General features: G+C 63.7%; 52 protein-coding genes and 1 rRNA gene (1 of these 53 running past the window's edge). 31 read left to right on the top strand and 22 right to left on the bottom strand.

All coding sequences use genetic code 11. The annotated features are described in order from the left end of the window. From GC119_RS06145 to GC119_RS06135, 3 genes are all read left to right on the top strand, one after another. On the top strand, positions 1-931 hold the 3' portion of the coding sequence (locus GC119_RS06145; protein WP_226829316.1) for an MFS transporter. 509 nt of this gene lie to the left of the window's left edge; the window shows 931 of its 1,440 coding nt (coding positions 510-1,440); its start codon lies off the left edge, out of view; its stop codon occupies positions 929-931. Positions 932-1,139: 208 nt separating this feature from the next. Beyond that, the gene (locus GC119_RS06140) at positions 1,140-2,333 is read left to right on the top strand and encodes an acyl-CoA dehydrogenase family protein (RefSeq protein ID WP_070575161.1); all 1,194 of its coding nucleotides are present in this window, start codon (positions 1,140-1,142) and stop codon (positions 2,331-2,333) included. 27 nt (positions 2,334-2,360) lie between these two features. Further along, on the top strand, positions 2,361-3,503 hold the full coding sequence (locus tag GC119_RS06135; RefSeq protein WP_070575163.1) for an acyl-CoA dehydrogenase family protein: 1,143 nt from the start codon (positions 2,361-2,363) through the stop codon (positions 3,501-3,503). Positions 3,504-3,646: 143 nt separating this feature from the next. Here the strand turns inward: GC119_RS06135 and GC119_RS06130 are convergent, their stop codons facing one another. From GC119_RS06130 to GC119_RS06110, 5 genes are read right to left on the bottom strand one after another with little or no spacing between them, the layout of a single operon-like run. Beyond that, on the bottom strand, positions 3,647-4,297 hold the full coding sequence (locus GC119_RS06130) for a TrmH family RNA methyltransferase (RefSeq protein ID WP_070575381.1): 651 nt from the start codon (positions 4,295-4,297) through the stop codon (positions 3,647-3,649). A gap of 28 nt (positions 4,298-4,325) precedes the next feature. Then, positions 4,326-5,858 (bottom strand): ABC transporter permease, encoded by a 1,533-nt coding sequence (locus GC119_RS06125; RefSeq protein ID WP_151952742.1) that lies wholly within the window; start codon positions 5,856-5,858, stop codon positions 4,326-4,328. Beyond that, on the bottom strand, positions 5,858-6,577 hold the full coding sequence (locus GC119_RS06120; RefSeq protein WP_070575169.1) for an ABC transporter ATP-binding protein: 720 nt from the start codon (positions 6,575-6,577) through the stop codon (positions 5,858-5,860). Before GC119_RS06120 ends, GC119_RS06125 begins: the two co-directional genes overlap by 1 nt. 38 nt (positions 6,578-6,615) lie before the next feature. Continuing rightward, positions 6,616-7,206 (bottom strand): orotate phosphoribosyltransferase, encoded by a 591-nt coding sequence (gene pyrE, locus GC119_RS06115; protein WP_083304189.1) that lies wholly within the window; start codon positions 7,204-7,206, stop codon positions 6,616-6,618. A 33-nt stretch (positions 7,207-7,239) separates the two neighbouring features. After that, entirely contained in the window at positions 7,240-7,437 is a 198-nt protein-coding gene (locus GC119_RS06110) for a hypothetical protein (protein WP_151952741.1), read from the bottom strand. Positions 7,438-7,888: 451 nt separating this feature from the next. Between GC119_RS06110 and GC119_RS06105 the strand changes: the two genes are divergently transcribed. Then, a complete protein-coding gene (locus GC119_RS06105) occupies positions 7,889-8,674 on the top strand; it encodes an exodeoxyribonuclease III (protein ID WP_151952740.1) in 786 nt (261 codons plus the stop codon). A gap of 13 nt (positions 8,675-8,687) precedes the next feature. Then, positions 8,688-9,404: a hypothetical protein gene (locus GC119_RS06100; RefSeq protein WP_070575177.1), complete on the top strand. Its 717-nt coding sequence runs from the start codon at positions 8,688-8,690 to the stop codon at positions 9,402-9,404. Positions 9,405-9,477: 73 nt separating this feature from the next. Here the strand turns inward: GC119_RS06100 and clpB are convergent, their stop codons facing one another. Next, entirely contained in the window at positions 9,478-12,078 is a 2,601-nt protein-coding gene (gene clpB, locus GC119_RS06095) for an ATP-dependent chaperone ClpB (protein WP_151952739.1), read from the bottom strand. A 130-nt stretch (positions 12,079-12,208) separates the two neighbouring features. Between clpB and GC119_RS06090 the strand changes: the two genes are divergently transcribed. From GC119_RS06090 to GC119_RS06075, 4 genes are all read left to right on the top strand, one after another. Next, positions 12,209-13,030, top strand: coding sequence for an enoyl-CoA hydratase (locus GC119_RS06090; RefSeq protein ID WP_151952738.1), 822 nt, complete (start codon positions 12,209-12,211; stop codon positions 13,028-13,030). An 82-nt stretch (positions 13,031-13,112) separates the two neighbouring features. Next, positions 13,113-14,033, top strand: a complete 921-nt coding sequence (locus GC119_RS06085) for an NAD-dependent epimerase/dehydratase family protein (RefSeq protein ID WP_151952737.1) — start codon at positions 13,113-13,115, stop codon at positions 14,031-14,033. A gap of 185 nt (positions 14,034-14,218) precedes the next feature. Continuing rightward, the gene (locus GC119_RS06080) at positions 14,219-15,664 is read left to right on the top strand and encodes an APC family permease (RefSeq protein ID WP_151952736.1); all 1,446 of its coding nucleotides are present in this window, start codon (positions 14,219-14,221) and stop codon (positions 15,662-15,664) included. 2 nt (positions 15,665-15,666) lie between these two features. After that, entirely contained in the window at positions 15,667-17,190 is a 1,524-nt protein-coding gene (locus GC119_RS06075; protein ID WP_193215635.1) for a serine hydrolase domain-containing protein, read from the top strand. A 131-nt stretch (positions 17,191-17,321) separates the two neighbouring features. Here GC119_RS06075 and GC119_RS06070 read toward each other — a convergent pair whose 3' ends face one another. The 5 genes from GC119_RS06070 to GC119_RS06050 form a co-directional block, all read right to left on the bottom strand. Then, entirely contained in the window at positions 17,322-18,140 is an 819-nt protein-coding gene (locus tag GC119_RS06070) for a MetQ/NlpA family ABC transporter substrate-binding protein (RefSeq protein ID WP_070575194.1), read from the bottom strand. Positions 18,141-18,184: 44 nt separating this feature from the next. Next, entirely contained in the window at positions 18,185-18,940 is a 756-nt protein-coding gene (locus GC119_RS06065) for a methionine ABC transporter permease (RefSeq protein ID WP_070575197.1), read from the bottom strand. Next, complete coding sequence (locus GC119_RS06060; RefSeq protein WP_151952734.1) at positions 18,937-19,938, bottom strand: methionine ABC transporter ATP-binding protein; 1,002 nt, start codon at positions 19,936-19,938, stop codon at positions 18,937-18,939. The genes GC119_RS06065 and GC119_RS06060 overlap by 4 nt, the downstream gene beginning before the upstream one ends. Positions 19,939-20,041: 103 nt before the next feature. After that, complete coding sequence (gene pheA / locus GC119_RS06055) at positions 20,042-20,986, bottom strand: prephenate dehydratase (protein ID WP_151952733.1); 945 nt, start codon at positions 20,984-20,986, stop codon at positions 20,042-20,044. Continuing rightward, on the bottom strand, positions 20,983-21,867 hold the full coding sequence (locus GC119_RS06050; RefSeq protein ID WP_151952732.1) for a DUF5926 family protein: 885 nt from the start codon (positions 21,865-21,867) through the stop codon (positions 20,983-20,985). Before GC119_RS06050 ends, pheA begins: the two co-directional genes overlap by 4 nt. Positions 21,868-21,973: 106 nt before the next feature. On the opposite strand from GC119_RS06050, the gene GC119_RS06045 reads away from it, so the two are divergent. The 8 genes from GC119_RS06045 to GC119_RS06010 all read left to right on the top strand — a co-directional run bounded on the left by GC119_RS06045 (position 21,974) and on the right by GC119_RS06010 (position 30,560). Then, on the top strand, positions 21,974-22,561 hold the full coding sequence (locus tag GC119_RS06045) for a GNAT family N-acetyltransferase (RefSeq protein WP_193215634.1): 588 nt from the start codon (positions 21,974-21,976) through the stop codon (positions 22,559-22,561). A 249-nt stretch (positions 22,562-22,810) separates the two neighbouring features. After that, a complete protein-coding gene (locus GC119_RS06040; RefSeq protein WP_151952730.1) occupies positions 22,811-23,698 on the top strand; it encodes a 3-keto-5-aminohexanoate cleavage protein in 888 nt (295 codons plus the stop codon). 15 nt (positions 23,699-23,713) lie between these two features. Next, entirely contained in the window at positions 23,714-24,763 is a 1,050-nt protein-coding gene (locus GC119_RS06035) for a 3-hydroxyacyl-CoA dehydrogenase NAD-binding domain-containing protein (protein WP_151952729.1), read from the top strand. Next, a complete protein-coding gene (locus tag GC119_RS06030) occupies positions 24,760-25,203 on the top strand; it encodes a thioesterase family protein (protein WP_151952728.1) in 444 nt (147 codons plus the stop codon). The genes GC119_RS06035 and GC119_RS06030 overlap by 4 nt, the downstream gene beginning before the upstream one ends. 205 nt (positions 25,204-25,408) lie before the next feature. After that, on the top strand, positions 25,409-27,022 hold the full coding sequence (locus GC119_RS06025) for an ABC transporter substrate-binding protein (protein ID WP_151952727.1): 1,614 nt from the start codon (positions 25,409-25,411) through the stop codon (positions 27,020-27,022). 9 nt (positions 27,023-27,031) lie between these two features. Beyond that, positions 27,032-27,976: an ABC transporter permease gene (locus tag GC119_RS06020; protein WP_151952726.1), complete on the top strand. Its 945-nt coding sequence runs from the start codon at positions 27,032-27,034 to the stop codon at positions 27,974-27,976. Positions 27,977-27,978: 2 nt separating this feature from the next. Further along, positions 27,979-28,914: an ABC transporter permease gene (locus GC119_RS06015; protein ID WP_226829312.1), complete on the top strand. Its 936-nt coding sequence runs from the start codon at positions 27,979-27,981 to the stop codon at positions 28,912-28,914. Beyond that, on the top strand, positions 28,914-30,560 hold the full coding sequence (locus tag GC119_RS06010; RefSeq protein WP_151952725.1) for an ABC transporter ATP-binding protein: 1,647 nt from the start codon (positions 28,914-28,916) through the stop codon (positions 30,558-30,560). The genes GC119_RS06015 and GC119_RS06010 overlap by 1 nt, the downstream gene beginning before the upstream one ends. Positions 30,561-30,624: 64 nt before the next feature. Here GC119_RS06010 and GC119_RS06005 read toward each other — a convergent pair whose 3' ends face one another. The 3 genes from GC119_RS06005 to GC119_RS05995 are packed head-to-tail and all read right to left on the bottom strand — an operon-like array spanning position 30,625 to position 34,042. After that, positions 30,625-31,929, bottom strand: a complete 1,305-nt coding sequence (locus GC119_RS06005; RefSeq protein WP_226829310.1) for a C4-dicarboxylate ABC transporter substrate-binding protein — start codon at positions 31,927-31,929, stop codon at positions 30,625-30,627. Next, positions 31,926-33,452, bottom strand: coding sequence for a TRAP transporter large permease (locus GC119_RS06000; RefSeq protein ID WP_151952724.1), 1,527 nt, complete (start codon positions 33,450-33,452; stop codon positions 31,926-31,928). The genes GC119_RS06005 and GC119_RS06000 overlap by 4 nt, the downstream gene beginning before the upstream one ends. Further along, complete coding sequence (locus GC119_RS05995; RefSeq protein ID WP_151952723.1) at positions 33,449-34,042, bottom strand: TRAP transporter small permease; 594 nt, start codon at positions 34,040-34,042, stop codon at positions 33,449-33,451. The genes GC119_RS06000 and GC119_RS05995 overlap by 4 nt, the downstream gene beginning before the upstream one ends. A 271-nt stretch (positions 34,043-34,313) precedes the next feature. Here GC119_RS05995 and GC119_RS05990 point away from each other — a divergent pair, with 271 nt between their 5' ends. The 5 genes from GC119_RS05990 to GC119_RS05970 all read left to right on the top strand — a co-directional run bounded on the left by GC119_RS05990 (position 34,314) and on the right by GC119_RS05970 (position 39,001). Further along, the gene (locus tag GC119_RS05990) at positions 34,314-35,558 is read left to right on the top strand and encodes an acetyl-CoA C-acetyltransferase (RefSeq protein WP_151952722.1); all 1,245 of its coding nucleotides are present in this window, start codon (positions 34,314-34,316) and stop codon (positions 35,556-35,558) included. 168 nt (positions 35,559-35,726) lie between these two features. Beyond that, a complete protein-coding gene (locus tag GC119_RS05985) occupies positions 35,727-36,518 on the top strand; it encodes an electron transfer flavoprotein subunit beta/FixA family protein (protein ID WP_193215633.1) in 792 nt (263 codons plus the stop codon). A gap of 33 nt (positions 36,519-36,551) precedes the next feature. Further along, a complete protein-coding gene (locus GC119_RS05980; RefSeq protein ID WP_070575238.1) occupies positions 36,552-37,502 on the top strand; it encodes an electron transfer flavoprotein subunit alpha/FixB family protein in 951 nt (316 codons plus the stop codon). A gap of 98 nt (positions 37,503-37,600) precedes the next feature. Beyond that, a complete protein-coding gene (locus tag GC119_RS05975; RefSeq protein WP_151952720.1) occupies positions 37,601-38,698 on the top strand; it encodes a YihY/virulence factor BrkB family protein in 1,098 nt (365 codons plus the stop codon). A 66-nt stretch (positions 38,699-38,764) separates the two neighbouring features. Next, positions 38,765-39,001: a YtxH domain-containing protein gene (locus GC119_RS05970; protein WP_151952719.1), complete on the top strand. Its 237-nt coding sequence runs from the start codon at positions 38,765-38,767 to the stop codon at positions 38,999-39,001. A 172-nt stretch (positions 39,002-39,173) separates the two neighbouring features. On the opposite strand, the gene GC119_RS05965 is transcribed toward GC119_RS05970, so the two are convergent. Then, complete coding sequence (locus GC119_RS05965) at positions 39,174-39,710, bottom strand: hypothetical protein (protein WP_070575246.1); 537 nt, start codon at positions 39,708-39,710, stop codon at positions 39,174-39,176. A gap of 177 nt (positions 39,711-39,887) precedes the next feature. After that, positions 39,888-40,346 (bottom strand): MaoC family dehydratase, encoded by a 459-nt coding sequence (locus GC119_RS05960; protein WP_151952718.1) that lies wholly within the window; start codon positions 40,344-40,346, stop codon positions 39,888-39,890. Between the two features lie 111 nt (positions 40,347-40,457). On the opposite strand from GC119_RS05960, the gene GC119_RS05955 reads away from it, so the two are divergent. Next, positions 40,458-41,165 (top strand): NUDIX domain-containing protein, encoded by a 708-nt coding sequence (locus GC119_RS05955; protein WP_151952717.1) that lies wholly within the window; start codon positions 40,458-40,460, stop codon positions 41,163-41,165. A 21-nt stretch (positions 41,166-41,186) separates the two neighbouring features. On the opposite strand, the gene GC119_RS05950 is transcribed toward GC119_RS05955, so the two are convergent. Genes GC119_RS05950 through GC119_RS05940 form a run of 3 tightly spaced genes read right to left on the bottom strand, consistent with a single transcriptional unit; the run spans position 41,187 to position 44,527 of the window. Then, entirely contained in the window at positions 41,187-41,933 is a 747-nt protein-coding gene (locus GC119_RS05950; RefSeq protein ID WP_151952716.1) for a sulfite exporter TauE/SafE family protein, read from the bottom strand. After that, positions 41,933-43,153 carry an alpha-hydroxy acid oxidase gene (locus GC119_RS05945; RefSeq protein WP_151952715.1) on the bottom strand — a complete coding sequence of 407 codons (1,221 nt, stop codon included), beginning with the start codon at positions 43,151-43,153 and terminating at the stop codon, positions 41,933-41,935. Before GC119_RS05945 ends, GC119_RS05950 begins: the two co-directional genes overlap by 1 nt. A gap of 42 nt (positions 43,154-43,195) precedes the next feature. Next, positions 43,196-44,527, bottom strand: a complete 1,332-nt coding sequence (locus tag GC119_RS05940) for an MFS transporter (protein ID WP_151952714.1) — start codon at positions 44,525-44,527, stop codon at positions 43,196-43,198. Positions 44,528-44,619: 92 nt separating this feature from the next. On the opposite strand from GC119_RS05940, the gene GC119_RS05935 reads away from it, so the two are divergent. The 8 genes from GC119_RS05935 to GC119_RS05900 all read left to right on the top strand — a co-directional run bounded on the left by GC119_RS05935 (position 44,620) and on the right by GC119_RS05900 (position 54,294). Next, positions 44,620-45,189 carry a dienelactone hydrolase family protein gene (locus GC119_RS05935; RefSeq protein ID WP_151952713.1) on the top strand — a complete coding sequence of 190 codons (570 nt, stop codon included), beginning with the start codon at positions 44,620-44,622 and terminating at the stop codon, positions 45,187-45,189. A 135-nt stretch (positions 45,190-45,324) separates the two neighbouring features. Next, entirely contained in the window at positions 45,325-46,353 is a 1,029-nt protein-coding gene (locus GC119_RS05930; protein ID WP_193215632.1) for a 3-oxoacyl-ACP synthase III, read from the top strand. A 32-nt stretch (positions 46,354-46,385) separates the two neighbouring features. Beyond that, positions 46,386-49,115: an alpha/beta fold hydrolase gene (locus tag GC119_RS05925; protein ID WP_151952711.1), complete on the top strand. Its 2,730-nt coding sequence runs from the start codon at positions 46,386-46,388 to the stop codon at positions 49,113-49,115. Beyond that, positions 49,115-50,089 (top strand): NAD-dependent epimerase/dehydratase family protein, encoded by a 975-nt coding sequence (locus GC119_RS05920; protein WP_151952710.1) that lies wholly within the window; start codon positions 49,115-49,117, stop codon positions 50,087-50,089. Before GC119_RS05925 ends, GC119_RS05920 begins: the two co-directional genes overlap by 1 nt. Before the next feature lie 266 nt (positions 50,090-50,355). Further along, positions 50,356-51,078, top strand: a complete 723-nt coding sequence (locus GC119_RS05915; RefSeq protein ID WP_151952709.1) for a hypothetical protein — start codon at positions 50,356-50,358, stop codon at positions 51,076-51,078. 177 nt (positions 51,079-51,255) lie between these two features. Further along, a complete protein-coding gene (locus GC119_RS05910; RefSeq protein ID WP_070575396.1) occupies positions 51,256-51,795 on the top strand; it encodes a peptidoglycan-binding protein in 540 nt (179 codons plus the stop codon). A gap of 28 nt (positions 51,796-51,823) precedes the next feature. Next, complete coding sequence (locus GC119_RS05905; RefSeq protein WP_218079087.1) at positions 51,824-52,189, top strand: ArsR/SmtB family transcription factor; 366 nt, start codon at positions 51,824-51,826, stop codon at positions 52,187-52,189. A gap of 149 nt (positions 52,190-52,338) precedes the next feature. Further along, positions 52,339-54,294, top strand: a complete 1,956-nt coding sequence (locus GC119_RS05900; RefSeq protein ID WP_070777543.1) for an acetate--CoA ligase — start codon at positions 52,339-52,341, stop codon at positions 54,292-54,294. Positions 54,295-54,383: 89 nt separating this feature from the next. On the opposite strand, the gene GC119_RS05895 is transcribed toward GC119_RS05900, so the two are convergent. The 3 genes from GC119_RS05895 to rrf form a co-directional block, all read right to left on the bottom strand. Further along, entirely contained in the window at positions 54,384-55,652 is a 1,269-nt protein-coding gene (locus tag GC119_RS05895) for a pyridoxal phosphate-dependent aminotransferase (protein WP_226829308.1), read from the bottom strand. A 5-nt stretch (positions 55,653-55,657) separates the two neighbouring features. Continuing rightward, positions 55,658-56,395, bottom strand: coding sequence for an SIR2 family NAD-dependent protein deacylase (locus tag GC119_RS05890; protein ID WP_151952708.1), 738 nt, complete (start codon positions 56,393-56,395; stop codon positions 55,658-55,660). Positions 56,396-56,621: 226 nt separating this feature from the next. Continuing rightward, positions 56,622-56,735 (bottom strand): 5S ribosomal RNA (gene rrf, locus GC119_RS05885). Positions 56,736-56,939 lie beyond the last annotated feature (204 nt).

The raw sequence follows: 56,939 nt of genomic DNA, 5'->3' as shown, positions 1-56,939 counted from the left end.
CGCACCGGGCAGCGTGGGGAAAGTGTCGAACATCGGCTGGGGCTTCGGCTACCTGGGCGGTCTGGTCATGCTGCTCATTGCGCTGTTCGCCTTCATCCTTCCCGAAGTGGGGCTCTTCGGCGCCGTCAGCGAAGACGGTTGGCGGTTCCGACTGGTGGCAGGTGCTACCGCCGTGTGGTTTGCGGTGTGGGCTGTTCCGCTGATCTTCCTGGCCCCGCACGATGCATCGCGCGCCGAGGCCCCGATTGCCCGCGCCCGGTCGGGCAATCGGGTCGCACACTGGTTCACCAGCTGGAAGCAGGACTACGCGGACCTGTTCCGCAGGCTGAAAGACCTCTTCCAGAACGACCGCCAGACCTTTGTCTTCTTCATCGCCTCAGCTGTTTTCCGCGACGGGCTCACCACGATCTTCGCGGTGGCCGGGGTGCTCGCCGCATCCGCCTACGGCTTCACGGAAACCGATGTGATCTACCTGGGAATCGCCGCGAATGTCGTGGCCGCCATCGGATGCCTGGTGTCGGGCCCGCTCGACGATGCGGTCGGGCCCAGAGCCGTCATCATCACCGGGCTTTCCTGCCTGTGCATTGGTGCAGTGCCCATCCTGCTGTCTGACAACGCGACCGTGTTCTGGGCGTGCGCCCTTTTCCTGTGTCTGTTCGTCGGACCGGTCAATGCGTCGAGTCGTTCGTTCCTCACCCGCATCACTCCCCCGGAGCGGGCAGGCGAGAACTTCGGCCTGTACGCAACCACGGGCCGAGCCATCAGCTTTCTGGGACCGTGGCTGTTCAGCCTGTCAATCACCATCTTCGGCTTCGAGCGCGCCGGTGCCGCCGGCATCATCGTCGTTCTGCTTCTGGGACTCACGCTCATGCTCGCAGTACCGCGCACCGGCCCCGGCCACAGGCGAGCCGAACAGGCCGCCCAGTCATGACTGGTCCAGCCCCGACCGGCACCTGGGCAGCACAGGACCGGCACCTCGGCACGACAAGTCCGGCGCCTCCGGCAGGGCTTTCGCCAAAGCAGCCGACAGCGTTTACCCGGTACTGACAGACACAGATTTTTCTAAAGTGCGGGGCGGGCCATAGTATGGGCTCAAACCAACCAAACGAACGATCAAATCTGATCGGGGAAGAGGACCGATGGACAGCCTTTTCAGCAAAGAAGAGTTGGAATTCGCAGAAGAGATGCGGAACTTCTACCGCACTGAAATTCCCGAAGACATCCGCTACCGCGTGGCAATCGGCCAGGAAGTCTCCAAAGACGACATGGTCACCACCCAGCGCATCCTCAACAAACACGGCCTGGCCGTGCCCAACTGGTCGCTTGAGTACGGCGGCCGCGACTGGACGCCTGTCCAGCGCCACATCTACCTGGACGAAATGCAGACGGCCTGCGTTCCGCACCCGCTGCCGTTCAACGCATCCATGGTCGGCCCCGTGATCGACACCTTCGGCTCGAAGGAAATCAAGGACCGCTTCCTTCCGGCGACCGCCAACCTCGACATCTGGTGGTCGCAGGGCTTCTCCGAGCCCAACGCCGGATCTGACCTCGCATCGCTGAAGACCTCAGCTGTGCGCGACGGCGACAAGTACATTGTCAACGGACAGAAGACCTGGACCACGCTCGGCCAGTACGGCGACTGGATCTTCTGCCTGGTGCGCACCGACCCCAACGTCAAGAAGCAGGCGGGCATTTCGTTCCTGCTGATCGACATGACCTCGCCGGGTCTGACCGTCCGCCCCATTCAGACGATCGACGGCGGCGTGGAAGTCAACGAAGTGTTCTTCGAAAACGTCGAAGTCCCCGCTGAGAACCTCGTCGGCGAAGAGAACAAGGGCTGGACCTACGCCAAGTTCCTCCTGGGCAACGAGCGCACCGGAATCGCCCGCGTCGGCGAATCCAAGGTCAACCTGGCTCGCGCCAAGGCCTACGCGGCAGCGACCAAGACACAGCGCGGCTCCCTGCTGGACGACCCGCAGTACTCCACCCGGATCGCCAAAATCGAAGCCGAACTCAAGGCACTCGAAATGATGCAGCTGCGCGTTCTGTCCACCCAGGTGGCAGGCTCCGACGCGCCCGACCCGCGGTCGTCGATCCTCAAACTGCGCGGTTCGGAACTCCAGCAGGACATCACCGAACTGCTCATGGACGTCGTCGGCCCCCAGGGCATGGACTTCGTCGACTCGGCACAGGTCAGCGATGGCTTCACCAACCTGTCCCAGGCAGCGGTCTCAGCCACGCCGCGCTACTTCAACACGCGCAAGGTGACGATCTACGGAGGCTCCTCCGAAGTCCAGCGCTCCATCATCTCCAAGGCCATCCTGGGTCTGTGACCTGCTGAAGAACGAGAGGTATAGAAAATGGATCTTGAACTCAATGACATCCAGCAGGAACTCAAATCGACCGTCGGGCGCCTGCTGAAAGACAAGTACAGCGCCGAAGCGCGCGAAGAGATTCTGCGCTCGGAGGCCGGCTGGAGCCAGCAGATGTGGGACCAGTTCGCACAGCTGGGGCTCATGTCCCTGCCGATTGAAGAAGAATACGGCGGCGCTGGCATGGGATTTGCCGAAGTCGCCGTCGTCATGGAGGCATTCGGCCGCGCACTCGTGCTCGAACCGTACCTGCCTACAGTCATCCTGGGCGCAGGCCTCATCCAGGCCGCCGGCAGCGAAGAGCAGAAGTCTGAACTGCTGCCCGCGGTTGCCGCAGGCGAACTCAAACTGGCCTTTGCCGCTCAGGAACCGGCTGGCCGCTATGACTTCCTCAACCCGACCACCACGGCGCAGGCCTCCGGTGACGGCTACACCGTTTCGGGTGAAAAGGCACAGGTCATCGGCGGCGATGCAGCCGACACCTTCGTCGTCACAGCAAAGGTCGACGGTGAACTCGGACTGTTCCTCGTCAAGGCCGACGCCGACGGTGTGACCGTCGACCCGCGCACCCAGGCCGACGGTCTGCGCAGCGCATCCGTCCTGTTCGACGGCGCACCGGCCCAGCGTCTAGAGGCCGGCGACCCGACGGCGGCCGTCGAACGCGTCCTCGACACCGCTCAGGCGGCCCTGGCCGCTGAAGCCGTCGGCGCAATGGAAGCCGCCCTGTTCATGACGGCCGAATACCTCAAAACCCGCGAACAGTTCGGCGTGCCGATCGGCGTCTTCCAGGCTCTGCAGCACCGCGCAGCAGACGCCTACGCAAAGCTCGAAGAAGCCAAGTCGATGGCGCTGTACTCCAAGCTCGCAATTGAGGCTGACACCGAAGGAGACTCGAAGACCCGCCACGCGGACGTGCTGGCCGCCAAAGTCATCATCGACCAGTCGGCAAAGCACATCTTCGAAGAGTCCATTCAGATGCACGGCGGCATCGGCATGACGATGGAATACCCCATCGGCCACTACGCCAAGCGCCTGACCGTCATCCCCCGCACCTTCGCAGCTCCCGACCAGGCCCTGGTCGAACTCGGCGAAGCCGGCGGTCTGCTCGAACCCTACGCAGCTGATCTCTGATACGTGCGGCTGAGCCGAGCACCGGCTCACGCAACACAAAGCACGAGGTGCCGCTCACCAAAATGGTGAGCGGCACCTCGTGCTTTTGTCATCTTCTGTCACCCGCGAGCGGGGGCGTCTGAAACCAGCTGGACGTATGGCTCTCAGCTGACGGTCTGGCCGAATTCCCACCTGCGGATCCAGGCGTGCATGGCGATTGCCGCCGCGGCTGCCGCGTTCATGGAGCGGGTTGAGCCGTACTGCTGGATCGACAGTACGGCTTCGCACGCTTTGTGCGCGCTGTCCGTCAGACCGATCGACTCCTGGCCGAACAGGAAAACGCAGTCGCGCGGAAGGTCGCAGCTTTCCAGCGGCGTGGAATCGGGGAAATTGTCAATGCCGATCAGCGGCAGACTTCGCTCAGCACACCACGCGGCCAGATCATCTGCACTGGGGTGGTGCAGAACGTGCTGGTAGCGGTCGGTGACCATGGCGCCTCGGCGGTTCCAGCGCTTTTTGCCGACAATGTGCACAGCAGCGGCATTGAAGGCATTTGCGGTGCGCACAACCGAGCCGATGTTGAGGTCGTGCTGCCAGTTCTCAATGGCCACGTGGAAGCCGTGGCGGCGCTGGTCGAGGTCGGCGATGATCGCCTCCATCGTCCAGTACCGATAGCCGTCGACGACATTGCGGCGGTCACCATCGCGCAGCAGTTCGGGATCGTAGCGCTCATCCCGGGGCCACTCGCCCTCCCACGGGCCAACCCCGTGGGAGGGCGCGGCAGCCCCCGCCGGTTCTGCAGACTCTGCTGGCATTGCAGAGTCTGCAGCGGGCGGGGTCGGCTCAGTCATCCTCGTTCACGGGCTCGCAGGCCTTCTTCTTGGGCTTCTTGGAGTCGGCCTTGTCACTCTCGCCCTTGGATGCCTTACCGCCAGCCTTTGCCGCACTGCTCTTGTCGACCTTGGCAGGCTTTTCTGCGCCCTCAGCTTCGTCAGCTTCCTCGGCCTCGTCTGTGTCTGCAGGCTTCGCAGCTTCCTCAGCCTTGGCGGCCTTGCCCTTCGGCTGGCGCTTGAGCTTTGCCTTTGCGACTGCGGGACGACCGGCGATGCCCGCGCCCGAAAGCACCGTCGAGGTGTAGCGCGACACTGCAAGCATGACGAGGACAAGCGCGAGCACAGCTGCCGAAGCGGCAGACACGAGGCCATACCACCACGGGGCGGCTGTGAGCAGGTACAGCGCACCCACGCCGGTCGGTTCGGCAAACGGCAGCCACGCGGCCACCTGGGGCGCAGCGTCGGCCATGAACGGCAGCATCGGCAGAAACGCCATGACGACAATGACAACACCTGCGGCGCCCGCTGCGATCCGGCGGCCGCGCTGTGTGGCACCCATTGCGATGATGGCGAAGAGCGCGATCACCGCAATCGAGTAGAACGCGTAGCTGAGCACAAACCAGCCGAGCGCAGGCAGCGCCGCGTAGACCTCACCAGCCAGGCCGATGATGGACATGCCCAGCAGGCCGACGACTGCCGTGATGGCCAGCAGAAGCAGAGCCAACTGCGTCAGACCCCAAATGCGGCCCCACAGTGCTGCACGCGGCGGAATTGCGGAGACGATGATTTCGCTGGTGCGGGTGCGGCGCTCTTCGCGCACTCCCCGGTAGACCAGCGAGCCCAAGCTCAGCCCGGCCAGGAGAGTCAGTGCAGCCATTGTCCAGGCCACGACTTCACCGGTCGCGGGGTCAATGGGCCCGCCGTCGACGTAGGTGATTTCAGGCGTGTTGACGAGTTTGTCGAGAACCGCCTGCGGAATGCGGTTCTTGGCGATCAGCTGGTCGTTGCCCTGACCGGTGGGGTCCTGCAGGAGGAAGGCGTCGACCTTGCCGCTCTTGACAGCGTCCTGGCCCTCTTCGATGCTCGTGACGATCGTGACTGCCATACCCAGCTGCTGTTCGACCTGCGGAAGCTGCTGTTCGACCTGGGCTTTCTGCTCTTCGGGCACCATCATGGCGACGGTTTCGCTGCTGCCGGCCGATACGCCGGTCCGCGAAAAGCCGATGATGAGCGCTGCCAGCACACCGATCACAAGCATGAGCGCAGTCGCAGCGAACAGCGGGCTGCGCAGCGCCTGAGAGGTTTCGCGATTGGCCACCAGATAAGTCGCCTGCCCGCCGGTGAGGTCGCGGAATTCTGACACGAGCCCCGTCTTGGTTTCGTCACCCGTGTCCTCGCGCAGCTCATCGGGCACCTCGGCGAGCTTCCCCATGGGCTCGTCACCGAGGCTGTGCGGGTCGGGAGCCCGCCCTCCCCCGCTTAAGTCCGTATACGAGGTGGTGCTGATGTTGTCGTGATCCTCACTGCGATCCTTGTTTGCCATCAGACGTCCTCCTTGAAGATCTCCCGCAGGCTGGCGGGCTGAGCGGCGGTTGTGGCTGCGCGGCCCTTTCGCAGCTGTTCGGCTGTTCCGTGGGCGATGACACTGCCGTGGCCGAGCACCAGGATGTCGTCGGCGTACTGCTCGATGAGATCCCAGTCCTCAGACGTGACGATGATGGGCACACCGGCATCCGCGTGGTCGGACAGCAGACCGAAGACGAGCTTGGCAGATGCCATGTCGAGGCCCTCACCGATTTCGTCGATGACGACGACATCGGGGTCAGCGGCAAGCATCGCGGCGATGTGCACGCGAGCCTGCTCTGTGCCCGACAGCTGGGACAGTGGAACATAGGCGCGGTCGGACAGTTCGAGCCGCGCCAGCAGGGTGACGGCGTTGCGCTCAGCCGCGCCGAGCGTCATGCCGTGCAGGCGGGCCATGTAGACGATCTGCTCCATGACTTTCATAGAGGGGAAGCCGCCGCGTTCGGCAGGCAGGTAGCCGAAGTTCTGGCGGTCGCCGCCGACGAGCTCGTTGTCTTCGAGCTTCACGGTGCCGCTTTCGGGTTCGATAACGCCCATGATGGCGCGAGCGAACTCGGTCTTGCCAGCGCCCTTGGGGCCCACAACACCGAGGATTCGACCCGGAACGGCTTTGACGGATACGTCGTCGAGCCACAGTCTGCGCTGCGACTTCACAGTGATGGACGACAGTTCGAGCACAGGGTGTCCTTTCCTTTGCGGACTTTCGCCGCGTGACTTCAGTCCAGACCGAGGTCCGCGGTGGTCAATGCTGTCAGATAGCGCAGGCCTTCTGCTTCGACGCGTTCGCGCGCCCCGGTGTTGCGGTCCATGACCACGACGACGGCGACGACCTCCGCACCGGCTTCGCGCAGGGCTTCCACAGCGGTGAGGACCGATCCGCCGGTTGTCGATGTGTCTTCTACGGCAACGACGCGACGGCCGCGCACGTCCGGTCCTTCGACGCGCTTGCCCATTCCGTGTTCTTTTGCCTGCTTGCGCACCACGAAAGTATCCAGCGGGGTGCCGCGGCGAACCGAGGCGTGCATGGTGGCGGTTCCCACCGGGTCGGCGCCCATTGTCAGCCCGCCGACGGCGTCGACCTCGCTCAGCAGGCCTTCGGCTTCGAGGACGTCAAGGACGATGTCGCCCACGAGTGGTGCGGACCGGTGATCGAGAGTCACCAACCGCAGGTCCAGATAGTAGTCGGCCTGCTTTCCCGAAGACAGGGTGAAGCTGCCGCGTTTGACTGCAAGTGAGTCGATGAGCCTCAGCAGCTCCTCGCGCGTCTGCGCGGGATCGTGCGAACGTGTGTCGGTCATGGCCGCCATTGTATTCGCGAGCCGGCTGAACGCAGAACGGCGCTACTGGTCACCGGCAGCTTCACCGGCGTGAAGAACGAACGGCATCATGTCCGCAGGTGCGCCGTTCGCCTGAACCACCAGCCCCTGCTCACCCGGGTAATAGGTTTTGGTCTTCACTACCTTGAAGGAGTGCCGCTTCGAAACAATCTCACGTGCGCATTCCCCGGTGAAATGCCTCTTCAGTCCGTACTCGCTCATACGGTCTCCTTTCCAGCCCAAAAGCACTGTATCCACCTGACGAGCCTCTACCCACCCTTCAGCAGCAAAAACTCCCGCCAGCAGTGGTTGCTAAGGCGTGGATCTGTGGCTAACGGGAGTTTTCTTGCGGCTAACGGGTGGTTTTTCTGGGCAATCGGCTCGCCCACAAAACGATCGAAGGCCCGGCTGTCAGCTGCCGGGCCTTCGGAGCACTCCCCTCGAGTACCTGGACGCATCCCCATACGTCCGTGAGATCTACTCGATCCCCACCGAGTAGACGTGATTCAGCTTACATAGATAAAAATTCTTTTGTCTGCATATTTTCACTATGCGGACAGCATTTTCGCGAATATCGCCTATTGTCAATCCGCACTGCTTCTGCACGAGCGAGCATGCACCTTCAGAGCACAGCGCCCGTGACCGTGTCAGCGGCAGCCGTTAGGCTGGCCTCGTGCGAATTGTGAATTGGAATGTCAACTCGATCCGAGCCCGCGCCGAGCGCATCGGGGCTTTTCTTGACCGCTCAGACGTCGACGTCCTGGCCATTCAAGAACTCAAGTGCCGCGACAGCCAGTTTCCCGAAGACATCTTCTCCTCCCGCGGCTATGACGTCGCCTACCACGGGCTCAATCAGTGGAACGGCGTTGCAATCGCCAGCCGCGTCGGCTTGGACAATGTCGAAATCGGGTTTCGGGGAATGCCCGAATTCAACGATGCACTCGAAGCGCGCGCACTGTCAGCCGACACCGGCGGGGTGCGCGTCTATTCGCTCTACGTGCCCAACGGCCGAGAACTCGATCACCCGCACTACCACTACAAACTCGAATGGCTGAACCGCCTGCGCGATGTCGCAGCACAGCGGCTCGCCGCAGACCCCGACGACCGCTTTGTCATGGTCGGAGACTTCAATGTCGCACCACTGGACGAAGACGTCTGGGACATGGAGGCCTTTGCCGGCCTGACGCACGTGTCCGAACCCGAACGCGAAGCATTCCGCAATCTCGCCGACGCGGGCCTGAAGGAAACCACGCGCCAGTTCACTCCTGGCCCCGGCGTCTACACCTACTGGGACTACCAGCGTCTGCGCTTCCCCAAACGGGAGGGCATGCGCATTGACTTCCAACTGGCCTCACCCGCTCTGGCCGCAACCGCTGTCGACGCCCACATCGACCGTGAAGAGCGCAAGGGCAAAGGAGCATCTGACCACGCGCCCGTTTGGGTCGACTACCGCATCTGACAGGGAGTTCTCAATGCCAGCTCAGCCGCCGACGAACCCGCCGCCGGGCCCCTACGGGCCCAGGCCGCAGCCGCCGCACTACGGCAACATCCCCCAACAGCCCGCCTCCTTTCCCGCCCCCCCCCCACCGCCGCTGCCACCGCCCAAGAAGAGCAACACGGGGCTGATCATCGGGCTCGTCGGCGGCGGACTGGTCCTGGTGTTTGCTTTCCTCGGCATGGTGGGCCTTGGCATCTTCGGCTTCGTCGCCCTGAAATCAGAGCCCACCGCCGAACCGTCCCCGGGTGACTCATCCCCCACCAGCCGGCCCGCGCCGTTGCCGTACAGCTCCGACAAGCCCAACAGCCCGCCTCCCCCAAACGCCGATGTGAAGAGCAACCTGGGGCAGCTCAGAGCAGGCGACTGCATTGTCGACCTTTCCAACGGGACGGCCCCGACCACCGTCCCCTGCAGTGATCCGCACGTCCACCAGATCTACTCGGTGGGCCGCACGCCCAGCCAGTCGGGCACCTACCCCGGCCTTGAAACCCTCAAGCGCGACGGGAGCACCTACTGCAAAACCGCGCGCTTTGAACTCGACTCCGACCGCGCCAACGCGGACGGCCTCAAAGTGGTCTACTTCACCCCCAATGCCACCGCCTGGCAAGACCCCGAAAACCGGCGCATCATCTGCGCGGTCCAGCGCCCGGACGGCTCAGATATGACCGAGGACTACAGCCAGACCGCATAATCGGCTGGTGAACCACACAGCACTCAGGGGCGCGGAGTATTCTCCACGCCCCTGAGTGCTTAAGCGGTGACTGTCAGTCGGCGTGCTCGACCGGAACAATCGACAGCCCGCCGGATTCGGCAGCGTCGACGCGCACGGTGTCGCCATCGCGCACTTCGCCTGCCAGAATCTCCTTGGCCAGGCCATCGCCGATCGTGCGCTGCACCAGACGGCGCAGCGGGCGAGCGCCGAATGCCGGATCGTAGCCTTCCTGCGCCAGGTAGCCAGCAGCTTCGGGCGTGATCTCCAGGGCAATGCGGCGTTCACTCAGACGCTGCTGCATTGCGTCGATCTGCAGATCGACGATCCGCGCCAGGTCTTCCCTGCTGAGGGCATCGAACATGACAACGTCATCCAAACGGTTGAGGAATTCCGGCTTGAACGCGGTGCGCACCACGTCCATGACCGAATCCTCTTTTGTCTTGGCATCGAGCGTCTGGTCGACCATGAACTGGCTTCCCAGGTTCGACGTCAAAATGAGCACCGTGTTGCGGAAGTCAACGGTTCGACCCTGACCGTCGGTCAGCCGACCGTCATCAAGCACCTGCAGCAGAATGTCGAAGACATCCGGGTGTGCCTTCTCCACCTCGTCCAACAGGACCACGGAGTACGGCCTGCGGCGAACAGCCTCGGTCAGCTGACCGCCCGTTTCGTATCCGACGTAGCCCGGAGGGGCGCCGACAAGCCGGGCCACCGAGTGCTTTTCGCCGTATTCGGACATGTCAATGCGGATCATGGCGCGCTCGTCGTCAAACAGGAAGTCGGCTAGGGACTTGGCCAGTTCCGTTTTGCCCACACCGGTCGGCCCCAGGAACAGGAACGAACCCGTGGGACGGTTGGGATCAGAAACCCCGGCGCGCGCACGGCGGATAGCATCCGACACGGTTTCAACGGCCTTCTTCTGGCCGATGAGCCGCTTGCCGATGTGCTCTTCCGCGTGCAGCAGCTTCTCCCGTTCGCCTTCCAGCAGACGACCGGCGGGAATGCCCGTCCACGACGATACGACTTCGGCGATGTCGTCGGCCGTGACCTGTTCGCCCACCATCTGCTTGGCCTGAGATCCGGCAGCCGATTCGGCTTCTTCTGCCGCGGCGATCTCCTTTTCGACCTGCGGGATTTCGCCGTACAGCAGGCGCGATGCCGTTTCGAGGTCCGTGTCGCGCCGCGCAATCTCCGCCTGGCTGCGCAGATCATCCAGCTTCTGCCGCAGTTCGCCCAGGCGGTTCAGACCTGCACGCTGTGATTCCCAGGCCGCGGTCAGACCGGACAGGGTTTCCTGCTTGTCTGCAAGGTCTTCGCGCAAAGCGGCCAGCCGCTCCTTCGAAGCCTCGTCGGTTTCAGCTGACAGCGCCATCTCCTCCATTTTGAGGCGGTCGACATCGCGCTGCAGCTGGTCGATTTCGACAGGTGCCGAATCGATTTCCATGCGCAGACGGCTGGCGGCCTCATCTACGAGGTCGATGGCCTTGTCCGGCAGCTGCCTGTCGGTGATGTAGCGGTTCGACAGCGACGCGGCGGCAACCAGGGCGGAGTCTGCGATCGTCACCTTGTGGTGAGCTTCGTAGCGCTCCTTCAGCCCGCGCAGAATGGCAATCGAGTCCTCCACGCTCGGCTCTCCCACGAACACCTGCTGGAACCTGCGCTCCAAGGCGGGGTCCTTTTCGATGTTCTCGCGGTACTCGTCAAGCGTTGTCGCACCCACCAGCCGCAGTTCGCCGCGGGCCAGCATGGGCTTGAGCATATTGCCCGCATCCATTGCGGAATCGCCCGTGGCACCCGCACCGACGAGCGTGTGGATTTCGTCGATGAAGGTGACGATCTGACCTTCGGAGTTCTTGATCTCCTCAAGAACGGCCTTCATGCGCTCTTCGAATTCACCGCGGTACTTTGCGCCTGCCACCATGGCCGACAGGTCGAGGCTGACCAGCTGCTTGCCGCGCAGGCTTTCGGGAACATCGCCTGCGACCATGCGCTGCGCGAGACCTTCGACAACGGCGGTTTTGCCCACACCGGCTTCGCCGATGAGCACCGGGTTGTTCTTTGTGCGACGCGACAGCACTTGAACGACCCTGCGGATTTCGGAGTCGCGGCCGATGACGGGGTCGAGTTTCCCGTCGCGGGCCTGCTGGGTCAGGTCGATGCCGTACTTCTCCAGCGCCTGGAAGGTGTCTTCCGGGTTTTCGCTGGTGACCTTGCGACCGCCGCGGACTTCCGGCAGGGCGGCAAGCAGCGCGTCGCGGGTAATGCCTTCGGCACTGAGCAGCTTGCCGGCTTCACCGGAATCGGCCGCGACACCCAAAAGGAGGTGTTCGGTTGAGACGTACTGGTCACCGAGTGCCTGCATTTCCTTTTCGGCGCTGCTGATGACCGACAGCCCGGCCCTTGAGAGCTGCGGTTGGCTGACGGACGATCCGCTGGCAGACGGCAGTCCGGCAACGACGGCCTGAGCACGGCTGCGAATATCCTGGGGACGTCCGCCCAGGTGAGTGATGAGGGCTCCGGCAATGCTGTCTTCGCCCTCGAGCAGAGCGGCGAGAAGGTGCGCAGGCTCAACCTGCGAGTTTCCACGCTGCGCTGCGTCCTTGATCGCGGTGGACAGAGCCTCCTGCGATCGTGAGGTGAATTTGGTGTCCATGGGGACACCTCCCTTCCTGCAAAACTATGTTCATACAGGTAACTTCAACAAGGTTGAGTCTATTCCGCTCAACCTAAGATTTCTGTCCTTGATTCTTTTCGCGCCGCACGGTCTTTGGCAGACTGAACACATGTCTGAAGAACTGGTGACGCTCGAATACGACGGCCCGATTGCGCTCATTACCCTCAACAGTCCCGGAAACCGCAACGCCATGTCCCGGAAGATGATGAACGAACTCATCGACTCCTTCCGCACAGTCGGCAAGAACACGGAAGTTCGGACCATCGTCCTCGCGTCGACCGGCAAGGTTTTCTCCGCAGGCCATGACCTGCGCGAAGTCCAGGGAAGCGATCACGCAACCCAGCAGAACATCTTCGACACCTGCACCCTGCTCATGCGGATCATCCAGTCCATTCCGCAGCCGGTCATTGCAGAAGTGCAGGGCCTGGCAACCGCGGCGGGCTGTCAGCTGGTGGCCACCTGCGACCTCGCTGTGGCTTCTGAAAGCGCATCCTTTGCCACCCCCGGTGTGACCATCGGCCTGTTCTGTTCAACTCCGATGGTCGCGCTGTCGCGCGCGGTCAACCGCAAAACGGCCATGCGGATGCTCCTGACCGGAGAGCCGATGAAGGCAGAAGAGGCCTTCCAGCGCGGCCTTGTTTCACACACCGCACCCGCCTACGCCCTGCGCGAGCGCACACTCGAAGTGGCCCGCACCGTCGCCCAGTCCTCGTCGACCACGGTGTCGATCGGCAAGCGCGCCTTCTACGAGCAGATTTCCCTGAGCACAACCGAGGCCTACTCCCGCATGGGCCGGGTCATGGCCGACAACGCCGTGCTCACCGACGCACAGGAGGGCATTACGGCTTTTCTTCAAAAGCGTTCCCCGGAGTGGACCCACGGCCATTCCGAAGCCGAGGGCCTCGTCAGCAAGGACATCGACCGCACCTAGACCGCCGCTGCCTACACAACACTGCTCGGGCGACACCGGCCGCATACCGGCCAAAGCGGTGTGAGCGCGCTAATCTGAGCCTATGACTGTTCTTGTCACCGGCGCTTCCGGATGCATTGGGCGCGCCGTCATCTCTGCACTGCGGGCAGCCGGCCACACCCCGGTGAGCGCTGGGACGTCTGCCCCCCATGACGATTCGGTCGAGCACATCGAATGGGACATCCGCACACCCGCGGACTGCCGTGTGACCGGCCGTGACATCAGCGCCGTCGTCCACGCCGCCGGTGTCAGCGGCGGAGGCCTTTCGCAGCAGGACGCCCACAGCGTCAACGTCACGGGAACCCGCAATGTGCTCGACGCGTTCCCCCGGGCCCGCTTCATCTTCCTGTCCTGTGCCGATGTCTATGACCCCCGCCGCGGGCTCCGGGACATTTACGAAGAGCACGGACCTGCGGACCTTGCGTGCTTTACCACCGAGTACGAACGCTCGAAGGTCGAAGCCGAAAAGGTTGTCACCCGCCTGCGCCCGGACGCGCTCATCCTGCGCCCGGCTCCCGTCTACGGTCCGGGTGACCGGCGCAATTTTCCTTTTCTTCAGTCACTTGCCACTAAGAAGGGCGTTATCGAACTGCCCGGCGGAGGCCGCCAGAAAACAGCATTGGCCAGTGCTGAAAATGTCGCCGCAGCGGTTACCGCCGGTCTGCGGCACCCAGAAGCCTACGGGCCGATCAACGTGTCAGACCCCGAACCCTATGTTCTGCGCGATGCGATCAACACGTTCATGGCCCGCACCGGCCTTGGGCCCTACAACTTTGACGACCGGGCTGCCGACCTCGCGCTGACAACGGCCTGGCTGCGCGAAAAGACCGGCCGCCGGCCAAAGGACGGGCTCGACCGCTTTGCGGTGCGCCGGATTGCCCAGTCCCGCACTCTCAATTTGGGCCGCCTGCGCAGACTTCTGCACGTCGAACCCGTTCAGGGGCTCGCCCGCAGGGACAGCTGAGACTGCCCGGCACCTGCCCCTCCCCATCCCCGGCCGCCGTTTCCTCGCACCGCTCCTCGGCACCGCCTCCGACCGTCACAGGCGGCATTGACGCAGGTCACACCGCACGTCGTATCATGAAGCGCAAATGCTCATCGGGCGCTGCGGCCAGGGAAGGTCGGGCGCTCTTTTTCCGGAAGGACATCGTGGCTGAACTCAAAAAGTCGCTCGGCCTTTTCCAGCTTTTGGCATTCGGCGTGGCCGGCGTCATCGGAACCAGCTGGATCTACACCAACTCCAAGCTCATGGACTCCTACGGCTCCGGCGGCATGGTCTTCGGCCTGCTGCTCGGTGTTCTCCTGGCTTCCTTTGTCGCCCTGGCCTACTCAGAGCTGACGGCAGCTTTTCCCCGCGCCGGCGGTGAAGTGGTCTTCTCCTACACCACGATGGGCCGCGGTCCGGCGTTCTTCACCGGCTGGATGCTGCTGGGCGCCTATGTGTCGTCCCTGGCGTTCTATGTCACGGCCTTCGGCTTCCTGCTGAGCAATTTCGTGCCCGCCATGAAGACGATGCCGCTGTACACCATCAACGGTGAAACCGTGTACCTGCCGGTGCTGGCCGTCGGCGTCATCCTCACCCTGCTGATGTTTGCGCTCAACTGGTTCGGCATTGAGATCGGCGGGCGCGTGCAGATGTTCATGTTCGCAGCAATTGTGCTGATCGGCGCGGCCCTCATCGTCGTGGGCTTCGCAAGCGGCTCACCGTCGAACTTCTTCCCGGCCTATGCCGAGGGTGCGGCTCCGGTGTCTGACACCCTGCGCTTCATCATCCCCGGTATGACCTTCCTGGCCGGTTTCGGCCTTGTCGCAGTCCTTGCCGAAGACGCGAAGATCTCACCGAAGCGCGTAGGACGCGCCGTGGTCCTCACCGTCATCACCGCCGGTCTGTTCTACACCGCGGTGCTCGCCGCAACCGCGTGGGTCATGCCGTGGCAGGACGTCGCGAAGATGGACCTGGGCACCGTGTCAGCGTTCACCGAGGCGGGCTTCCCCATTCTGGGCTCGGGCGCCTACGCGATTGCGTTCCTCGGCCTGCTCACCAGCTTCCTCGGCCTGTTCGTGGCAAGTTCGCGCATCATCGTCGCCATGGCCCGCGGCCAGCTGCTCCCGCCGAGCCTGGCCGCCATCAACCCCAAGAGGCAGACTCCCGGCCGCGCTCTCATCGTCACGACTGCCGTCACCCTTGCCCTGGGCTGGCTTGGTCCGGGTGCGGTTGTGTGGTTCCTCGACACCGGCGGCGTATACCTGGGCGTTGTGTGGTTCATGGTGGTGCTCGCCAAGTACCTGCTGCCGCGGCGCTACCCGCAGGCGGTTCGCCGTTCCAAACTGTCGTTCCTGCCCGCGATCGGCGGACTGGGCGCCATCGGCGTCATCGTGTGGGCGCTGGCTCCCGGAACCTCGTCGTCGCTGGTGTGGCCGGCCGAATACATCATCTTGGGCGCTTGGATGCTGCTGGGCGCCGTCATGTACGCATTTGCGGCCAGCCGCCGCACGATCGGCTACGACGAGGGTCTGCACGAAATCCTCGGCGATTCCTACGCCAATCTCCACGTTGACGAAGCCAAAGCTCAAACAGCAGAAAAGGAACAGTGAGAGTGCTTTCGCCCACTGCACGCGAAGCCATTGTCGACACCATTCGCCGTGAAACCGCGCGCGTGCCGGAAACGGCGTTCGGAATCATCTCGGACGGCCAGCTGCACGAGGTCGACGGCCGGGACCGCATCTTCCGGGTCGCCTCGATCACGAAGTCGTTCACGGCGGCTGCCCTGACCGGTCTGGTCCGGGGGCTCATTCCGGGCAAGCCGGTGCGAATGGACGATGCTGTCCTCGACTGGGTGCCCGAACTGGCCGATGCCGGGTGGGCTGAGGACGTTGTCATCGACGATCTGCTGCGGATGTCTTCGGGTCTGCCCACGGATGACCCGTGGGCAGACCGCCAGGAGTCGATGTCTGCCGAGGACTTCTCTGACCTTCTGGGCAAACCTGCGATTCGCGACTTCCCGGCCGGCACGGCCTACCGCTACTCGAATCTGGGCTACGCGGTTGCCGGCCTCGTGATCGAACGTGCCGCGCAGAAGCCGTTCGCACAGCTGATTGACGATGTTTTCCTCACACCCCTGGGCATGACGTCATCTGGTTTTGATGTCCGAAGGCTCGATGCCGACCGCCTGGTCACGGGATACCGGCGAAACCGGGACGGTGAACTCGAACCGCAGCCCGTTTCGCTGCCCGGAGCGTTCTCTGCCATCGGCGGACTGGCTTCGACCGTGGGTGACCTTTCGGTGTGGGTGCGCGCCCACATTGATGCCCTCAGCCCCGAAGGCGACGATGCGGCGTTCCGGGCTCTTGCCGCCGCCACGGGCGACGACACGCCACAGCGGGCACGACTGTGGCGGCGAGTGCTGGCTGACCAGCAGCAGCCGGTGCGAGCCATGGACATCACGCACGGAACATCTGCAACCGGGCCGAAGCGCAGCGAGCAGTTCGCGGTCAGCGGCGGCTACGGTCTGGGCCTGCGGTGCTATTTCGACACCCGCTACGGCAGCTTCGCCGGACACTCCGGGGGCTATCCCGGCTTCGGACTGCACATGCGGTGGCACGCGGCCAGCCGCACAGGGGTCATTCTCTTCACCGCGCTGACCGGCTACCCCACGGAAGCCGTCACCGCCAAAGCACTCGAAGCCGGGCTTGAAGTCCAGCGCGGCGAAGATCCCGACAACCGCGCATGGCCGCGCTCAGAAGCGCCGACTGCGACCCCCACCGGGCCTGCTGCCGGACGAGTTGTCCCCGTTCGGTCCGTCGCTGAGTTCCTGCCCGACGAACGTGCTCTGGAACTGGCCCGCATCGCCGAAAACATGATCCGCACGGGTGACGACAGTGCGGCTGAGAGCGTCTTCTCCATGAACGTCGACCTCGACCAGCCGCGCCGAGAGCGCCTTGCAGCATGGGCCGCAGCCTGCGAACACACGGGAGACATCGAACAGGCGAGCATCGAGCCCCGGTTCACCGGCGCCTCGTCAGCTCAGTGGACCGTCACCGGAGCAGCCGGAAGCCGCACCGTGACCATGACGTTCAACCCCTACCAGCAGATCCAGGGGCTCAGCATCCGCCTGCACTGACCGCACTGACAATCGGCCCAAACCCGGTCCGAGCACGGCCCGCCCCGGTCCGTGCGCACACAGAACAGGGGCCGCGAGAAGATCCTGTGATCGTTCCGCGGCCCCTTGTGCCACTGTGTGCAGCGTGAGTCTTATTTGGTGTTCGGCAGAATGAGGCCGTCCCACTTTTCGTTGATGAAGTCCGCCATGTCCTGTGAGGTCAGGATCTTGTGCAGCTTCTCGATGCGCTCGTCGTCCTTGAGCTCAGGGCGGGTGGCCAGCACGTTGTAGTACTTCGAGCCCTCTTCTTCAGACGCGATGATGGTGTCCTTCGTCAGCTTTGCCGGGATGGCATAGGACGAGGTGACGAATGCGGCATCGTCGTCTTCAAGGGTGCGGGGAAGGCTCGCGTTGTCGACTTCCTGGAACTTGAAGTTCTTCTTGTTCTCAGTGATGCCGTCGGGCTTGGTCGCGCCATCCTCAATCTTGATGACGCCGGCGTCCTGCAGCAGTTCGAGAGCACGGCCTTCGTTCGTCGGGTCATTCGGGATCGACACGACAGCACCGTCGGGAAGTTCGTCAAGCGACTTGTGCTTCTTCGAGTGGAAAGCCGCGGCCGGCAGGTAGATTTCGCCGACCGATTCGAGATTGCCGCCGGCTTCCTTGTTGTAGGTGTCAAGGAAGTCCTGGTGCTGGAACAGGTTCGCGTCAATCGAACCGTCGGCCAGCGCCGGGTTGGGGGTGTTGTAGTCGTTGAACTCGACGAACTCGACCTTAATGCCTTCCTTTTCGGCGAGGTTCTCCGCCACGTAGGTCAGCATTTTACCGGCCGGGACGGCAAGCGCTCCGACCTTCAGCGGGGTGTCAAGCGATGCGTCTTCCGCATTCTGTGCACCGCCGCCGCAGGCCGACAGGGTGAGGCTGAGAGCAGCGACTGCGGCGATGATGCCGCGACGAGCCGATACCTTCATTGTTCTCCTTAGGTGGGTTTTTCTGTGTGTTTGTCTGCAGGCTGTCAGATCTGCCGGCTGAAGAAGCCACGGTGGCGGGGTTTGGCGCGCCCGTAGCGCTTGGCGACGAAGCTCAGGGCCGTCTGGATGATCTGCACCAGCACGAACAGGATGATGATGACGGCGATCATGTGGATCGGCGAGTACATCTGATGCCCGTAGGAAATCGCAACCTGTCCCAGGCCGCCGCCTCCGACGGTGCCGACCATCGCCGAGAAGTTGATGATCGAAGTCAGTGTGGTTGCCGTGCCCAAGATGATTGACGGGGTTGCTTCGGGCATGATGACGCGGCGGATGGTCAGCCACCTGGACGCGCCAAGGGATTCGGCGGCCTCCAGCAGGCCGGGGTCGACTTCGCGCACTGCAATTTCAACCATGCGGGCGAAGAACGGAATGGCAACCAGCGTCAGCGGGACGGTCGCGGCCTCCGTGCCGATGAACGTGGGCCGGCCGGTGAGCACCTGCATGACGAAGCGCGTTGTGGGAATGAGCGCAATCATGAGCACGATGAACGGCACCGAGCGGCCGACGTTCACGACGAAGCCGAGCACCCAGTTGATGATCGCACCGAGCCAGCGCTGGCCGAACGGCGCGGCGAGGAAGCCGTCCTTTTCCGTTGCGACGAGCACAATGCCCAACGGCAGACCCACCAGGAGGGTGAAGAGCATTGCCACCGAACCCATGAACAGGGTTTCCTGGGTGCCTTTCCACAGAACGCGGAAAAGCTCCGGCCAGAAGGCGGGGTTGTTGATGTCGGTCATGCGGTACCTCCCTGCTGGCCTGCACGCCAAGCTGTGAGTCCGCGCGCGTGGAAACTGTCGACGACCGCCTGGGCCTGCCGGGCGTCGCCGGGCACAGCCAGGCGGGTGCGGCCGACCTGCTTGCCGTCAACGGTTTCCAGCGCGGCGCCGAGAATTGAGACGTCGATGTCGAGTTCGCGGGCGAGTTTGACGACCGCACCGTCGGTGGCTTCGCTGCCGAAATAGGTGACGTCGACGATTTCGTGTCCGTCGATCGGCGCGTAGGTTCCGACGGGGAACAGTTCGTCGGCAATCCGGCTGCCGGGAGACGTGATGAGCTCCGGTAAGGTTCCCGTTTCCTGCACCGCACCGTCTTCCATAAGAGCCGCGGAATCGCAGATGCGCTTGACGACGTCCATCTGGTGGGTGATGAGCAGGACGGTCAGGTCGAGTTCGACGCTGAGCTTTTTGATCAGATCGAGAATCGATCGGGTGGTTTCGGGGTCCAGTGCGCTTGTGGCTTCGTCGCTGAGCAGCACTTTGGGCTCTGCCGCCAGTGCGCGGGCGATGCCGACGCGCTGCCGCTGTCCGCCTGAAAGCTGGCGCGGGTGGTGGTCGGCCCTGTGTGACAGGCCGACGAGTTCGAGGACCTCGCCGACGCGCTGACGGCGCTTGGCCTGCGGCTGGCCGACCGCTTCGAGGGCGAAGTCGACGTTGTCTGCCACGGTGCGGTTGCCCACGAGGTTGAAGTGCTGAAACACCATCCCGATGTCGTGGCGCGCCTCTGACAGGCGGCGGCCGCGCAGGGAGCTGATGGGGTGCTCGCCGACTGTCACGGTCCCCGTGTCTGGGCGTTCGAGCGCGTTGACGCAGCGCAGAAGCGTGGACTTTCCGGCGCCTGACTGGCCGACAACGCCGAATATGCTGCCCTGCTCAACATGAAGCGAAACATCGCGCAGCGCGTGGACTGCGGATTCTCCGCTGCCGTAGGTGCGGCTGACACCGTCAATTGTGATCATGAAACCTCCGGCGACGATTGTGGACTACCGGATTCCGCTGCATGAAATCATGTGACGGTTTGAGACAGCGCTGTGGCGCGAATTACATTTTTGTTTCCGCTGATCAGCTGAGGTATCCGCGGATTCCCTCGACCCACGCTTCGGCCGCTTCGAAGCGCTCAGCCGTCATCCGCAGGTCTACCGGTTCGACCGATGTCTCCGCCGCCGGGTAGGAGCCGAGGAACTGAACGCGCCGGGCCAGCCGGTGCACACCGGCGAGCGCCTGGGCGATCCGCGGTTCGGCCACGTGGCCGACAAGGTCGAGGGAGAACTGGTAGAGGCCCAGCCCGTCACCGGTCGGCCGCGATTCAATGCGGGCGAGGTTGACTCCGCGAGTGGAGAACTGTTCGAGCAGTTCGAGCAGCGATCCCGCCCGGTCGGATGCCAGTGCGGCGACGATCGTCGTCTTATCCGCCCCTGTTGCCGGCGGCATCGCGGCGGGCTTGCGCACCAGCACAAAGCGGGTGACGGTGTCGTGGCGGTCGCCGATGTTCTCGGCGAGCACATTCAGCCCGTACCGCTGGGCGGCCAGTGCCGGACACACGGCAGCCTGGTAGTCAGCGTCACCGTCTGCTGTCGCCCGGGCAGCCGCAGCGGTGCTTGAAGCCGGCACATATGCGGCGCCGGGCAGGTGCTTGGCCGTCCATCCGCGAGTCTGCGCTTCCGCGTGGGGGTGGGTGCCGAATGCCGTGATGTCGCTCAGCTGCGTTCCGGGCCGGGCTGCGAGCACAAAGCGGACATCTATGAGGGTTTCCGCCACAATCTGCAGCTCCCCGTGTCGAGTGAGGGCGTCGAGTGTGGCGGGCACGCCGCCCTCAACCGAGTTCTCCATGGGCACAACGGCCCCGGAGAGCTCACCGGCGGCCACCGCCGCAAGCACTTCGTCCACGCTGTTTGCGGGAATGCGCTGCGCGTTCGCAAAACCGCGCTGGGCGATTAGGCGCAACAGCGCGGCCTCCGTGAAAGTTGCGGCCGGGCCCAGGAAGCCGAAGCGCAGGGTGTCTGTCATCGGATGGTCAGCTGACGCGAAACAACTCCGGCGCGCGCACGGCGCTCGTCTGCGCTGAGCGGCTCAGTGTTCTTCAGCGCCTGGGCGAGAAGTTCGGCGAAGTCGCCCAGGACCGCATCGACGTCATCGGCTGTGACATCCGCGCCTACTTCCCACACCGGGATGACGATGCCCTGCGTGCGGAAGGTGCCCAGGTAACGGCCGATGCCGCCGAGGGTGTTCTTGCCGTCTGCGTGCAGGCGAGCCAGGGCGTCCATGACGGTGTCTTCGTCCTCGCCGATCGCCCAGCGGACATAGCGGCCGTCGCCCATTTCGGTCCAGTAGGCGCCTTCGGCTTCGACGAGCTTGTCGGTGGGGCTGATGAGGTTGTTGGCCTGTTCGATTGCCGCCTGGGTGTCTTCGTCGTCATCAAGCGAACCGTCTTGCGGAATCCAGTAGTCGAAGGTTTCGTGCACGCGCACCTTGAACGGAGCGTCAAGATCGAGGATGTCCTGCAGGCGCGGCCCAGTTCCGGGGCTGCTGGTGGCTCCGACAAAACCGCCGGGCTCCATGTCCTTGACTTCCAGCAGGGCTGCGGCGAGATCGCGCGAAGGGTCGGGGCTGGACACTGGGACCTGGAGTCCGCCGAGGATCACGCCGTCGTGGCGCTTGTGTGCCTGCCAGGCGGACGGCAGCAGCGAGGCGATGAGGACTTCATCCCCTCCGAACTCATCTTTGAGCTTCGCAGTAGCGGTTGCCGCCGGGACAAGCTCTTTGAGGCTGACGATGTCGACTTCGAACGGCAGACCCTCGTAGGGGCGGGGCACAAAAGCTGCGGCCTGAGCTTTCGCAAGGCGCTTGGCGATGACGTCTTTTGATGACTTCCTGGACTTCTTTCCCATGCCGCACAGTCTACGTGTGCGCAGGTCCCGCTTATACCACTGGGCGCTCAGAGCCCACGGACAGGCCCTGCCCGATTGGGCATGGGCCACGCCGTACGCTCTAGGCATGCTGTACCCCGGACTGCAGGCAGATAAGGTCGCCGCCCGACACCGCCGCTACGCGGAAGCGCTCATGGCGGCCAGCTTCACCTTCGAGCTGCTCACACCCGAACTCAGCGACGACGTCGAAGCGCTCATCACGGGTCTTGCGCCAACACCGGACCCCGATTCGAAGACGCTCGTGCCGTTCCACGTGGGCGACCAAGACGCCGGCCTCGTAGCGCTCAACGAAGACGGCGAGATCGTTGCAGCACTCGTTGTCACAGCAGTTGACTTCAGCTCCGACGGCGAACAGAACCACACCGCCACGGCGCTTTTCATCCGCGGCCTGGCAACCGACCCGGACTTCCGGGGCAAAGGCCTGGGCACGGTTCTGCTGGGCATGGCCCCGCAGATTCTCAAACAGGCGGGGCTTCCGACCCGCTGTCGGCTCATTGCGCAGATCCCCCAAGAGCGCGCCACGTTCTTCCACCGCGCGGGCTTCCAGGTGTGGGAACCGGGAACCGAAACACCGCAATCGGTGACCGACATGATGGGCAGCCTCCTGCCGAAGACCGCCCACGAACCCTGCCTGACCTTCCGCGAAGTCGCCTGAGCAGAGCCGCCCAACCGGCGCCTCGTGATTTTCAGCAGACGCCCCGCCCGCACAGCGGCAGGTGCGTTGGGCCGCCCACGCGTTCAGAAACAGGTTGCAACCCTCCCCCAGGCTTGGGAGGGTGAAGTCATGGATATCGTCAAGGGCTTTCCGTACGGTTCCCCGCCGCGCTTTCACTGAGCAGGCGGGCACAGCAGCACTCCGCCTGATCAGCCGACCACCATCACCAGATCAGACAAGGGAGTTCCCATGAATCACAATGTCATCCTCACCTGCGCCCTGACCGGAGCCGGCGACACCGCCGGCAAATCCGAGCACGTTCCGGTCACCCCCGAAGAAATCGCCCAGTCCGGCATCGAAGCCGCCAGGGCCGGCGCATCTGTCATCCACATTCACGTACGCGACCCGCAGACCAAGCAGGGTTCGCGCGAAACCGAGTTCTACCGCGAAGTTCTGCGCCTGGTGCGCCAAGCCGACGATGTCGACCCCGTCATCAACATGACCGCCGGAATGGGCGGGGACGTGGTCCTCGACCCGCAGAACCCCACCCAGTTCGCTGACGGCACCGACCTGGTCAACCAGGCCACCCGGCTCACACACGTCGAAGAGCTCCGTCCGGAGATCGCAACGCTCGACTGCGGCACCCTGAACTTCGGCGAAGGCAGCCAGATCTACATCTCCACCCCGGACATGATGCGCGAAGGCGCTGCCCGCATCCGCGAACTCGGAGTGAAGCCTGAACTGGAGATCTTCGACACCGGCAACCTGTGGTTTGCCAATGTCATGTACGAAGAGGGCCTGCTGGATGACCCCGCCATGTACCAGCTGTGCATGGGCATCCCCTACGGAGCTCCGGTATCGCGCAAACTGCTTGACGCGCAGGTGGACCTGCTGCCGAAGAACTCGGTGTTCACCAGCTTCGCCATCGGCCGCAACCAGCTGCCGTGGGTCGCCCAGTCGGTTCTGGCCGGCGGCCACGTCCGCGTAGGACTCGAAGACAACCTCTACCTGTCCCGCGGAGTCAAGGCCACCAATGCCGAGCTCACCGACCGGGCTGTGACGATCATCGAATCGCTCAGGGCTTCCGTGGCAAGCCCGAACGAGGCCCGCGAAATTCTCGGCCTCGAAAAGCACTGAGGGGCTGGTTCTCAGATGACAATCGCACTGCGCCGAATTGACGACATCACCCAGGTAACGTGCGTCGGCGCCGGAACGATCGGCGGCGGCTGGGCTGCGTACTTCCTGTCCCGCGGACTGAGCGTCAAAGTGTGGGACCCTTCCCCGGACGCCCCGGAAAAGCTTGAGCGGCTGATCGACAACGCCTGGCCGGCACTTGAAGCCCTCGGCCTGCAGCCGGGTGCGAACAAGACTAACTGGTCTGTCCACACGGACCTGGCCGAAGCGCTTGCCGGTTCCGGCTTCGTCCAGGAGTCCGCACCGGAAGTCCTCGACATGAAGCAGGACCTGCTGGCCGATATTGCCCGCCTGGCGGATGCAGATGCCGTGATCAGCTCGTCCACATCGGGCTATTCGATGACGGACATGGCACAGAAGGCACAGGACAAATCCCGTCTGGTTGTGGGCCACCCCTTCAACCCGCCGTACCTCATTCCGCTGGTCGAGGTGGTCGGCGGCGAGGAGACCGCGCCGGAGGCTGTCGACTGGGCTGCCGAGTGGTTCGACGCGATCGGCAAGTCCGTCATCAAAATGGACCGCGAGGTTCCCGGCTTCATTGCCAACCGCCTGCAGGAGGCCCTGTGGCGCGAAGCTCTGCACATGGTCAACGAAGGCGAAGCCACCGTCGAGCAGATCGACCTGTCGATCACCGACGGACCGGGCCTGCGCTGGCCGCTGCAGGGGCCGATGCTGACCTTCCACTTGGCAGGCGGGGAAGGCGGTATGGCCCACATGCTCGACCACTTCGGCCCGTCGCTGCTGAGCCCGTGGACCCGATTGACAGCACCGGAGCTTACAGACCGTCTGCGCGACATGGTGGTCGAAGGCTCGAACGAGGAAATCGACGCCCGCACGTTCAATGAACTCGTGCAGGCCCGTGACGCCTCGATCATCGCCGTGCGCCAGGCAATTCAGGACATCCGCGCCACCTATCCGGGAGGACGCGAACGAGGTGCCGCCGCGGCTGCCGCGGGTGCCGCGCAGGCCCTGTTGGGCTCACCCAACGACACCCAGGAGGACGAATGACGGCGATCGCCCCGTACCGCACGGAGATCAAGCAGGAGTGGATCGACTACAACGGGCACCTGTCCGAGGCCTACTACGTGCTCATCTGCGGTTTCGCCACGGACCAGCTCATGATCGACATCGGTCTTAACGAGGACTACCGGAAGACCACAGGATGTTCGCTCTACACGGTTGAGACTCACCTGCAATACCTGCAGGAGATCGGCCTGGGAGCACAGGTCGAGGTCCGCCCGCGGATCGTCGGCGCCGCCGGCAAGAAGCTGCACATCGCCTACGAAATGCTCCACGGGGAGGACCTTCTATTCACGGAGGAGGTCATGTGCCTGCACGTGGATCAGAAGGCCGGCCGTGCCGTCGACTTCCCCGCCGAAGTGCTTGAGCGCCTGCAGCCGCTGATCGAAGAAGCACCCGCATGGTCGGGACGTTCGATCTCCATGTGATGAACCCACGGGCCTAATTTTGGCCTGATCTTCAGATTCGGCCTTTGGCCGACAGTTGCCGCCAGCAGCGCCCCCATCAGCTCAAACAGCTGATGGGGGCGTTTTTCTCGCGCATGCTTTTCAACATTCGCGTCGCCGTTGCACCACGATCGTGTTACCGTGATTCGCACCAAGGTAACCCGAACTTTTCGAAAGCAGGCGGATAATGGCGCACGACAACGGCACATCTCCGGCTGCTCGCTCGCGGGAAGGTGCTTCGCGGTCGCACACCGACCGCACGTTCAGCCGCCGGCAGCTCTTGGGCACCGGCGCCGCCCTGAGCTCAGCTGGCCTGCTGAGCGCCTGCGGAGTGAGCGCTACACCGGAATTCGACCTGTCGAAGCCCGTCAAGGGCGGCAGACTGCGGGTGGGACTGACCGGCGGGACATCAGCCGACACCGTGGATGCGCACGTGGCCGTCAACACCACCGACATCTGCCGCATGCACAACATGTATGAGGGCCTGCTCTCGCGCGGGCCTGATTACGAAGTCGAGTACCGGCTGGCAACCTCGGTCGAACCGAATGACGATGCCACGGTGTGGACCGCCAAGCTGCGCGAAGGCGTGAAGTTCTCCGACGGGCGGGAAATGACATCTGAAGACGTCATCGCCTCCTACGAGCGCATTCGCAACCCCGACGACCCCAAGACGAGCGCCGCTGTGTTGGCAACCCTGGACTTCATGAAGGCCAAGGGTCCCTACGAGGTCGAGTTCCACTTCAAAGAGCCCAACAGCATCTTCGACGACCCCATGTCGGGCTACACCACCACAATCGTGCCGAAGGACTACGACCCGGAGAACCCCGTGGGGACCGGCCCGTTCATGCTCAAGTCCTTTGAACCGGCGCTTTCAACCGTGCTGGAGCGAAATCCGCACTACTGGGACGGCACACCGCACCTGGATGAGATCGAGCTGCTGAACTTCAACGACACCGATGCCGTCATCAACGCGCTGCTGTCGAATCAGGTTGACTGCGTCGCGCAGATCCCCGTGTCACTGGCCAAGGTGATCGAAGCCGATGAGCGGATGAGGCTCCTCAATTCCAAAACGGGCATGTGGCTGCCTTTCACCATGCGCGTGGACAAGAAGCCCTTTGACGATGAGCGCGTCCGCCAGGCTTTCCGCCTGGTAGTTGACCGCGAGCAGATGATCAACCAGGTGCTCTCCGGCTTCGGCCAGGTGGGCAACGACATGTTCGGCGTCTACGACCCCGACTACCCCAAACAGTTTCCGCAGCGCCGCCGCGATGTCGAAAAGGCCAAGCAGCTGTTGGCTGAGGCCGGCTATCCCGACGGGCTCACGGTTGAGCTCGTCACCGCCCCCATCCAGTCCGGGACCGTCGAAGCCGCCCAGGTCTTCGCTCAGCAGGCCCGCGACGCCGGCATCACCGTCAAGATTCGCCGCGTAGACACCACCACGTTCTTCGGCGACAACTACCTCAAATGGGATTTCGCTCAGTCGTTCTGGTACACCCGCAATTTCGCCCCGCAGGCCGACCAGTGCCTCATGGACAATTCCCCATTCAACGAAACGAACTGGGCCAGCGATAAGACAGACGACATCATCAAGAGAATCCAGGCTGAAACCGACCCGGAGAAGCGCAGGAAGATCGTGCAGGAAGGTCAGAAGCAGCAGTACGAAGAAGGCGGATACATCATCTGGGGCTTCGCCAATCAGGTCGACGCCTACCAGAAGTACGTCGGCGGACTCACCGAAAGCGCAACCGGCATCCCCCTGTCGAGCTTCCGGTTCCGCGATGTCTGGATTGCGAAAGCGTAGGCGGAAACCATGGCAAAGCTCATTTTCAAACGACTGCTCATCAGCGTTTTCGTACTGTTGGCGATTTCCATCATCATCTTCGCAGCCACCCTCCTGCTGCCCGGCGACCCCGCGCGGGCCATCCTCGGCCAGCAGGCGACACCGGAAAGGCTTGCAGCGCTGCGCGAGCAGATGGACCTCGACAAACCGGCCATCGTCCGGTACTTCCTGTGGCTGGGCGGCCTGTTCACCGGCGACTTCGGAACCTCGGCCGCCACGGGAGGACCAGTCTCACAGCTGCTGGCCCCGCGGATTGGCAATTCGATCATCCTCATGGTGCTCGCCGCCGTCGTCTCCGTGCCGGTCGGCCTGTTCCTCGGCATTGTGTCGGCCATCCACCGTGGCCAGCGCCGCGATTCGGCCATCACGTGGGTCACACTTGTACTTGCGGCCATGCCGGAGTTCGTCGTCGGCGTCGGCCTCATCACGATCTTCGCAACAACTGTCTTCCCGATCCTGCCCGCAGTCACAATGTCCCCGCCCGGCACCCCGGTGTGGCACCTGCCGCTGCAGCTCATCCTGCCCACACTGACCCTGGCGCTCGTCGTCGCGCCCTATATTGCGCGCATGATGCGGGCGACAATGGCGGAAGTTCTCGACTCCGGCTACGTCGAAATGGCAAGGCTCAAAGGTGTGCCCGAACGCACTGTCATCCTGCGCCACGCCGTTCCACACGCCATTGGGCCGGTTGCCCAGGTCATCGCCATCCAGCTGGCCTGGCTGGCCGGCGGTGTCGTAGTCGTGGAGTTCCTCTTCCGCTACCCGGGCATCGGACAGGCTCTCATCGATGCGGTCACCTACCGCGACGTCCAAGTGGTCCAGGCCATCACGCTGCTCGTGGCAATTGTGTACATCGTGGTCAACCTGTTGGCTGACATCGTCGGCATCGTCACCAACCCGAAGCTGAGGAAGTGAACATGTCAGCTCCGCAGAACCTCACACCGACCGACGGCGCGCTCGAACACGCGGCACTGGGCGAATCGAACGCCGACGGCGACATCAAAGAGTCCCACAGCCGTCCCCCGCACGTCCTCAAGCGCATCTGGGCCCAGCGAGAGGGCAAGATCGGCGTGATCATCAGCGCCGCCGTCATCGCCCTGGCACTCTTGGGCCCCCTGTTGGCAGCGCCCATCACGGGTGTCACACCCTATGAGTTCATCGGCCAGCCCTTCTCTGACCACGGCCTGTTCGGCACCGACAATCTCGGACGCTCCGTGGGCTCGCGCTTCTTGGCCGGCGGTCTGCTGCTGCTCATCTATTCGGTGCTGGCCACCGCACTCGGCCTGGCCGTCGGCGCGGTCTTCGGGATGCTCGCCGCCTACACCGGCGGCACTGTGGATTCGCTCATCATGCGCATCAACGATGTGTTCCTCGCCGTTCCGCAGCTGGTGTTCGCGCTGCTTGCCATCACAATTGCCGGACCGCGCGGATGGGTGCTCGTGCTCATCATCGGTCTGACCCACGCTCCCCGCATTGCCCGCGTTGCCCGCTCGGCGACCCTGAGCGTCATCAGCGAGGACTACATCCGGGCAGCCGAAATGTACGCGGTTCCGCGCTGGAAGATCATCGCCCGCGAAATCCTGCCGAACATCACCGGCCCCATGGCTGTCGAAGCTGGCCTGCGTCTGACGTATTCGATCGGCGCGATCGCCTCGCTGTCCTTCTTGGGGCTGGGCATGCAGCCCCCGCAGGCCGACTGGGGCCTGATGATCAACGAAAACCGAATCGCCCTGACAGTCCAGCCGTGGGGCGTTCTGCTGTCGGTGATCGCCATTGCGGTTCTGACGATCGGCACCAACCTGCTGGCGGACGCAATTGCGCGTGCCACCGCCTCGACGAATGTGGAGCAGTGATGACGACACACCCCAATGTCCTCGAAATGCGCGGACTGCGCGTCGAAGCCGTCGGCGGCACCGAAATCCTCCACGGCATCGATCTGACGGTCCGCCGAGGTGAAATGCTCGGGCTCGTGGGAGAGTCCGGCTCGGGCAAGACCACAGCAGGCCTTGCCGCTATGGGCCACTTCCGCGCCGGGCTTGTGCAGACCGGCGGAACTTCGACGATCTACCCCAACACACCGCGCGAAGGCCGGGAGAAGATCGTCGTGGAAGAGCTCACTGATGACGAAACCCGGTTTCTGCGCGGCGAGCGGATCGCCTACATTCCGCAGGACCCCGCGCTCTCACTCAATCCCGCCATCCGCGTGGGCGAACAGATCCGGGAAGTCCTCGACATCCACGGCTACGGCGATTCTGAGAAAGACCGCGCAGACCGTGTAGCCGAAGTCCTCGAAGACGTTGGGCTGCCATCGGACAGGGATTACCAGAAGCGCTGGCCGCACCAGCTGTCCGGCGGTCAGCAGCAGCGCATCGGCATTGCAATGGCGTTCGCCATGTTCCCCGATGTCCTCATCCTCGACGAACCGACCACCGGGCTGGATGTGTCCACGCAGGCGCACGTGCTCGACACCATCCAGCAGATGACCAAGCGGCACGGGGTTGCCGGAATCTACATCACCCACGACCTCGCCGTCGTCGCCGACGTGACAGACCGCGTGGCCGTCATGCTGCGCGGCGACATCGTCGAAGAGGGACCCGTCGAACAGGTGCTGCGCGACCCCCAGCATCCGTACACTCAGCGGCTGCTGGCTTCGGTGCCGGACCTGGCGGGGCGGAAGACCATCGGCGGAACCGAGGCGAGCACCGCCAGCGGCGGCATCCCCACCACCGCGGAGACCCCGTCCACGCCCGCCCCGGTGCTCGAAGTCCGGGATCTGAAGCTCGCATACGGTTCGAACACCGTGCTGCGCGGCATCGACATGCGACTCGAACCGGGCCGCTGCACCATGCTCCTGGGCGAATCGGGCTCCGGCAAAACCACGCTGTCGCGTTCAATTGCGGGTCTTATCGACCACTACACGGGCTCGGTGAGCCTGGACGGTGAGGTCCTGCCGAACAGCACGCGCAAACGCTCGGTCAAACAGCTTCAGGGTCTGCAGTACGTGTTCCAGTCTCCGTACTCGTCTCTCAATCCGCGGCGCACAATCGGCGAGTCTCTGACGGTTCCGCTGGAGATGAACCGCGACCTCTCACCGGCGCAGCGCCGCGGCTACGTGGAAGAAGCCCTTGATGCAGTGCGCTTGGGCCGGTCGTTCTACGATCGCCGTCCCGGTGATCTCTCCGGCGGCGAGCGCCAGCGCGCGGCAATTGCCCGCGCCCTCGTCAACGCGCCGAACGTGCTGGTGTGCGACGAAGTGACAAGCGCCCTCGATGTGTCGGTGCAGGCTTCGATCATCGGCCTGCTGCGCAGACTGAAGGTCGAACGGGGCCTGGCGATGCTGTTCGTGACCCACAACATCACGCTCGCCCGTCACATCGCCGATGACATTGCTGTGCTCAACAAGGGTGAGATCGTCGACTTCGGTCCTGTCGACGAGGTGTTCCGCTCACCTTCGCACGCCTACACAAAGGCCCTCCTGGAGGACGTCCCCACTCTCTGAGGGCAGCGACCGAAACAACGGCAAGGGGCGGCGTGCACTCGGCACACCGCCCCTTGCCGTTCGATCAGGACTTCGCGTCTTCTTTTCCGCTTGTGCCGCCGGGCCGGTGCGGCAGGATGACCTCTTCGTACACGGCTTCGCCGAAGGGCACATAGTCCGTGTCGGGGTCGTACCACTGATCCATCGTGTCGAAGTCTCCGCCGTCGGTGTAGCCGAGCTCGTCGGCTTTCTTCTGCCACTTTTCCAGCACTTCGGCAAAGCGCTTCTCGGTTCCCTTCTCAAGCGCACCGGACTCTTCGACGTTTCCGGCGAGTTCCCGGTTGAATCCCCTGAGCTTGTCCTGCAGGGGCTTTTCCAGCGGTTCGATTGTTCCGCCCAGGGCGCGGATCTTCTTGACGGCTTCGTGATTGCCGCCGATGGAGCGGCCCATCTGGCCTTGGAACGATCCGCCGTAGCTGTCGAAGATGATCTGCTTATACGCCAGCGGCAGAGTGGCGAACCGCTGCCCGGCGATGACGGCACCAACTGCCCGGGGTGCCGAGGTGTCGGTCAGGTATCCCGTGTAGCGCGCCACATCGAACAGTCCGGCTTCCACAGACGGCACCATCTGTCCCAGCGTGCAGTCGATTGTCTTGCGCTGCAGGGCTTCATAGGTTTCCGTGTAGTCGAGTGACACGGGGGTGCCGCCGAGCGCTTGGACGTAGCCGACCTGCGAGCGCGCACCCACGCGGATCTGCCGTCCGCCGTAGTCGTCGATCCCGAAGCCGTCCGTGTTGCACTGGCTTGAATAGCTTCCCGAGGCGGAAACCGGGTTGAGCGGGTATACGCCTTTCTTTTCGTACTGCTCCAGGACCTTGTCCGAAGCCCATCCGATCTCGGTTGAGGCTGCGTTGGCGACCATCTCGCCGACAAACGGCGATGGGTCGGCTTCGGACAGCAGGTCTCCGACCGCGCTGGCTGCTGGGAATTCCTGCGGCAGATAGGCCGGCAGCGTGTAGGCCAGGTCCAGGCGACCGTCGGAGAGGGCATCGAACACTTCGCCGTAGCCTGCGATTGCCTGTCCGTAGATGATCTTGATGGTGATCTTGCCGCCGGAGCGTTCGCTTACCTCTTTTACCCACCGCGGGGCCGAGGCGATCTCTTTGTTCTTCGGCGAAGCTTCCGATGGCTGGTAGGTCAGCGTGACCGGCGGGAGGTCTGCAATGGCTTCGAGCACCTCGTCCCTGGAGGCCCCATAGGCGTACCCGGTGCCCGAGCCCTCCCCTGACAGTGCGCCGCCGGCAACCGAACCGGCGCACCCGGTCAGGAGCACCGCTCCAGCGGTGCAGACCGCGGCGAGCGTCCTCATCGTGCGGGAGCGTGTCATCATCGTCCTCCTGCGGTTTCGAGCAGAGCGGGCAGCCATTCGGCGACCTGCGGAAACGCGATCATAAAGATCAAGAAGAGCAGCGGGATCGGCAGGAACCACACGAGCGAGCGGAAAACATCGCCCAGGGTTATGTCGGTGCCCAGGTTGACATCCGGCTTCTTGGCGATCGTGTGGACGATGTAGGAGAGGATTCCCACCGGCGGTGTGATCATGCCGATCTCACCGAGCAGCACCACGAAAACCCCGAACCACAGCGCGCTCACGCCCATCGCCTCGACCGCCGGCAGCAGGATCGGCACTGTCAGCAGCATCATCGCCAGGGTGTCGAAGAACATGCCCATCACCAGGTAGACCGCGATGAGCAGCACGAGGAAGCCCACGCGTGAGAGCCCCAGGCCGGTGACGAAGCCGGTGAGAATTTCAGCCAGGCCGGTAATGGCCAGCAGGCGGGTGAGCATTTCGGCCCCGATCATGATGAAGAAGATCGCGGCAGAAGCGCTCACCGTGGCAAGCGCGGCCCGGGCAACACAGGCGAAGGGCCTGTTGCCGCGCTGTTCGATGAGGGTGAGGATGAGTGCGGTCAGAGCCGCTGCGGCACCGGCCTCCGTCGGGGTGAATGCCCCGGAGAACATCCCGCCGAACAGCACCACGAGGATGACGGGGAAACCCCACACCTCCCCCAGTGAGCTCAGCCGCTGCGCCCACGTGGCAGAAGAAGCCGGGCCGCCGCCGCGACCGACCAGCTTCGGCGACACAATGCCGAGCACCAGAATGAACGTTGCGACGAACACTGCGACCAGCAGGCCCGGCACAGCACCTGCCACCAGCTGCGGGCCGACCGGCACCGAGGCGATGCCTGCATAGACCACCAGAAGGATGGACGGCGGGATGAGGTTGCCGGGAAGACCGGCGACAATGACCGAACCGAGTGCCACCCGCTTGTCGTAGCCTGCGCGCAGCATTTCCGGAATCGCAGCCCGGCCCAGGGCGTAGGTCATGCCGATTGTCGAACCTGACACTGACGACAGACCGGCACCGGCTGCCGTTGTGCCGATTGCAAGGCCGCCGGGCAGCCACGAGAACCACCGGTCGGTGGCCCGGTAGATCTTCTGTGTCAGCCCCGACTGGGATAGGAGCATGCCCATGAAGATGAACAGCGGCAGGACGGAGTACGTCCACTTTGCGGTGGCCGTGTAGGGGGTCGTGGCGAGGATGTTGACCGTCGCGGGAATCCCGGACAGTCCGTAGACGCCGATGATCGACGGGATGGCCAGTGCTGCTGCCACGGGGACACCCAGGAACATGAGCACGAGCATCATCGCGATGCACCACGCGCCGGCAATCGGTGCGGTCGGCGACAGGAAGAAGGCGACAATCGTGCCCACCAGCAGGGCTGTGCCGACGAGCATGACCCCCATGCTGCGCGGCTGGAAGCGCGTATTGCGCGGAAGGAACGAGGTGCCGGGCCCCGCGCTGATCCGCGGACGGCCGGCCTTTTCCGGCAGGGGTGTTGTCATGGTCATGGCCGGACCTCCCTGCTGCTCGCTGCGTCTTCGGTGTGCTCGGTGTTTTCGGCGTGCTCAGCCTCTGCGATTTCCCTGTCGGCTTCCGACACGTAGATCTGCTCGGGATCGTCCGACAGGACACTGCGGAAGCAGCTGAGCGCTTCGAGAACACAGATGAGGGTCATCAGCCCGAATACGGCAGGCAGGAGGAAGAACACCGGCCACGTGATGATCGTCGTCACCCCGGCGGTCGCGCCGAGCTCCATCTGCTCAAGCGCGCGCTGCAGGCCGAACCACGCAAACCCGGCGCACACCGCCGCGGTGGCCGAATTCGCAAGCAGCATGCACCAGCCTGCGGCTCGCGGACTCATACGGTCCAGCAGGAGCGCCACCACAATGTGTTCGCGCTGCAGCTGGGCTACGGGTATGCCCAGAAGCGCGATAGCCGGCAGATACCAGAACCCGGCTATCTCATTTGTGCCGTAGATGGGAGTGGAGAAGAAGAAACGCAGAAGTGCGTTGATGACCACGTGCAGCATCATGGTGACGATGACGAGTGCCGTGATGACGCTCAGCACTCTGCCCAGCAGCTTCGACAGCTGTTCCATGCGCAGACCCCTTCATTGCGGCCGACGGAAACTTTCATTGCGGCCGACGGAAACTGGGAACATCCTTTCAGACAAACAGGCCGGGCGGAACATCTTCGACAAGGTTTTTATCTGCGACGAAAAGTCACATGAACTCAGAATCCGCAGATCAGACCGGGTGCGCAGCTGACAGCTCCACGCAGTTTCAAACGATCGTTCAACCCGGTGTCGCGCCGCGCTGCCCGGCCCTCTATTGTGGGGAGCAACACAGCACACCTTCCAAGGGGACTCATTGACCGACATCGTGATCTGCTCACCCGTCCGCTCTGCGGTCGGGGCCTTCGGCGGACAGTTCAAGGACATCCCCGTCGAAGACCTCGCATCCGAGGTCATCACCGGACTGATGAGCGCTTCCGGGCTGCCCGGCGAAGCCGTTGACAGTGTCATCCTCGGCCACTGCTACCCCACAATGGAAGCCCCTGCACTGGGCCGCGTGGCAGCCCTCAACGCGGGGCTGCCCCTGACTGCCGGGGGTTCACAGGTTGACCGCCGCTGCGGGTCCGGCCTGTACTCGGTGCTCCTGGCCGCCGGTGAAATCGCCACCGGCGCATCCGCGGTGGTCATCGCAGGCGGCGCCGAATCCATGAGCCGCGCACCCTTCTACGCCGAAGACATACGCTTCGGGGTGAAGACACCCGGCATCAGCTTCAAAGACGGGCTCTCGCGCGGTCGAACCACGGCCGGCGGCAAAAACCATCCCGTCCCCGGCGGCATGATCGAAACCGCCGAGAACCTCCGCGCTGACTACGACATCAGCCGGGCAGAACAAGACGCCCTGGCCGTCGAATCCCACCGCCGGGCAGCAGCCGCCGTCGAAGGCTGGCGCTTTGCCGACGAGATTGTGCCGATCACCATCCCCGCAGGCCGCAAGAGCCCAGAACACCAGGTGACACAAGACGAACACATCCGACCCGGCACCTCGGCGGAAAAGCTCGGGAAACTCCGGCCGATCATGGCCGGGCAGGACACCGGCGCGACCGTAACAGCCGGCAACGCCTCCGGCCAGAACGATGGCGCCGCCGCCTGCATCGTGACAACCCGGGAAAAGGCAGACGAGCTCGGCCTGACGCCGATGCTGCGCCTGGTGTCCTGGGCACAGGCCGGTGTTGACCCCACCCGGATGGGAATCGGCCCCGTCCCAGCAACAGCAGCGGCACTGCGCCGGGCCGACCTCAGACTTGCCGATATGGACCTCATAGAGCTCAACGAGGCCTTCGCCGCCCAGGCGCTCGCGGTCACCCGCGAATGGGGCTTCGGAGAGTTCCCCGCAGACGGCGAAACACCCGAATCCAGCGACTTCGCACGCATGAACGTCAACGGTTCCGGAATTTCGCTCGGCCACCCGGTCGGTGCGACAGGAGCGCGCATTCTAGCAACCCTGGCGCACGAAATGCACCGTCGCGACGCTCGATTCGGGCTCGAAACCATGTGCATCGGCGGCGGACAGGGCTTGGCCGCTGTGTTTGAGCGGATCTGAGGGAGCACCCGGGAAACATGTGGAACACACCACAGGATCCCGTCACAGCTCATTTAGACAAAACGGTAAGAAAAACCTTGTTTTTTGGTTGATACGATCAAGAAACAGCACCTTCGAACAACCGAAGATCGCGGGAAACCGCGAATCCTCAGGAAGGATGACAACCCCATGCGGATTGTTACTTTTGTGAAGTACGTTCCGGACGCCGCCGGCGATCCCGAATTCCTCGATGACAACACCGTCGACCGCGAAAGCGACGGCCTGCTGTCGGAGATCGACGAATACCCCGTCGAACTCGCTCTGACACTTGCCGAAGACGCGGACGACGCCGAAGTCATCGCCCTGACCGTCGGCCCGGACGACGCCGTCGACGCCGTCCGCAAGGCCCTGCAGATGGGTGCCGACTCCGGTGTTCACATTGTCGACGACGCCATTGCAGGCTCGGACGCACTGGCCACCGCGAAGGTCCTCGCCGCCGCAGTGAAGAAGGTCGAAGAAGAAGAGGGCCCGGTCGACCTGATCCTCACCGGCTTCGCATCGACCGACGGCAACACCTCGGTTGTCCCGACCCAGGTTGCCGAACTGCTCGGCCTGCCCGCCGCAACAGTTGTTTCGGCAGCTGAACTCGACGGCCAGACGCTCAAGACCCGCCGTGACGGCGACACCTCGTCGCGCACCGTCGAAGTGCAGCTGCCGGCTCTCGTTTCGGTCACCGACCAGACAAACGACCCGCGCTACCCGTCCTTCAAGGGCATCATGGCCGCTAAGAAGAAGCCCCTGGAAGAGTACGACCTCTCCGAACTCGGCCTCGACGAAGGCGAAGTCGGCGCAGCCGGTTCGTACACCGAGGTTGTTGAAGTCGCCGCCGCTCCGCCGCGCCAGGCCGGCGAAGTCGTCACCGACGAAGGCGAAGGCGGAAACCAGCTCGTCGAGTGGCTCGCTTCGAAGAAGCTCGTCTGATCCCTGCCCATATCGAATCTCTAAGGAAGATTTATGTCTGAAGTACTCGTACTCGTTGACCACGTGGGCGGAACCGTTCAGAAGTCCACGTTCGAACTCCTCACGGCTGCCGCCCAGCTGGGCGAACCCGTCGCCGTTTTCGTCGGCTCGGACGCTGACGCCCAGACCGCTGCCGCTGACCTCGCCAAGTACGGCGCCGCCAAAGTCCTCGTCGCATCTGACGCTTCGCTGACCGAGTTCCTCGTTGCCCCGCAGGGCGAGCTCGTCGCCTCGCTGGTCGAATCGCGTCAGCCGGCTGCCGTTCTCGCTTCGGCTTCGGCTGACAACACGGAAGTCCTGGCCCGCTCGGCCGCGAAGACCGGTTCGGGTGTCATGACCAACGTTTCGGACCTCGACGGCGAAGGCCAGGGCACCCAGTCGGTGTTCGCCGGCGCCTACACCGTCAAGTCGAAGGTCATCAAGGGTGTTCCGCACATCCTGCTCAAGCCCAACTCGATCGAAGCTGCCGAAGCATCCGGCGCCGGTGCTGTCGAAGCTGTTGACTTCACCGCATCAGACGCAGCCAAGACTGCCAAGATCACCGCTGTGGAAGAAAAGGCCTCCTCGGGTCGCCCCAGCCTGACCGAAGCTGCTGCCGTTGTTTCGGGTGGTCGCGGCACCGGCGGCGACTTCGGCCCGGTTGAACAGTTCGCCGACGCCATCGGTGCTGCCGTGGGTGCTTCGCGCGCTGCTGTTGACGCCGGCTGGTACCCGCACTCCTCGCAGGTCGGTCAGACCGGCAAGGTCGTCTCCCCGCAGCTGTACGTTGCAGCCGGCATTTCCGGTGCTATTCAGCACCGTGCGGGCATGCAGACCTCGAAGAACATCGTCGCGATCAACAAGGACGACGAAGCTCCCATCTTCGAACTGTCTGACTACGGCGTTGTCGGTGACCTCTTCACCGTTCTGCCGCAGGCCACGGAAGCAGTCAACGCACGCAAGTGATGTGACTGCCGCTCTGCCGACGGGCGCCTCGTCTTCTCTGACGAGGCGCCCGTCGCCGTTTCTGCCCGCTTGTGTGACGCGCGGGTAGAGTGGGGCGTGTGCCTGACCGTACTGATCTGTTTCCCCGCCGCACAAAGGCGAAGCTGACCCGCACCTCGTGGGCTTATGCCTGGGCGCGGACAATTCAGCGCTTCGGCGACGATCGGCGTATGGATTCGGCTGCCACGCTCAGCTATTACTTTCTTCTGTCTGTCATCCCGGCCCTCGGCGCCGGGATTTCCATGTTGACGGTGTTCGGCCAGGGTCCGGCAACGGTCGAGGCGATTCTCCAGGTGTTTCAGCAGGCGACGGGCTGGTCGCGCCTGCAGAGCATGTACGAACCTCTCATGTCGATGGCGCGGTCTTCTGCGAACCTTCCCGTGTTCATAGGCGGCATTATCCTGTCTTTGTGGTCTGCCGGCCGCTATGTGCGCACTTTTGGCCTTATGGTCAACGATGTTTTCGAAGTCAGCGAGGGGCGCGCCTGGTGGGCGCTGCGGTTTCAGTCATTTCTCGTGACCCTGCTTCTGATTCCGCTGATCATTGCGATCTTCGGTCTGCTGACGGGCAGGACGGACTGGCTGGAGTTCTTCAATGTTCCCGATTCGGCACTCTTCGCCTGGAAAGTCGCACGGTTCCCGCTGATTGTTCTGTTCATGTTCTTCACGATTGCGGTGCTGGGTGCTTGGACGTCTAACGTCAAACGACCACAGCGCAATCCGCTCACAGTCGGCGCGGGTGTGGCTCTTGCCGCGTGGCTGCTGCTGACCGCCGCCGTGTACTTCTTTGTCATCACGGTCGGCTTGGCGTCCGCCTACGGCGCTTTGTCGATTCCCTTTGTGCTGCTCACCTGGCTGTGGCTGACGAACCTGGCGCTGGTCTTCGGCATCCAGTTCGACTGTGAAATGCTGCGGGCGCGGCGTTTGCAGTCTGGCATTCCGGCCGAAGCCGACATCCTCCTGCCGCCGAAGGCCACCGGCCGGATCATAGGTGTGGAGCGGCGTGAATTCATGCTGTCGTATCTGGGAGCGCAGCTTCGCCGCTCGGAGGGCCGCACTGTCGGAAAGGTCGAATACGCGTCGTTCCTCGCCGACCCCACCCTGCGTCGACTCAAGAAGCTGCGGCTGCGATTCGGCTCTGGGCGAAGTCGCGATTAGCACCCGGGCGAGGGTCGATTTCTGCCTTAGACTGAAAGAGGTCGCCCACTACAACAGGAGTGAAAAATGAAGAAGCGCTACGTACTTCTGGCTGGACTGGCTGCTGGATTCGTTCTCGGTTCCCGCAGCGGCCGCCAGACCTACGACAAGCTGAAGTCCGAAGCCGAAAAGGTGTGGAACAGCCCCGATGTCCAGGCCGGCGTTCAGCAGGTCACTGAAACGGTCCGCGAACAGGGCCCGGAAGTAGCCGAGAAGATTCAGGAATCGGTGCGCGAAGGCGTCGAGAAGGTCCGCAAGAGCTGATCTTCTCTCTCAGCGGGTGCGGAGCGCGGTCACTGGCCGCCTCCCGCCCGCTTTTCTGTGCTGGGACGGACAGCCGAAGGGCTCAGTGCCGCTGACAAGAATCAGTGGGCACGGCCGCACTCCCGAACGCCGTCTGGCGTTGCCGTGCGGCTTTTCTCCCGTACGGTGTTTTTCAGAGCTCGATGCGTCGAGCGGCCTGCACGACGCGGTTGACAGCTCCTAGGGTGGCGATCATCGCCGGATCGAGGCTCTGTCCCGTTCCGGGGTCAGCTGCGTCGACCATGGCGACCACAAGCTGGCCTCCGACTCCTGACTTCGCCAGGCTGAGGGCTTCTGCGGTCATTCCACCGCGGATCTTGAACTGCCCAACACCCACGGCGGTGCGTGCCTGCGCTTCGGCCTGGAAGGCATTGCGGTCCACCAGACCCACTTCGATCTGCTCTTTGAGCAGGGTGGGATCGCGCTGCCATACGTCTGGATCGATCACGCCGACCGTGGGGAGTTCACTGAGAACATCGAAGATCTGCCCATCAGACCCTCCGGCGTCATACCACTCTTCAAGTTTCTGCAGAGCTTCCAGTCCGGGTCCGTTTGCGAATGGGCCCCCGCGCACCGACGGGTCGAAGAAGTCGTCGGGCGCTGCCTCAGAGAAGAGCGGGTGGCTGCCGGACCGGGTGGGAATTGGGCCGCTGCCAATGAAAAGTTTCATATTGGGACGATAGCCTCGCCCAGGAGCAATGGAGAGACCCAGAACACCCTTTTCAAGCAGTTCGCACCCAGGGTCCTACGATTTCAGTACCAGGGCCCCTACCAGCCAAAGCGCCCGCCCAGTCCGACGCTCCACCCACGGGCCCAGTCTGCCGTGGGCTTGGGTCCGGCCCGCGTCTCAGCCCTCCGGGATCATGATGGTAACGGCCTCTGCGATGCAGGCGGGGCGCTCCTCGCCTTCGATTTCGATTGTGTGGGTCATGACCACCTGAATGCCGGAGCTTTTGACGTTCACTTCGGTCAGTTCGACGGTGTCGCGCAGCCGGGAGCCCACGCGGACCGGACTGGGGAAGCGCACTTTGTTGCACCCGTAGTTGATCTTCGCCTTCATGCCGGTGACGCTGACGGCTTCCGAGGACAGCAGCGGAATGAGCGACAGCGTCAGGAAGCCGTGGGCGATGGGCGCTCCGAAGGGTCCCGCCGCCGCGCGGTCAACGTCGACGTGGATCCACTGGTGGTCGCCGGTCGCATCGGCGAAGGCGTTGATGCGCTGCTGATCGACTGTGATCCAGCCGCTTGACCCGAGAACTCTGCCGACGTTGTCTTGAAGGCCTTTCAGGCCGTGGATTTCGAGCATCGCTCCTCCTTTGTCTCTGCGCGGCACCCCTGTGTGCCGCACGTTTCCATACTAGGACCGACCGTGCCGGGCGCACCGGCGAATTATGATGGCGTCGACAAGGAGGTCAGCATGGCGAACACATCTCTGACAAGCCCCGGGCCGCCGGCACCCATTCGGCCTGCCGTCAGCGTGCTCGCACTGCGCGGCAGTCCCGCAGGCGGAATTGAGGTGTTTGTTCAGCACCGCCGCAAGAGCATGGACTTCGCTGCCGGGGTCGTCGCCTATCCGGGCGGCCGGGTTGATCCGGTCGACTTCGCACGAGGCGCCTCCGACTCCCGCTGCCCGGTTGCGCAGGAGCATGCTCGCCTGTGGGGCAGTGCGGTGGATTTGAGCTTTGAGCCCGGTTCCGCCGGGCATCAGCCCGGCCAGGACGCAGCATTTCCGGCGGCGGTTCTGCTGGCCGCCGCACTGCGGGAACTGGAAGAGGAGACGGGGGCGTCAGCCGCACCGGAGGCGTGTGTGCCGTGGGATGTGTGGACCACTCCCCCGGGCTATCCGCGCCGTTTTGACACGTTTTTCTACGCACTCGACGCATCTGATCTTCAGCTGCAGAACACGACGACGGAGGCTTCTGTCGGCCGGTGGTCTTCCACCGGGGATCTGCTGGAGCAGTTCTATGCCGGGGACATTCGCCTGTGGCGGCCCACGTATACGCTGCTGCGCTCAGTTCACGAACTCGGTGACCCTTCCGAGATCAGCGCTGGGCGGCGCATAGTGCCGGACCGTCCGGACAGCAGCGCACCCGATGACGCACACCATAGGAAGTTTGGGCTCTAAGGGGTGTCGCTGGGCTGTCGTCTACAGCAGAATGATGCCGCGCACCACGGCGGCGAGCGCTCCGAGGCTTACGAGCACCACGGCCATGCGCCGCGCCCCGGCTGCGGAAACCCGCTGGGCTGCCGCGCTGCCGACGGCAACGCCCCCGATGACGGCGGCGATGAGCACGGCAAAGAACCACCACGGGGGAAGGTTCCCGACAGCGCCGACTCCGGCAATGAGCTTGGTGACCACGGACATGATGGCAAGCATCATGAAGGTCGGCTGCATGGTTGCGGCGAAGCTGCGCTGGGGCCAGCGGGACACGCGGGCGTAGATGACCATGGCGGGGGCAGAAACCCCGGCTGCCGTGTTGAGGAAGCTGGCCGTGATCCCGGTTGCTGCGGTCAGCGCGCTTGATGACACCTGCGGCAGGCGGGGTGCGCTGAAAGTGGTCATGAGCGCAATGAGCACAATGCTGCCGATGAAGATCGTGAGGATCGCAGGGTCGGCGTCGCGGACCAGCAGCGCGGCAGGCCACGATCCGAGCACGGCGAAGCCAACCAGGAAGCCGAAGCGCTTCCAGTCGACTTCGCTGAGAACTGCCAGTCCGATCAGCAGCCCGGAGATGATCGTCGCGGTGTTGGTGACGAACACGCCCAGCTGGGGGCCTACCAGCAGGGTGAAGACGGGGGCGGCGACCAGGCCTACGCCGATTCCGGAGATCCGCTGCAGAACGGCTCCGCAGAAGACGGCGATGAGGCCGATGACGATCGCTGCCACTGTCATCAGCTGCGCGAGATCCTGGCGACCATGTCCGGGTTGAGGTCGCGCAGCGACTGTGCGCCCATGAGCTGCATCGACACGATGGTCTCCTGGCGCAGCAGGTCGAGGACCTTGTTGACTCCGGCTTCGCCCGCGGCCATGAGGCCGTACAGGTAGGCCCTGCCGATAAGCGTGAAGTCTGCCCCGAGCGCCAGGGCGGTCACAATGTCCGAACCGCGCATAATTCCTGAATCGAGGATGATGTCGACGTCGTCGCCGGCGGCTTCGCGCACCCGTGGCAGCGCGTCCAGGCTGATGGGGGCCTTGTCCAGCTGTCTGCCGCCGTGATTGGACACGACGAGCCCGTCGGCTCCGGCATCGAGTGACCGGCGGGCGTCGTCTTGCGTCAGGACGCCTTTGACGAACAGTTTGCCCGGCCACTGATCGCGGATCCAGCGCAGATCGTCCATCGACAGCGTGGGGTCGAACATGGAGTTGATGAGGCTGGGCAGGTCGCTGGTCTTGCCCGACAGGGTGGCAAAGGACAGCGGGTCGGACGTGAGGAAGTTGAACCACCACTCCGGCCGGTAGGAAGCATCGAGAACGGTGCCGGCAGTGAGCTTCGGCGGGACGGTCATGCCGTTGCGCACATCGCGCAGACGCTGCCCGGCCACGGTTGTGTCGACGGTGACGAGCAGCGTGTCGAAGCCATTGGCGGCAGCGCGCTTGAGCAGATCCTGGGACACTGAACGGTCGGCGAACAGGTACAGCTGGAACCACTTGGCTGCTGCCGGTGAGGCCGCGGCGACGTCTTCGATTGAGCGCGTGCCCATGGTTGAGAGCGAAAAGGGAACGCCGAAGCGCTCCGCGGCACGCACACCGGCGATTTCGCCCTCGGTGTGCATCATCCGGGTGAAGCCCGTAGGCGCAATTCCGACGGGCAGGCCGAAGGTGCGTCCGGCGACTTCCGCGCTGAGGTCGACATCGGCTGAGCCTGCGAGGATCGCGGGGGTCAGTTCGATGTCGTCGAAGGCCCGGCGGTTGCCGTCGTAGGTCAGTTCGGCCTGCGCGGCTCCGTCGACGTAGTCAAAGGCTGCTGTGGGCGTGCGGCGCTTGGCGATCTTGCGCAGATCGTAGATGTCGCCCACACGGGACAGGCGGGCACGGCGTCGATTGAGTTCAACGTCGAACTGCAGGAGCGGAGCAAGGTCGGACCACCGGGGAATGCGTCTTATAACAGCCATAGTCGAATAGTACCCACGGCCCGGCTCAGCCCTCGGGTGTGATCAGACCAGGGTCGAGTTTTCGTTGTCGCCCATCCGACCGGAGAGCAGAATTGCCACCGCGGAGATCAGTCCGCACAGCATGAGGTAGCCGACTGCCAGCCAAATGCTGCCTCCGGCTGCGCTGATGAGCATGGCCACGATCATCGGGGAAAAGCCCGCAACGAGCGCGCCGTTGAGTTCGCGGACGAAGGACATGCCGGACAGGCGCACGTGCGCGGGGAACAGGTTGGACAGAAGTGCTCCCTGACCGCCGGAGGTGCCTGTGATGATGAGCGCGTAGCCCAGGGCGATTGCCAGGGCGGACGGTCCGAATTCACCGGTCTTCAGCAGAAGGAAGATGGGTCCGCTGAGCACCACCATGATTAGGCTGGCTGCCGCCATGACCTTCGATGCGCCGATCCTGTCGGCGAGCATGCCGCCGAACGGCGTTGTCACAACGGCAACCGCCGAGCCGATGACAACTGCCAGCAGGGCCTGGGGACGGTCAAGACCGCCGTCGATGCTCAGCATGAAGCCGATCGAAAAGGTGGCCAGCGTGTACTGCATCGCGTTGTGGCCGACGAGGGCCAGGAAGCCGACGACGACCTGCTTGGGGAACTTCGCCAGAACGTACTTCAACGGCGCGGTGGTGTCGCGCTTCTTCTGTTCTGCCAGTTCTTGTGCGGCAACGTACTCCGGGGTCTCCTCCAGGCGGCGGCGAATGTAGAACGCCACGAGGAACAGCACGGCGGAAACGAGGAACGGCACGCGCCATCCCCAGCCGAACAGCTGTTCTTCGCTCAGCCCGCTGACGATGAAGAACGCGGCCGTGGCCAGGGAGATTCCGGCGGGCGGGGCGGCAAGCACGATTCCGGTGAAGAGTCCGCGCCTGCGCAGCGGCACGTATTCTGCCACGAGGGTCACTGCACCGGACAGTTCGGCGCCAGCGCCGAAGCCCTGCACGAAGCGCAGGAGGATCAACAGGATCGGTGCGAGCATCCCCACCTGTGCCGCGGTGGGCAGAAGGCCCATGCCGACTGTCGCACCGGCCATGAGCACGATTGTGAGGATCATGGCGGTCTTGCGCCCGCGCGTATCCCCCAGGTGCCCGATCACGATTCCGCCCAGCGGGCGGGCGAGGAAGCCCACGCCGAACGTGGCGAGGGCTGCGAAGGTTTCGGCGCTGCTGGCGTCTGACGGGAAGAACAGAGGCCCGATGATCATTCCGGCGACCGCGCCGTAGAGCGCGTAGTCGTACCACTCGATGACGGTGCCGAGTACGGATGCTGTCACTGCCCTGCGGGCGCCGGGGGTCATCTGCTCCGGGGCCGAGGTGGAAATCGTCTGGGTCATGATCCTCTGTTCTGCTGTGTGCCGGGCTGGTCACCGGGAACCGGCGCCCTGCCGGCGTGATTATGTCACAGCTCACGTTTAGAATCGTCACCATGGCACAGATCGTTCTCTTTCACTCAGCGCTCGGCCTGAACGACGGAATGCGCCGTATGGCCGGTGTCTTCACAGAAGCCGGCCACACGGTGCACACGCCGGACTTCTACGACGGCAGGGTGTTCGACAATGTTCCCGACGGCATCGCCTATCGCGACGAAGTCGGCTTTCCCGCACTTGCCCAGCGGGCCTCCGCTGCGGTGGAAGAACTGGGACTTGAGGGACCCGTATATTTCGGCGGGTTCTCCCTCGGTGCCGCCATGGCGCAGTCTTTCGGCAAACGCCACCGGCAGGCGGCGGGTGCTTTTCTGTGCCACGCCGGCGGTGTGCCGAAGCCCACCTCGTGGAATGGCGGCTGCTGGCTGCAAATGCACTATACGCAGGGCGACGAATGGGTCGATGCGAAGCAGGCTGAGATTCTCATCGATTCGGCTCGGGCGGCAGGCGCCCGGGCTTGCGTACACGTCTACCCCGGAAGCGCGCACCTTTTCGGCGATCCCACCGCACCGGAGTACAGCCCAGAACTGGCACAGAAGATGTGGGGCACCATCCTGGCGGCCATCAGCTGACAGTCCAGCCGCCGGGAGCAACCCCAGACAAGACAGCGGCGCCGACCCATTAGGATTGACTGGGCATTATTCATTCATCCAACGGGGCCGCGCATCTTTCACTGTCCGGCCCTGGGAACCAGGAACTGGACGCTGTTGAACGGAAACACGACACTTCGGCACGAGAACACATCCCTTCTGAGTGTCTCGGAAGTGACTGCACCCATCGAAGTGACGTCCGCCTTCTACGACGAACAGCTGAAGTCCACACTTGACCGCCTGGGACTGCCCGAAGGTCTCCTGCAGCGGGTCGCGGGTGTGAATTCGCGCCGCAACTGGGCAGAAGACTCCGGCGGCTTCGTCGAAGGCGGCGTTGCGGCCGGCAAGAAAGCACTCGCCGCAGCCGGCATCGAAGCCGGGCAGATCGGCCTGATGATCAACGCGTCGGTCACCCGCGCCAATCTGGAACCGTCCGTGGCGGTGTCGATTCACGACGGCATCGGCCTGCCGTCGTCAGCCATGAACTTCGACATCGCCAATGCGTGCCTGGGCTTTGTCAACGCGATGGCGGTCGCGGGGAACATGATCGAATCCGGTGCCATCGAGTACGCGCTCGTCGTGGCCTCCGAAGACGCGTCGAAAGTCCAGCGGGCCACCCTCAAGCGCTTGCAGCGCGAAGGCATCACCCGCGCCGAATACCTCAACGAATTCGCCTCCCTGACCCTGGGCTCCGGCGCCTCGGCCGCCGTTCTGGGACGCGCGGACAAGCACCCGGAAGGCCATCGGATCCTCGGCAGTGTGACGCGTGCGGCCACGTGGAACCACGAGCTGTGCGTGGGCGATCACGACGGCATGTTCACCGACACCGCGGGACTGCTGTCCAACGGCATGCAGCTGGTCACCTCGGCGTGGGAAGAAGCCCACGAAAACGGGTGGGACTGGACCGATATGGACCGCTACATCATGCACCAGGTGTCCGATGTGCACGTCAACGCCATTACCAAGGCCGCGAAGATCCCCCTGGAGCGGGTGCCGAAGACCTACCCGGTGCTGGGCAATGTGGGGCCCGCTTCGCTCCCGATCACGCTCGCCCGCGAAGTCGATTCGCTCACAGCCGGTGACCGGGTTCTGGCAATGGGTGTGGGCTCAGGTCTCAACACCTCCATGACGGAGATCGTCTGGTAGAAAAACCGGCACACTACGAGGAGAGAAGCTCATTGTCGACTGAAAACAGCCCTCTTCCAGCCGCTGCCGCGCAGCTGCCGCCGAATCTTCCCGAATGGGATCCCCGATGGTCCCGCCTGGTCACGGTCGGCGAACACACCTTCCACGTTCTCGACACCGCTTCGGCTTTGCATGACATCGGAATGGAACCGGCCGGCACGATTGTCGCCGTGCACGGCAATCCCACGTGGTCGTATATGTGGCGCAGACTCGCGCAGGCATCACTCGAAGCTGCCGAGGCAGGCGGCACCGCGTGGCGGGTCATCGCCCCCGACCAGCTGGACATGGGCTATTCCGAGCGCATCGAGCACCCAGTGCCCACACCGCACGGCACCGGCTATTTCCGTCTTGCCGATCGCATAGGCCAGCTTGACGCGCTCATTTCAGAGCTCGTCGACGACAGTCTTCCGCTGGTCACACTCGGACACGACTGGGGTGGGGCCATTTCGCTTGGCTGGGCAGCCCGCAACACTGAGCGGATCAGTGCCACCATGAGCCTTAACACCGCAGTGCACCAGCCGGAGGACGCTTCCATCCCGGCGCCTCTGCAAGCGGCGCTGGCAGGCCCGCTGCTGGCCGGTTCGACCGTGTACACCGATGCGTTCATCCGCACCACGCTGCGCTTGTCAAAGAACATTTCGGACCCGCTGCGCCGCGCCTACCGCAGACCCTACGCATCCCCGCAGCGCCGCGGCGGAGTGGGCGGCTTCGTCGCCGACATTCCGGTGGATGAAAACCACCCCTCCTACGCTGAGCTGCAGCGGGTTGCCGCGGACATCGCCCGCATGCCCAATCCCGCGCTGCTCATGTGGGGACCGAAGGACCCGGTCTTCCTGGAGCGGTACCTGCGCGATCTGCGCGAGCGCCTGCCCCAGGCGGACATCCACCGCTTTGAGAAGACCTCACACCTGTTCGTCGAAGACGTCCCGTACTGGGAGACCATCTTCCAGTGGCTTGACGCCAACGTGACTGAGCAGACTCAGGCAGCTTCCACCTCGGCAGAAGAAAGCAGTCCGGCCCAAGCAGACGGGCCTGAACCGGACTTCGTGTTCTCGGCGCTCGATGCCAAACGCCGCGAGCGCTCGATCGCGAGTGTCGACATGTCGGCACACCCCGCCCAGGCGGTTTCCTGGGCCCAGCTGGCCGGAGTCGTCGACAACATTGCGGCAGGTTTGAAGGCCATGGGCCTGCGCAAGGGCGATCGGGTCAGCCTGCTGATCGAACCGGGCAACAATCTCACGGCGGCCGCCTACGCGGTGCTCAAGGTCGGCGGTGTTGTCGTTGTGGCAGACGCGGGGCTTGGGCCAGCCGGTATGACTCGGGCGGTCAAAGCTGCCGACCCACAGTGGATCATCGGCGAGACCCCAGGGCTGACACTGGCCCGAGCCGGCGGATGGCCGGGACGCAGAATCTCCGTCCTGCCGCTGCCGCGGCTGCGCGCGCGGGCGCTGAAGGTCGAAACGTCGATCACGGCTCTGTCGCGGACGGCTGTGCGCGACCGCGATTCGATTGCCATACCGGAACTCGATGACGATGCCGCGATTCTCTTCACCTCCGGTTCCACCGGCCCGGCCAAGGGCGTGCGGTACACTCACCGCGGTCTCGGTGAGCTCATGCGCGTCCTCAGCGCCGAGTTCGATGTGCGCCCAGGCACGGGACTGGTTGCCGGTTTCGCGCCTTTTGCACTGCTTGGACCGGGACTGGGCGCGGTGAGCGTCACGCCGAACATGTCGGTGACAAAGCCCGCCACCCTGACCGCTTCTGCTCTTGCTGACGCCATCGTCGAGGCCGGCTGCACCATGGTGTTCGCATCACCTGCCGCCTACACGAACGTGGTCAAGACCGCGCACGCCCTGAGTGCTGAGCAGCGCGAGGCGTGCGCCGGCATTGAACTGGCGCTGTCTGCCGGTGCTCCCGTGCCGACGGTGCTCATGGAGCAGATTGCGGAAGTCTTCCCGAACGCGCGGATCAATTCGCCCTACGGCATGACGGAGAGTCTGCTGCTGACCAACATCGACTTCCCGGGTGCTGTCGAAGCCGAGGCGGATGCGGCTGACCCGGATTCGCCGGTGGTCGGCGGGGTCTGTCTGGGCAAGCCGATCGGCGCGGTCGACTTCATGCTCGCCCCGCTCGATGCCGAGGGCAAGCCCAGCGAACACACGATTTTCTTGGATGACGGAATCGGCGTGCTCAGCGAGTTCGTCGTCTCCGCCGCCCATCTGAAGGACGGCTACGACCGGCTGTGGAAGACTGACGCCGATTCCCGCCGCGACGAACACGGCGGCGCCAAACCGTGGCATCGCACGGGCGACATCGGCCGTTTTGACGCCAAGGGGCGTCTGTGGCTCGAAGGGCGCGTGCAGCACGTCATCGCCGGGCCCACGGGCCCCATTGGCCCCGGGGCCGTTGAGTCCATTGCAGAACGCACCGACGGGGTGACCCGCTGTGCGGCTGTGGGCGTCGGCCCGGTGGGCACGCAGGCGCTCGTCGTGGTGCTTGAGCCGGGCGGTCCGCAGAACCTGCGGCCGGGACTGGCCCCGCAGCCGATGATCGATGCCATCCGCGCGGCGGTTCTCGACCGTATGGGCCTCGATGTTGCGGCAGTTCTCGTCGCACCCGAATTCCCCACTGATATTCGCCACAATTCCAAAGTCGGCCGCACGGAGCTGGGAGCGTGGGCATCCCGCGTGCTTTCCGGCGCGCCGGTGGGAAGGAGCGTCTGATGAAGGTTCTCATCACCGGTGCGTCCGGTCTTCTGGGAAGTTCCACCGCCCGGGCTCTCCTTGCGCAGGGCCACGAGGTGACCACGCTGCAGCGCCGCCCCTCCGGGGTTGCAGGCGCGCGTGACGTTCAGGGCTCGGTCACGGACTTGGAAGCTGTTGACCGGGCGGTTTCCGGGCAGGATGCGCTCATCCACATGGCGGCGAAGGTGTCCATGGTCGGTGCTCCCGAAGACTTCGAAAAAGTCAATATTGACGGCACCGCGAACATTGTTGCAAGGGCCCAGCAGGCTGGAATCGGCCGCATGGTGCACATTTCGTCGCCGTCGGTTGCCCACGCTGGCGATTCTCTTGTCGGCGACGGCGCTGGCCCGGCGGACCCCGTTGCCGCCCGCGGAGACTACGCGCGCACAAAAGCCGCCGGCGAGCGCTTGGCGCTGGCGGCATCGCACGATGATTTTCGAGTGCTCGCTCTTCGCCCTCACCTCATGTGGGGCCCCGGCGAACCGCAGCTGACCGAAAGGATCATCGACCGGGCTGCACAGGGAAGGCTGCCTCTGCTGGGTTCGGGTCTGGCGATGGTCGACACCCTCTACATCGACAACGCGGTGGACGCGATTGTCGCTGCGCTGTCCGCCGCCCAGCACACGCAAGGGCTGGCTCTCGTGGTAACGAACGGGCAGCCGCGCCCCATTGGCGAGCTCATGCGCAGGATTGCGGTTGCCGGCGGTTCTGCCGAACCGACCCTGCGTGTGCCCGTGGGTGCTGCGAAGATCGCCGGAAAGGTCATTGAGAAAGTCTGGACGGCCGGTGATTTCGACGACGAGCCGCCGCTCACGGAGTTCCTCGCTGAGCAGCTTTCTACGGCGCACTGGTTTGATCAGCGGACCACGCACAGCGTTTTGAACTGGACGCCCGCGGTGTCAATTGAAGAGGGCCTGCGCAGGGTTGCGGCCCACTACGGGGGAACCGCGTAGAGAACTCTGCTGCGAGGGGCTCGGCACTGTGCCGGGCCCCTTTTGCGTGCCCAATAGCTGTGCAGAGCCCGCAACCCTTTAACCGTCCGGTATTTCGGACGGCTTCTGCGAACGATTTTGGACTTTTAACTACATTCGTGTCTTTTTGCAGGTCACAACGCTACTTACATAGATGTAACACTTCGGATTTCCCGGCGTGTGAAACTTGACAGATTATTCGCTACAGTTTCGGGAGCTCGAATCTTCCACTTCCCGAAACGAGGATCATGCGAATCATCTACACTGCCGCGACCGCACTGGGCTGCGCAGCGGCAAGCTCCCTCCTGCTCGCAGGGCCAGCCAGCGCTCTCAGCGGCAACGTCGTTGACCACAACACCCCGCACGCCGGCAGCAGCTCACAGACCAGCAGCGCACAGGACGACGGCGACTACACCTCGGTCGGCGGCCCAGCCACCCAGCGGGTGACTCCCGAAGAGGCCGACAGGGCACGCAAAGCCCAGCAGCCGCGCAGCGCACAATCCGCGCCGAAGGCCCAGGCCAAGAAAACGGTGAAGCCCGGCCCGCAGCCCAGGGGAATCGACCGCGACCAGACGGCCAACGCCCGCATCATCATCGGCGTCGGCAAGGGTGCGGGCATGAGCGACGACGCGATCATCATTGCGCTCATGACCGCCAAGCAGGAATCGGACCTGTACAACATCAGGTACGGCGACAAGGACTCCGTCGGCCTGTTTCAGCAGCGGCCCAAATACAACTGGGGTTCGAAGTCCCAGATCATGGACCGAACCTACTCCGCCAAAGCGTTCTACGGGGTCAACCCGAAGGTCAAGAACGCCGGACTCAAACAGATTCCCGGCTGGCAGAAGATGAGCAAAAACAATGCCGCACAGGCAGTGCAGCGCTCGGGCCACCCGCACCGCTACGCCCAGTGGGAGGGTCTGGCCACCGCTCTGCTCAATGCCAATCGGGACGCACCGGCCATCCGCTGACGCGCCTGCACACTGGGCTCCACCCGACTCTTGGGGAAGCAGTTCGGCAAGTGGAGTCCAAGCGCCTAAAGTAAGGGCGTGGCACGCAGAAAGACAGTACGCAGGCGACCATCGAGTCGCAGAGTTCGGCGCCGCAAAGGGGAAGGGCGCCGAAACTTCCGCAGCACTGTCATGGGCGTGACCGCCGCACTTTTGGCCCTGGGCCTGTTCACAGCGGGAACCGCAGTAACAGGGGTGCTCTCTGACCCCGATCAGCGGCAGGCAGCCAAAGAGAAGGTGTCAGAGAAGCTGGCCCCCACCTCGGCAGCGGCCCTGGATTCGGGACAGATGGAGATTGCGCGCGAAATCATCGACATCGGACGCGAACACTCCGTGTCAGATGCTGGGATCGAAATCGCGCTCATGACCGCTATGCAGGAATCCTCCCTGCGCAATCTGCCCTACGGGGACCGAGACTCGCTCGGAGTGTTCCAACAGCGCCCCTCACAGGGGTGGGGAACCGACGGTCAGGTGCTCAATGTCCACTACGCCACAACCGCGTTCTACGGAGTCAACCCGAAGGTCAAGAACGCCGGGCTCAAACAGATATCCGGCTGGCAGAAGATGAGCAAGAACGACGCCGCACAGGCTGTGCAGCGCTCGGCCCACCCGGACGCGTACGGCAAGTGGGAGCCGCTGGCCGCCGACATCCTCGCCACAGCGCCGAACAGCCGCTGAGAGGGTTCGGCCGGCCTGGAATACACTGGTGGGCATGGCACGTGATGCATACCCGCACCTGAAATTCGATGACGACGGCGAACTTCGCATTCCCGAAGACCTGACAGACGCTCAGGCCATCGAACTCACGGCCGACATCTTCAAGGTTCTCGCCACCCCGTCGCGCCTGCGGATTCTGCTTGCACTGTCGCACTCGCCGCTGACGGTGTCCGAGCTCGTGCTGCTGACGAACCTGTCTCAGCCTTTGGTGTCCCAGCACCTGCGCACGCTGCGCAATCAGCGGCTGGTCAGCGTTCAGCGCTCCGGCCGCGAAGCCCACTACGAAGTGACCGACCACCACGTAGCACACATCATTCAGGACGCGCTGGCCCACTCGGCCGAACTCTGCGACTGAACGAACGCCCCTGGCCGATGTCATCGGCTGGTTCCCCTGGCCGCCCCTCCTGGCCAATGCCCCCTGCCGCACGCCACTCGAAGCCGAGCGGTATTGTGGCCCACATCACCACAGACAATGTGGGGCACACAACAGACAGGGGGGGCATCATGACCGCCGAAAACACAGAAAACGCCTATGAAACAGCAGCGCGGCGCGCCGCAGAGGACCGCGAAGCCTTTTGGCTCGAAGCCGCTGAGGGGATCGACTGGGACTCCAAGCCCTCGCGCGCTCTCGACGATTCGCGCGCTCCCCTGTACCGCTGGTTTCCCGACGGCGAACTCAACGTCTGCTACAACGCGCTTGACCGTCACGTCGAAGCCGGCCGCGGTGAGGACACCGCGCTCATCTACGACTCCCCCGTCACGGACACCAAACAGAAGATCAGCTACAGGGAACTGACGGACACAACTGCCCGCTTCGCCAAGGTGCTGCAGGACAAGGGTGTGGAAAAGGGCGACCGCGTCATCATCTACATGCCGATGATCCCGCAGGCGGTCGTGGCAATGCTCGCCTGCGCCCGCATCGGCGCGGTTCACTCGGTTGTGTTCGGCGGTTTTTCCGCCCGCGAACTCGCAGTCCGCATCAACGACCTCAAGCCCAAGGCTATTGTGTCGGCCTCCGGCGGCATCGAACCGTCGCGGAAGGTCGAATACAAGCCCATGGTCGATGCGGCTCTTGACGAAGTCGAGCACGTTCCTGCTCTGAGCATCGTCTATGAACGCGACCTGATCCCAGCCGACATCAAGGGCGAGAACGCTACCACCGCCTCGGGAGCTCAGTACAGTGAGTACTCCTTCGATGAGCTGATGGAGCAGACCCCAAGCGGTGCGGCGCCGGTGAGCACCAGGGCGACGGATGAACTGTACGTGCTGTACACATCTGGAACCACGGGCAAACCGAAGGGCATTGTCCGCGATGCCGGCGGCTACGCGGTGGCACTCACGTGGTCGATGAAGAACCTCTACGACCTGCACCCCGGTCATACAATCTTCTGTGCGTCCGATGTCGGCTGGGTGGTGGGACACTCCTACATCGTCTACGCGCCGCTGCTGGCGGGTGTGACCACCATCGTGTTCGAAGGAAAGCCCGTCGGCGTACCCGATGCAGGTACCTTCTTCAGGGTGGTCGACGAATACGACGTCCGCCTGTTCTACGGTGCACCGACAGCCATGCGGGTCATCCGCAAGGAAGACCCCGAAGGTGAACTCATGGCCAAGTACCCCATGCAGCACCTGCGGGCGTGGATCCAGGCCGGGGAGCGCCTCGACCCGGAAACCTACAAGTGGACAACCGAAAAACTTGCACGGGCCACGGGCCGGGACATTCCGGTGTTCGACAACTGGTGGCAGACGGAAACCGGGTGGCCGATCGCGGCAAATCCCATCGGCCTGCACGAATACCCCATCAAACCCGGTTCGCCAGCTATGCCGGTGCCCGGCTATGACGTGCGGGTGGTCGATGCCGCAGGCAACCAGATGGAGCCGGGCGAAGAGGGCCTTATCATCGTCAGCCTGCCGCTTCCGCCCGGAACGCTCGCAACCGTGTGGGGTGACGACGAACGCTATGTCGACTCCTACCTGTCGTCTATTGAGGGCGCCTACCTCACCGGTGACGGCGGCTGTGTTGACGAAGACGGCTACGTCTACGTGATGGGCCGCACTGACGATGTCATCAACGTTGCCGGTCACCGCCTTTCCGCCGGTGCACTCGAAGCTGCCGTTGCGTCCCACCCGGCGGTTGCCGAGTGTGCTGTGATCGGCCTTTCCGACCCGGTCAAGGGTCAGATACCCCGTGCCCTTGTGGTGCTCAAAGCAGGGCACGAAGACGTTGACCGCGCTCAGCTGGAAAAGGAACTCGTCGCTCAGGTCCGTGTCGAGGTCGGGCCGGTGGCGGCACTGAAATCGGCCACCGTTGTCGAAGCTCTGCCCAAAACCCGCTCCGGCAAGATCCTGCGCAAAACAATGCGCGAAATCGCCGAAGGCAAAGCAGACGCAGCTGTTCCGTCGACAATTGAAGACGTGGCCGTCCTCGATGCCATCCGCCCCTCACTGCGCCAGGAGTGAGCGCTGAGCCGGTTCTGGTGACCCCAGAATCGGCACGGAAAGGGACGAGGTGGAGCTCCACCTCGTCCCTTTTCTCACCTGGTCGTGTATCAGGCCTTGTGGCGGGCCTGGAACCGTTTGATGCGCTCGAGAGCTTCAACGACGGCCTCATGGCCTGCCGCAAGTGAGATGCGCACGGCGTAGTCGCCGTGGACGCTGTCGAAGTCGCTGCCCGGCGAGACGGCCACGCCCTCTTCTTCTAGCAGCGCGGCACACCAGTCAACAGCGTCAGCGAATTCGCCGAGAGCCGGGGTGATCGTCGCGTACATGTAAAACGCGCCGTCAGCCGGTGCAAGCCCCGTCCAGCCAAGATCGTCGACGGCATCGAGAACGGCCTGACGGGCGGCGGCAAAGCCCTCAACGGCTTTTGCACCCTCTTCATAGGCGCTTTCTGAGAATGCCTCGATTGCCGCAAACTGGGACGGCACGGGGGCGCACAGCGTGAGGTTGCCGGCGAGTGCCTTGATGGGCTCGACGAGTTCTTCCGGGACGATCATCCAGCCCAGGCGCCAGCCGGTCATGCCCCAGTACTTGGAGAATGAGCTGATGACAATCGCCTGGTCAGAGCATTCGACCGCGGTTGTGCCGACGGAATCGCCGAACGTGATGCCGTGGTAGATCTCATCAGAGATCAGCCGCACGCCTTGGCGATCGCACCAGTCAGCAAGCTCAGCCATGTGTTCGGCGTCGATCATGGTGCCGGTCGGGTTGGCCGGTGAGGCAACCATGACACCCGACAGGGGAGTCTTTTCGTGTTCCTCTTCCAGCATTTCGACGGTCGGTTGGAAGCGGACTTCCTCGCCGCAGTCGAGCTCAACCACGTCGATGCCGAGAGCTTTGAGGATGTTCTTGTAGGCGGCGTAGCCGGGGCGGGCGAGTGCGACCCTATCGCCCACGTCGAAGCAGGTGAGGAACGACAGTTGGAAGGCGCCGGAAGAGCCTGCCGTGACAATGAACCGGCTCGGATCGATGTCCACGCCGTACCAGCGCTTGTAGTGACCTGCCAGAGCTTCGCGCAGGGGTGCGATGCCCTCCACCGGAGAGTACCCCAAGTCAGTGCCATCAAGAACAGCTTCGGCAGCGCGCTGGCGCACAGCAGTCGGCGCGCCCTGGCCGGGCTCGCCCACGCACAGCGAGATGACATCACGGCCTTCGGCACGCAGCTGGGCAACGCGGCGGAGAATGTCAAGAACCCTGAACCGCTGAACTTTCGATACACGAGCTGAAACAGCTTCGTAAGCTTCAGCAGTTGGGGCGTCCTCCCCCAGCGGGTCAGCGGCGATCACCATATGTGACAGGGCAGATTTTGATGACTTCATCGGCTTCATCCCTCTATAGTGCCAGGTGTTTCAAGCAGCTCGTCGAGCACCCGTGGGACCGTGTCCTGCAGATCGCCGCGAACCACCTCGTCGGCATAGGGATCAAATGGCGTCGGCTCAGCATTGAGGATCAGACCGCGAGCACCGGCCTCGATGGCCATGGGGAACATGTGGGCCACAGGAGTGACAGAAAGCGAGGTCCCAATCGCGATGATCCAGTCGCAGTTCTCTGCAGCATCGAAGGCCGCTTCAATGACGGCAGTCTGCAGCATTTCCTCAAACAGGATGGTGGTTGCACGAGTGATGCCACCGCACTGCGGGCATGCGGGGTCTGGCTCACCGTCCTTGACCCGGCGAATCATGTCTTCCATGGGCCCGGAAGCTTCACACTCTTCGCACTTCCAGGTGCGCGCACTGCCGTGAACTTCGAGTACCTTGGCCGGAGTGGAACCAGCGAGCGTGTGCAGGCCGTCGGTGTTCTGCGTAACGACTGCTTTGACGTCGGCCTGCTCTTCAGCTTTCGCGATGCGGTAGTGAGCTTCGGTTGGCGATGCCGCCCAGATGCCGGATTCAAGGCGCATCTGCCAGGCGCGTTCACGCACTTCGGGACTCTTCAGATACCACGACAGGGTGGACATGCGCTCTGCGAGAGGATCGCGCGTCCACACACCCTGCGGGCCTCGAAAGTCAGGTATACCGGCAGTTGTGCTCAGACCAGCTCCAGTCAGAAAGGTTATGCGCATTTCCTGCCTCCTCGCTTCACAGCTCCCAGCCTACTGCGGCGAATAGAACACGGCTGAGAGAGCAGACAAAAACGCCCCAGGCACGCTGTGGTGCTCGGGGCGCAAAAGGAAGAGCGAACAACGGCGCTTAAGAAAAAGTCTTTGTGAATGGGTGAAGGCCCTGGCAGGGGTTCTGGGAGCAGTGGTGCTCGACCAGGTCCTGTCAGGGCCTTCACTTGTGGTGTGGTTGCGGCGGTGTCTTACTCTCCCACACGTGTGTGCAGTACCATCAGCGCTGTCAGGCTTAGCTTCCGGGTTCGGAATGGGGACCGGGCGTTTCCCTGACGCTTTTACCACCGCAAATCTTTGGGGGTATTGATTACTCAAGGTTTGTGACCAACCAGTGTGTCTCACGTGTTGTCACCCTTCTGGGGTGGCGTGTGGGTGGTTGGTGTGGACGCGAACAACGATCATGGTGATGATGGTGTTGTGTTTGGTGTGTTACTCGTCTTGACACCCCACAGTGTGTGTGGGGTTGTTTGGGTGAGTGATTGGTGTATTAGTA

Source organism: Brevibacterium sp. Marseille-P9724, from assembly GCF_902500275.1.
Classification (GTDB): Bacteria; Actinomycetota; Actinomycetes; order Actinomycetales; family Brevibacteriaceae; genus Brevibacterium.
This window is presented reverse-complemented; position numbering and strand designations above follow the sequence as displayed.

Bases quoted from the DNA above. Each gene is read 5' to 3' on its own strand.
- GC119_RS05915 (WP_151952709.1), top strand. From the start codon at position 50,356: ATGCGAATCATCTACACTGCCGCGACCGCACTGGGCTGCGCAGCGGCA.
- GC119_RS05960 (WP_151952718.1), bottom strand. From the start codon at position 40,346: ATGCTCGAAATCCACGGCCTGAAAGGCCTTCAAGACAACGTCGGCAGA.
- GC119_RS06100 (WP_070575177.1), top strand. From the start codon at position 8,688: ATGCCAGCTCAGCCGCCGACGAACCCGCCGCCGGGCCCCTACGGGCCC.
- GC119_RS05965 (WP_070575246.1), bottom strand. From the start codon at position 39,710: ATGAAACTTTTCATTGGCAGCGGCCCAATTCCCACCCGGTCCGGCAGC.
- GC119_RS06090 (WP_151952738.1), top strand. From the start codon at position 12,209: ATGTCTGAAGAACTGGTGACGCTCGAATACGACGGCCCGATTGCGCTC.
- GC119_RS05985 (WP_193215633.1), top strand. From the start codon at position 35,727: ATGCGGATTGTTACTTTTGTGAAGTACGTTCCGGACGCCGCCGGCGAT.
- GC119_RS05890 (WP_151952708.1), bottom strand. From the start codon at position 56,395: ATGCGCATAACCTTTCTGACTGGAGCTGGTCTGAGCACAACTGCCGGT.
- GC119_RS06110 (WP_151952741.1), bottom strand. From the start codon at position 7,437: ATGAGCGAGTACGGACTGAAGAGGCATTTCACCGGGGAATGCGCACGT.
- GC119_RS06070 (WP_070575194.1), bottom strand. From the start codon at position 18,140: ATGAAGGTATCGGCTCGTCGCGGCATCATCGCCGCAGTCGCTGCTCTC.
- GC119_RS05970 (WP_151952719.1), top strand. From the start codon at position 38,765: ATGAAGAAGCGCTACGTACTTCTGGCTGGACTGGCTGCTGGATTCGTT.
- GC119_RS06000 (WP_151952724.1), bottom strand. From the start codon at position 33,452: ATGACCATGACAACACCCCTGCCGGAAAAGGCCGGCCGTCCGCGGATC.
- GC119_RS06015 (WP_226829312.1), top strand. From the start codon at position 27,979: ATGTCAGCTCCGCAGAACCTCACACCGACCGACGGCGCGCTCGAACAC.
- GC119_RS05935 (WP_151952713.1), top strand. From the start codon at position 44,620: ATGGCACAGATCGTTCTCTTTCACTCAGCGCTCGGCCTGAACGACGGA.
- GC119_RS06030 (WP_151952728.1), top strand. From the start codon at position 24,760: ATGACGGCGATCGCCCCGTACCGCACGGAGATCAAGCAGGAGTGGATC.
- GC119_RS06010 (WP_151952725.1), top strand. From the start codon at position 28,914: ATGACGACACACCCCAATGTCCTCGAAATGCGCGGACTGCGCGTCGAA.
- GC119_RS06135 (WP_070575163.1), top strand. From the start codon at position 2,361: ATGGATCTTGAACTCAATGACATCCAGCAGGAACTCAAATCGACCGTC.
- GC119_RS05980 (WP_070575238.1), top strand. From the start codon at position 36,552: ATGTCTGAAGTACTCGTACTCGTTGACCACGTGGGCGGAACCGTTCAG.
- GC119_RS06125 (WP_151952742.1), bottom strand. From the start codon at position 5,858: ATGGCAAACAAGGATCGCAGTGAGGATCACGACAACATCAGCACCACC.
- GC119_RS05945 (WP_151952715.1), bottom strand. From the start codon at position 43,153: ATGGCTGTTATAAGACGCATTCCCCGGTGGTCCGACCTTGCTCCGCTC.
- GC119_RS06045 (WP_193215634.1), top strand. From the start codon at position 21,974: ATGCTGTACCCCGGACTGCAGGCAGATAAGGTCGCCGCCCGACACCGC.
- GC119_RS05895 (WP_226829308.1), bottom strand. From the start codon at position 55,652: ATGAAGTCATCAAAATCTGCCCTGTCACATATGGTGATCGCCGCTGAC.
- GC119_RS06140 (WP_070575161.1), top strand. From the start codon at position 1,140: ATGGACAGCCTTTTCAGCAAAGAAGAGTTGGAATTCGCAGAAGAGATG.
- GC119_RS06035 (WP_151952729.1), top strand. From the start codon at position 23,714: ATGACAATCGCACTGCGCCGAATTGACGACATCACCCAGGTAACGTGC.
- clpB (WP_151952739.1), bottom strand. From the start codon at position 12,078: ATGGACACCAAATTCACCTCACGATCGCAGGAGGCTCTGTCCACCGCG.
- GC119_RS06050 (WP_151952732.1), bottom strand. From the start codon at position 21,867: ATGGGAAAGAAGTCCAGGAAGTCATCAAAAGACGTCATCGCCAAGCGC.
- GC119_RS05955 (WP_151952717.1), top strand. From the start codon at position 40,458: ATGGCGAACACATCTCTGACAAGCCCCGGGCCGCCGGCACCCATTCGG.
- GC119_RS06065 (WP_070575197.1), bottom strand. From the start codon at position 18,940: ATGACCGACATCAACAACCCCGCCTTCTGGCCGGAGCTTTTCCGCGTT.
- GC119_RS06130 (WP_070575381.1), bottom strand. From the start codon at position 4,297: ATGCCAGCAGAGTCTGCAGAACCGGCGGGGGCTGCCGCGCCCTCCCAC.
- GC119_RS06025 (WP_151952727.1), top strand. From the start codon at position 25,409: ATGGCGCACGACAACGGCACATCTCCGGCTGCTCGCTCGCGGGAAGGT.
- GC119_RS05920 (WP_151952710.1), top strand. From the start codon at position 49,115: ATGAAGGTTCTCATCACCGGTGCGTCCGGTCTTCTGGGAAGTTCCACC.
- GC119_RS05900 (WP_070777543.1), top strand. From the start codon at position 52,339: ATGACCGCCGAAAACACAGAAAACGCCTATGAAACAGCAGCGCGGCGC.
- GC119_RS06085 (WP_151952737.1), top strand. From the start codon at position 13,113: ATGACTGTTCTTGTCACCGGCGCTTCCGGATGCATTGGGCGCGCCGTC.
- pheA (WP_151952733.1), bottom strand. From the start codon at position 20,986: ATGACAGACACCCTGCGCTTCGGCTTCCTGGGCCCGGCCGCAACTTTC.
- GC119_RS06020 (WP_151952726.1), top strand. From the start codon at position 27,032: ATGGCAAAGCTCATTTTCAAACGACTGCTCATCAGCGTTTTCGTACTG.
- GC119_RS06040 (WP_151952730.1), top strand. From the start codon at position 22,811: ATGAATCACAATGTCATCCTCACCTGCGCCCTGACCGGAGCCGGCGAC.
- GC119_RS05940 (WP_151952714.1), bottom strand. From the start codon at position 44,527: ATGACCCAGACGATTTCCACCTCGGCCCCGGAGCAGATGACCCCCGGC.
- pyrE (WP_083304189.1), bottom strand. From the start codon at position 7,206: ATGGCGGCCATGACCGACACACGTTCGCACGATCCCGCGCAGACGCGC.
- GC119_RS06060 (WP_151952734.1), bottom strand. From the start codon at position 19,938: ATGATCACAATTGACGGTGTCAGCCGCACCTACGGCAGCGGAGAATCC.
- GC119_RS05950 (WP_151952716.1), bottom strand. From the start codon at position 41,933: ATGACAGTGGCAGCGATCGTCATCGGCCTCATCGCCGTCTTCTGCGGA.
- GC119_RS05995 (WP_151952723.1), bottom strand. From the start codon at position 34,042: ATGGAACAGCTGTCGAAGCTGCTGGGCAGAGTGCTGAGCGTCATCACG.
- GC119_RS06005 (WP_226829310.1), bottom strand. From the start codon at position 31,929: ATGATGACACGCTCCCGCACGATGAGGACGCTCGCCGCGGTCTGCACC.